At 64.7% G+C, this 48,158-nt stretch carries 57 protein-coding genes and 2 pseudogenes; 27 read left to right on the top strand and 32 right to left on the bottom strand.

Translation table 11 applies throughout. The annotated features are described in order from the left end of the window. From NA4_RS16795 to NA4_RS16770, 6 genes are all read left to right on the top strand, one after another. Positions 1-863: condensation domain-containing protein (locus NA4_RS16795; protein WP_157129073.1), on the top strand; the 863-nt coding region annotated here is incomplete at its 5' end. Positions 864-880: 17 nt separating this feature from the next. Next, complete coding sequence (locus NA4_RS16790) at positions 881-1,894, top strand: serine hydrolase domain-containing protein (protein ID WP_067470574.1); 1,014 nt, start codon at positions 881-883, stop codon at positions 1,892-1,894. Continuing rightward, positions 1,891-2,616 carry a class I SAM-dependent methyltransferase gene (locus tag NA4_RS16785; protein ID WP_067470573.1) on the top strand — a complete coding sequence of 242 codons (726 nt, stop codon included), beginning with the start codon at positions 1,891-1,893 and terminating at the stop codon, positions 2,614-2,616. Before NA4_RS16790 ends, NA4_RS16785 begins: the two co-directional genes overlap by 4 nt. A gap of 1 nt (position 2,617) precedes the next feature. After that, complete coding sequence (locus NA4_RS16780; RefSeq protein WP_067470572.1) at positions 2,618-2,803, top strand: MbtH family protein; 186 nt, start codon at positions 2,618-2,620, stop codon at positions 2,801-2,803. Then, positions 2,803-3,810 (top strand): NAD-dependent epimerase/dehydratase family protein, encoded by a 1,008-nt coding sequence (locus NA4_RS16775; RefSeq protein ID WP_067470571.1) that lies wholly within the window; start codon positions 2,803-2,805, stop codon positions 3,808-3,810. The genes NA4_RS16780 and NA4_RS16775 overlap by 1 nt, the downstream gene beginning before the upstream one ends. Positions 3,811-3,828: 18 nt before the next feature. Continuing rightward, a complete protein-coding gene (locus NA4_RS16770; RefSeq protein ID WP_067470570.1) occupies positions 3,829-4,782 on the top strand; it encodes a TauD/TfdA family dioxygenase in 954 nt (317 codons plus the stop codon). Positions 4,783-4,826: 44 nt separating this feature from the next. Here the strand turns inward: NA4_RS16770 and serS are convergent, their stop codons facing one another. Beyond that, positions 4,827-6,089 (bottom strand): serine--tRNA ligase, encoded by a 1,263-nt coding sequence (gene serS / locus NA4_RS16765; RefSeq protein ID WP_067470569.1) that lies wholly within the window; start codon positions 6,087-6,089, stop codon positions 4,827-4,829. A gap of 522 nt (positions 6,090-6,611) precedes the next feature. Here serS and aspS point away from each other — a divergent pair. From aspS to NA4_RS16745, 4 genes are all read left to right on the top strand, one after another. Beyond that, the gene (gene aspS, locus NA4_RS16755) at positions 6,612-8,381 is read left to right on the top strand and encodes an aspartate--tRNA ligase (protein WP_218022309.1); all 1,770 of its coding nucleotides are present in this window, start codon (positions 6,612-6,614) and stop codon (positions 8,379-8,381) included. Beyond that, positions 8,374-8,820 (top strand): NUDIX domain-containing protein, encoded by a 447-nt coding sequence (locus NA4_RS16750; RefSeq protein WP_067470567.1) that lies wholly within the window; start codon positions 8,374-8,376, stop codon positions 8,818-8,820. Before aspS ends, NA4_RS16750 begins: the two co-directional genes overlap by 8 nt. A 40-nt stretch (positions 8,821-8,860) precedes the next feature. After that, positions 8,861-9,022, top strand: coding sequence for a hypothetical protein (locus tag NA4_RS39200; protein WP_174552957.1), 162 nt, complete (start codon positions 8,861-8,863; stop codon positions 9,020-9,022). A 736-nt stretch (positions 9,023-9,758) separates the two neighbouring features. Beyond that, the gene (locus NA4_RS16745) at positions 9,759-10,826 is read left to right on the top strand and encodes a dTDP-glucose 4,6-dehydratase (RefSeq protein WP_067470566.1); all 1,068 of its coding nucleotides are present in this window, start codon (positions 9,759-9,761) and stop codon (positions 10,824-10,826) included. A 240-nt stretch (positions 10,827-11,066) separates the two neighbouring features. Here the strand turns inward: NA4_RS16745 and NA4_RS39190 are convergent, their stop codons facing one another. Further along, on the bottom strand, positions 11,067-11,609 hold the full coding sequence (locus NA4_RS39190; RefSeq protein WP_084497162.1) for a class I SAM-dependent methyltransferase: 543 nt from the start codon (positions 11,607-11,609) through the stop codon (positions 11,067-11,069). A gap of 337 nt (positions 11,610-11,946) precedes the next feature. On the opposite strand from NA4_RS39190, the gene NA4_RS16735 reads away from it, so the two are divergent. Continuing rightward, positions 11,947-12,240: a hypothetical protein gene (locus tag NA4_RS16735; RefSeq protein ID WP_067470564.1), complete on the top strand. Its 294-nt coding sequence runs from the start codon at positions 11,947-11,949 to the stop codon at positions 12,238-12,240. Between the two features lie 197 nt (positions 12,241-12,437). Here NA4_RS16735 and NA4_RS16730 read toward each other — a convergent pair whose 3' ends face one another. The 15 genes and pseudogenes from NA4_RS16730 to NA4_RS16665 form a co-directional block, all read right to left on the bottom strand. Next, a complete protein-coding gene (locus NA4_RS16730) occupies positions 12,438-12,890 on the bottom strand; it encodes a hypothetical protein (protein WP_067470563.1) in 453 nt (150 codons plus the stop codon). Positions 12,891-12,979: 89 nt separating this feature from the next. Next, complete coding sequence (locus NA4_RS16725; protein WP_067470562.1) at positions 12,980-13,192, bottom strand: hypothetical protein; 213 nt, start codon at positions 13,190-13,192, stop codon at positions 12,980-12,982. Between the two features lie 548 nt (positions 13,193-13,740). Then, the gene (locus NA4_RS16720; protein ID WP_067470561.1) at positions 13,741-14,193 is read right to left on the bottom strand and encodes a hypothetical protein; all 453 of its coding nucleotides are present in this window, start codon (positions 14,191-14,193) and stop codon (positions 13,741-13,743) included. A 653-nt stretch (positions 14,194-14,846) separates the two neighbouring features. Continuing rightward, entirely contained in the window at positions 14,847-15,197 is a 351-nt protein-coding gene (locus NA4_RS16710; RefSeq protein WP_067470559.1) for a hypothetical protein, read from the bottom strand. Continuing rightward, on the bottom strand, positions 15,194-16,411 hold the full coding sequence (locus tag NA4_RS16705) for a recombinase family protein (protein WP_067470558.1): 1,218 nt from the start codon (positions 16,409-16,411) through the stop codon (positions 15,194-15,196). Before NA4_RS16705 ends, NA4_RS16710 begins: the two co-directional genes overlap by 4 nt. Before the next feature lie 71 nt (positions 16,412-16,482). After that, a pseudogene (locus NA4_RS40440) lies at positions 16,483-16,749 on the bottom strand (hypothetical protein); the annotation flags it as partial. Positions 16,750-16,997: 248 nt separating this feature from the next. Further along, entirely contained in the window at positions 16,998-17,621 is a 624-nt protein-coding gene (locus NA4_RS16700) for a TetR/AcrR family transcriptional regulator (protein WP_067470557.1), read from the bottom strand. Continuing rightward, positions 17,618-17,818 (bottom strand): cold-shock protein, encoded by a 201-nt coding sequence (locus NA4_RS16695; protein WP_067470556.1) that lies wholly within the window; start codon positions 17,816-17,818, stop codon positions 17,618-17,620. The genes NA4_RS16700 and NA4_RS16695 overlap by 4 nt, the downstream gene beginning before the upstream one ends. A 90-nt stretch (positions 17,819-17,908) precedes the next feature. Beyond that, positions 17,909-18,082: a hypothetical protein gene (locus NA4_RS40435; protein ID WP_157129072.1), complete on the bottom strand. Its 174-nt coding sequence runs from the start codon at positions 18,080-18,082 to the stop codon at positions 17,909-17,911. 52 nt (positions 18,083-18,134) lie between these two features. Then, on the bottom strand, positions 18,135-19,043 hold the full coding sequence (locus NA4_RS16690) for a nucleoside hydrolase (protein ID WP_067470555.1): 909 nt from the start codon (positions 19,041-19,043) through the stop codon (positions 18,135-18,137). Positions 19,044-19,098: 55 nt separating this feature from the next. After that, positions 19,099-19,476 carry a hypothetical protein gene (locus NA4_RS16685; RefSeq protein ID WP_067470554.1) on the bottom strand — a complete coding sequence of 126 codons (378 nt, stop codon included), beginning with the start codon at positions 19,474-19,476 and terminating at the stop codon, positions 19,099-19,101. Further along, on the bottom strand, positions 19,473-20,000 hold the full coding sequence (locus NA4_RS16680) for a hypothetical protein (RefSeq protein WP_067470553.1): 528 nt from the start codon (positions 19,998-20,000) through the stop codon (positions 19,473-19,475). Before NA4_RS16680 ends, NA4_RS16685 begins: the two co-directional genes overlap by 4 nt. Further along, entirely contained in the window at positions 19,997-20,512 is a 516-nt protein-coding gene (locus NA4_RS40430; protein WP_157129071.1) for a hypothetical protein, read from the bottom strand. The genes NA4_RS16680 and NA4_RS40430 overlap by 4 nt, the downstream gene beginning before the upstream one ends. A 26-nt stretch (positions 20,513-20,538) precedes the next feature. Beyond that, positions 20,539-21,042, bottom strand: a complete 504-nt coding sequence (locus tag NA4_RS16670; protein WP_157129070.1) for a hypothetical protein — start codon at positions 21,040-21,042, stop codon at positions 20,539-20,541. A gap of 32 nt (positions 21,043-21,074) precedes the next feature. Next, entirely contained in the window at positions 21,075-21,983 is a 909-nt protein-coding gene (locus NA4_RS16665) for a hypothetical protein (RefSeq protein WP_157129069.1), read from the bottom strand. Between the two features lie 284 nt (positions 21,984-22,267). On the opposite strand from NA4_RS16665, the gene NA4_RS43680 reads away from it, so the two are divergent. Further along, entirely contained in the window at positions 22,268-23,128 is an 861-nt protein-coding gene (locus NA4_RS43680) for an NUDIX hydrolase (protein WP_084497160.1), read from the top strand. On the opposite strand, the gene NA4_RS41410 is transcribed toward NA4_RS43680, so the two are convergent. Next, positions 23,018-24,097 carry a helix-turn-helix domain-containing protein gene (locus NA4_RS41410; RefSeq protein WP_067470548.1) on the bottom strand — a complete coding sequence of 360 codons (1,080 nt, stop codon included), beginning with the start codon at positions 24,095-24,097 and terminating at the stop codon, positions 23,018-23,020. The genes NA4_RS43680 and NA4_RS41410 overlap by 111 nt on opposite strands. A gap of 131 nt (positions 24,098-24,228) precedes the next feature. On the opposite strand from NA4_RS41410, the gene NA4_RS16650 reads away from it, so the two are divergent. The 5 genes from NA4_RS16650 to NA4_RS16630 all read left to right on the top strand — a co-directional run bounded on the left by NA4_RS16650 (position 24,229) and on the right by NA4_RS16630 (position 28,572). After that, a complete protein-coding gene (locus tag NA4_RS16650; protein WP_067470547.1) occupies positions 24,229-25,113 on the top strand; it encodes a helix-turn-helix domain-containing protein in 885 nt (294 codons plus the stop codon). A gap of 23 nt (positions 25,114-25,136) precedes the next feature. Next, positions 25,137-25,964: an SAM-dependent methyltransferase gene (locus NA4_RS16645; protein ID WP_067470546.1), complete on the top strand. Its 828-nt coding sequence runs from the start codon at positions 25,137-25,139 to the stop codon at positions 25,962-25,964. Positions 25,965-26,032: 68 nt separating this feature from the next. Next, complete coding sequence (locus NA4_RS16640) at positions 26,033-26,437, top strand: hypothetical protein (RefSeq protein ID WP_169811054.1); 405 nt, start codon at positions 26,033-26,035, stop codon at positions 26,435-26,437. A 287-nt stretch (positions 26,438-26,724) separates the two neighbouring features. After that, a complete protein-coding gene (locus NA4_RS16635; RefSeq protein ID WP_157129066.1) occupies positions 26,725-27,618 on the top strand; it encodes a GNAT family N-acetyltransferase in 894 nt (297 codons plus the stop codon). Between the two features lie 525 nt (positions 27,619-28,143). Then, positions 28,144-28,572, top strand: coding sequence for a hypothetical protein (locus NA4_RS16630; RefSeq protein WP_157129065.1), 429 nt, complete (start codon positions 28,144-28,146; stop codon positions 28,570-28,572). Between the two features lie 987 nt (positions 28,573-29,559). Here the strand turns inward: NA4_RS16630 and NA4_RS16625 are convergent. Beyond that, positions 29,560-30,552, bottom strand: a complete 993-nt coding sequence (locus NA4_RS16625) for a phosphotransferase family protein (RefSeq protein WP_169811053.1) — start codon at positions 30,550-30,552, stop codon at positions 29,560-29,562. A gap of 221 nt (positions 30,553-30,773) precedes the next feature. On the opposite strand from NA4_RS16625, the gene NA4_RS43260 reads away from it, so the two are divergent. Continuing rightward, positions 30,774-31,250, top strand: coding sequence for a class I SAM-dependent methyltransferase (locus tag NA4_RS43260; RefSeq protein ID WP_084497158.1), 477 nt, complete (start codon positions 30,774-30,776; stop codon positions 31,248-31,250). Then, positions 31,247-33,610, top strand: coding sequence for a GNAT family N-acetyltransferase (locus NA4_RS16615; RefSeq protein ID WP_157129064.1), 2,364 nt, complete (start codon positions 31,247-31,249; stop codon positions 33,608-33,610). Before NA4_RS43260 ends, NA4_RS16615 begins: the two co-directional genes overlap by 4 nt. 232 nt (positions 33,611-33,842) lie before the next feature. Here the strand turns inward: NA4_RS16615 and NA4_RS16610 are convergent, their stop codons facing one another. The 5 genes and pseudogenes from NA4_RS16610 to NA4_RS44105 all read right to left on the bottom strand — a co-directional run. Next, positions 33,843-34,283, bottom strand: a complete 441-nt coding sequence (locus NA4_RS16610) for a YbaB/EbfC family nucleoid-associated protein (RefSeq protein WP_067470540.1) — start codon at positions 34,281-34,283, stop codon at positions 33,843-33,845. Next, positions 34,280-34,693 carry an ankyrin repeat domain-containing protein gene (locus tag NA4_RS16605; RefSeq protein WP_067470539.1) on the bottom strand — a complete coding sequence of 138 codons (414 nt, stop codon included), beginning with the start codon at positions 34,691-34,693 and terminating at the stop codon, positions 34,280-34,282. Before NA4_RS16605 ends, NA4_RS16610 begins: the two co-directional genes overlap by 4 nt. Next, the gene (locus NA4_RS16600; protein ID WP_067470538.1) at positions 34,690-35,178 is read right to left on the bottom strand and encodes a hypothetical protein; all 489 of its coding nucleotides are present in this window, start codon (positions 35,176-35,178) and stop codon (positions 34,690-34,692) included. Before NA4_RS16600 ends, NA4_RS16605 begins: the two co-directional genes overlap by 4 nt. Then, a complete protein-coding gene (locus NA4_RS44040; RefSeq protein ID WP_444980037.1) occupies positions 35,097-35,657 on the bottom strand; it encodes a WXG100-like domain-containing protein in 561 nt (186 codons plus the stop codon). Before NA4_RS44040 ends, NA4_RS16600 begins: the two co-directional genes overlap by 82 nt. 535 nt (positions 35,658-36,192) lie before the next feature. After that, positions 36,193-36,330, bottom strand: a pseudogene (locus NA4_RS44105) (hypothetical protein); the annotation flags it as partial. Between the two features lie 175 nt (positions 36,331-36,505). On the opposite strand from NA4_RS44105, the gene NA4_RS16595 reads away from it, so the two are divergent. Beyond that, positions 36,506-37,678, top strand: a complete 1,173-nt coding sequence (locus NA4_RS16595) for a histidine phosphatase family protein (protein ID WP_157129061.1) — start codon at positions 36,506-36,508, stop codon at positions 37,676-37,678. A 207-nt stretch (positions 37,679-37,885) separates the two neighbouring features. Here NA4_RS16595 and NA4_RS41940 read toward each other — a convergent pair whose 3' ends face one another. Then, complete coding sequence (locus NA4_RS41940; RefSeq protein ID WP_067470536.1) at positions 37,886-38,275, bottom strand: nucleoside/nucleotide kinase family protein; 390 nt, start codon at positions 38,273-38,275, stop codon at positions 37,886-37,888. A gap of 110 nt (positions 38,276-38,385) precedes the next feature. Then, on the bottom strand, positions 38,386-38,595 hold the full coding sequence (locus NA4_RS41935) for a nucleoside/nucleotide kinase family protein (RefSeq protein ID WP_067470535.1): 210 nt from the start codon (positions 38,593-38,595) through the stop codon (positions 38,386-38,388). A 106-nt stretch (positions 38,596-38,701) separates the two neighbouring features. Here NA4_RS41935 and NA4_RS16580 point away from each other — a divergent pair, with 106 nt between their 5' ends. The 3 genes from NA4_RS16580 to NA4_RS16570 all read left to right on the top strand — a co-directional run bounded on the left by NA4_RS16580 (position 38,702) and on the right by NA4_RS16570 (position 40,410). After that, on the top strand, positions 38,702-38,971 hold the full coding sequence (locus NA4_RS16580) for a hypothetical protein (RefSeq protein ID WP_067470534.1): 270 nt from the start codon (positions 38,702-38,704) through the stop codon (positions 38,969-38,971). Beyond that, the gene (locus tag NA4_RS16575; RefSeq protein ID WP_067470533.1) at positions 38,968-39,447 is read left to right on the top strand and encodes a GNAT family N-acetyltransferase; all 480 of its coding nucleotides are present in this window, start codon (positions 38,968-38,970) and stop codon (positions 39,445-39,447) included. Before NA4_RS16580 ends, NA4_RS16575 begins: the two co-directional genes overlap by 4 nt. 93 nt (positions 39,448-39,540) lie before the next feature. After that, positions 39,541-40,410 (top strand): phosphotransferase, encoded by an 870-nt coding sequence (locus tag NA4_RS16570; protein WP_084497156.1) that lies wholly within the window; start codon positions 39,541-39,543, stop codon positions 40,408-40,410. 167 nt (positions 40,411-40,577) lie between these two features. On the opposite strand, the gene NA4_RS16565 is transcribed toward NA4_RS16570, so the two are convergent. Together NA4_RS16565 and NA4_RS16560 are read right to left on the bottom strand one after the other, a co-directional pair. Then, positions 40,578-41,090, bottom strand: a complete 513-nt coding sequence (locus tag NA4_RS16565) for a GNAT family N-acetyltransferase (protein ID WP_169811052.1) — start codon at positions 41,088-41,090, stop codon at positions 40,578-40,580. Positions 41,091-41,253: 163 nt separating this feature from the next. After that, a complete protein-coding gene (locus tag NA4_RS16560) occupies positions 41,254-41,796 on the bottom strand; it encodes a GNAT family N-acetyltransferase (RefSeq protein WP_067470532.1) in 543 nt (180 codons plus the stop codon). A gap of 266 nt (positions 41,797-42,062) precedes the next feature. Here NA4_RS16560 and NA4_RS16555 point away from each other — a divergent pair, with 266 nt between their 5' ends. The 3 genes from NA4_RS16555 (at position 42,063) to NA4_RS16545 (ending at position 44,076) form a co-directional block, all read left to right on the top strand. Beyond that, the gene (locus NA4_RS16555; RefSeq protein ID WP_067470531.1) at positions 42,063-42,377 is read left to right on the top strand and encodes a WXG100 family type VII secretion target; all 315 of its coding nucleotides are present in this window, start codon (positions 42,063-42,065) and stop codon (positions 42,375-42,377) included. 3 nt (positions 42,378-42,380) lie between these two features. Further along, complete coding sequence (locus tag NA4_RS16550) at positions 42,381-42,683, top strand: WXG100 family type VII secretion target (RefSeq protein WP_084497154.1); 303 nt, start codon at positions 42,381-42,383, stop codon at positions 42,681-42,683. A 208-nt stretch (positions 42,684-42,891) separates the two neighbouring features. Continuing rightward, a complete protein-coding gene (locus NA4_RS16545) occupies positions 42,892-44,076 on the top strand; it encodes an IS110 family RNA-guided transposase (RefSeq protein WP_067470530.1) in 1,185 nt (394 codons plus the stop codon). Positions 44,077-44,672: 596 nt separating this feature from the next. On the opposite strand, the gene NA4_RS16540 is transcribed toward NA4_RS16545, so the two are convergent. From NA4_RS16540 to NA4_RS16530, 4 genes are all read right to left on the bottom strand, one after another. Next, entirely contained in the window at positions 44,673-45,041 is a 369-nt protein-coding gene (locus NA4_RS16540) for an ArsR/SmtB family transcription factor (RefSeq protein ID WP_067470529.1), read from the bottom strand. 3 nt (positions 45,042-45,044) lie between these two features. Continuing rightward, on the bottom strand, positions 45,045-46,289 hold the full coding sequence (locus NA4_RS16535; protein WP_067470528.1) for an MFS transporter: 1,245 nt from the start codon (positions 46,287-46,289) through the stop codon (positions 45,045-45,047). Positions 46,290-46,515: 226 nt separating this feature from the next. Next, positions 46,516-46,701: a hypothetical protein gene (locus NA4_RS40425; protein ID WP_157129060.1), complete on the bottom strand. Its 186-nt coding sequence runs from the start codon at positions 46,699-46,701 to the stop codon at positions 46,516-46,518. Beyond that, complete coding sequence (locus NA4_RS16530) at positions 46,698-47,360, bottom strand: class I SAM-dependent methyltransferase (protein WP_067470527.1); 663 nt, start codon at positions 47,358-47,360, stop codon at positions 46,698-46,700. Before NA4_RS16530 ends, NA4_RS40425 begins: the two co-directional genes overlap by 4 nt. A gap of 86 nt (positions 47,361-47,446) precedes the next feature. Here NA4_RS16530 and NA4_RS16525 point away from each other — a divergent pair, with 86 nt between their 5' ends. Continuing rightward, the gene (locus tag NA4_RS16525; protein ID WP_067470526.1) at positions 47,447-48,100 is read left to right on the top strand and encodes a TetR family transcriptional regulator; all 654 of its coding nucleotides are present in this window, start codon (positions 47,447-47,449) and stop codon (positions 48,098-48,100) included. The last annotated feature ends 58 nt before the right edge of the window (positions 48,101-48,158 follow it).

The raw sequence follows: 48,158 nt of genomic DNA, 5'->3' as shown, positions 1-48,158 counted from the left end.
GGCGCATCGTCATCGACGACCTCGAACGCGCCTACCAAGCAGCAACAGCGGGCCACGCCGTCGTTATAGAGCCTGAACCCACTTCGTTCGCTCGATGGGCCCGCTCGCTGCACGAGAGCGTCGACAGCGCACAACAGCACGCCGAACGGGCACACTGGGACACCGTCACCCAGCACGCACCATTCGTCATCAGCGCGGGCTCGGGCACCGCTCGCGTCGACGACGCTGCGGAAGTCGTCGTTGCGGTTGAGATCGACCGGATCGCCAACCTCGTTCGGACTCGTTCGATCGAACCCGCTCTTGCCGCCGCACTGGCTTTGGCGCTTCAGCGATGGCGTCCCCAACCCGCCAGCGGTACACCGCATCTCAACTCAGTTCTGGTGGATGTGGAGGGTCATGGGCGTGACGTTTCGGCGGGGATGGATTTGTCCCGGTCGGTGGGGTGGTTCACCGCGATCTATCCCGTTCGGCTGGATCTGACTGCTGATACGACTCCCGTCGAGGCGTTGGCGATCGCGCGCGAGGCGATCGCGTCGACCCCGCGCGGTGGTGTCGGATTCGGTGTCGGCGCCTACCTGGCCGGGTGGCGGCTGCCGACTAAGACCTCCGATGTCTGCCTCAACTACCTCGGACACTTCGCCACCGGGCAACAGAACACGGTCTTCACCTACGCTACCGAACAGCTCGCCGCACAAAGCGCCGACGGTGCCCGACCGTACTCGCTGGAAGTCAACGCCGCGATCGAGAACGGACGGCTCACCGTCTACCTGCGCTACGACACCACAACCCACAACGAATCCGACATAACCGCCGTCGCCGAGGCCACATTGACCACCCTGATCGCCCTCGCGAGGCAGCAATGAGTTCTACACCTCCCTGGATGGCGCAGCTCGCACAGATGATGGCGTCCTCCTCGGCGCCGCTGATTCAGGCATTCATGATGGATGACACCGACTGCTTGACAGTCGAATTCAGCGGCGATAGACCGGCCGCAGCCGCGGTGCCGCGTCCGCTGCTGCTGCAGGCGGCGTCCATCAGCAAGGTCGTCACGTCAGTGCTTTGCCACCAGCTTCACCACAACGGCACGATCGACGTGCACCAGCCGCTCCTATTCGACCAACTGGGCCCCGTGATGATCGACCGCCGCCGCGGGGTGGGGCTACCGAGCGTGCTCGATCTGCTCGAACATCGCGGCGGTGCAACCGTAAAGGGCTTCGACGGCTACGACCGCGGAGCGGTCCTACCCACCTTGAACGAGGTCATCGCGGGCACCGGCGCGGCCCGCAACGATCCCATCCAGCTCGCCGACCCTTCAGGTTCCGGCAGCTACTCCGGCGGCGGATACTGCCTACTCCAGCGAGTATTGGAGCGCTCGTCCGGCACCGGCTTCACTGACCTCACCGCCGAGATGTTCACAGGACTAGGCATCACCGGGGCCGTGATGGGTGTGCTGCCCCCAGACCAGCACCACCGCGTCGCATCCGGCCATGACGCCGACGATCGACCCATCCCCGGCCGGTGGCGCGACTACCCGGAATCGGCGGCCGCCGGATTGTGGTGTGGCATTCAGGATCTGGGCGTCCTGGCAGCCGCGCTGCTGAGCCCGGACTCAGTCGAGATGCGACTGATCCGTGCTCGCGCGGCCACAGCGTCGACACGATGGGCGGGCGGGTTCACGCTGCTGCGCGACGCCGAGCGTGAGTTGTATTTTCACACTGGAGAAAGCATCGGGTACCGCTCCCTGTTGGCGCTGGACATGACGGCGCGTCGGGCGGTCGCGTTGCTATGCAACAGCGAAAGCGCCGACGGCCTGCTCAAGGCGTGCCTGGAGCGACTCTTGACATCCACCCCGGCAACGGTACCCAGCGCCCTCAGAGTTGGTGGCTCAGCATGAGAGGTGACTTCAAAGGCATGGAGGGAGCCTACGTCGCCTACAGGCGCGGATATCCCGCCGCCGTCTTCGAATACGCGACCCGCGGCCTCGACGCCCCCATTGCTGTCGACGTGGGGGCCGGGTCCGGGCTCGCCTCCGCCGCATTGCTACCACACTGTCGACGCGTGATCTGCGTCGAACCCTTACGTGAACTGCGCGAACGGATTCCCCACCATCCGGGACTCGAGGTCGTCGACGGCCATGCGGAAGCGATTCCACTCCCGGACTCGACCGCCGATCTCGTGGTCGCGGCCCAAGCAGCTCACTGGTTCGAGGAACCCGCCGCAGGCACCGAGATCCGCCGTGTGCTCCGCCCTGGAGGACGAGTCTGCTACCTGTGGAAACATCCGGACCCCGCTGAACCCTACGAGGCACTCGCCGACGAGGTGCTGTACACGATCACCGGGAACGCGTTCGACGAGATCGCCAACATCGGCATCTGGCGCGAACTGCTTGCCCCGGGCTGGACCCACTACCAGCGACGGGTGTTCACGACCACCGTCGACTACTCGATCGACGACTACATCGGCTACCAGACCTCGCGGCTGACCTTCGTCGAGAAAGCCGGACCACACCTGGACGAGGTCACTCAAGTGCTCGCCCAGCGGCTGCACCACCTCGCGCCGATCCGGGAGCGCAACAACGTCTACGTCGTCGAAGCACAGCGAGAGGATACGACCTGATATGGACACCTACACGCGATTCAGCGTCGTCCTGAACGACCACAACCAGTACTCCCTCTGGCCAGTGGACAAAGACATGCCACTCGGCTGGCACCGCGAAGGATTCGACGGCGGCCGCGAGGATTGCCTCGACTACATCGGCGCCGTGTGGACCGACATGACACCCACCATCACCCCAACCCACTGATGCGTGTCCTGTTGATCGGGGGCACCGGCTTCATCGGCCGCCACCTCATCGCCGAATGCTTCCACAGCGGCTACGAGGTGACCGTCGTCAGCCGAGGTATCACTGGCGTCGAGTTGCTTCACGATTCCCGAGTCACCCACGTCCGCGCCGACCGAAACAACCTGACACTGCCCGCCGGGCCCGGCTGGGACATCGCCGTCGACGTGAACTGCTTCGACCCGCTCACCGCCGACCTGACCGCCCACCAGTTGGTCGGTCGAGCCCACCGGGCGATCCTCATCTCTACTGTGTCGGTGTACACCCCGATGCGCACACCTGGCATCGTCGAAACCTCCGCCCTGCCGACCACGCCGCCCCGCACCGCGCACGAGCGCTACGGTCGGCTCAAAGCGGCCGCCGAGAACGCCTACCTTGCGGTGTTCGGTGACCGGCTCACTGTGCTTCGCGCTGGCCCACTCATCGGACCCTATGACAACCTCGGACGCCTACCATTCTGGATCGACGCGCTGCTGCATGAACCCACCGTCGTCGTGCCCGCCGCACCGACCGCATTGCAATTGCTCGACGTCCGAGACCTTGCCGCCTTCGCTCTGCTGACCGGTGCGATCGGCGCATCGGGAACCTTCAACGTCGTCGGCGCCACACACGAGTTGCAGCGGCTTCTCCGCGATCTCGCAGACGCCTGGAGTTCGACAACTCATTTGATCGATATTCCCGACAGGCAACTTATGGCCGCGGGCGTCACGCCGTGGGAAGAACTGCCCTACTGGCTACCCAGCGACGACCCCGACCATCCGGGCATGAACCGAATCGGCGAAGCTGTCGCAAACGATCTGGGTCTGCAGCGGCGCCCCGTGCTGGACACCGCCACCGCCACCCGTGACTGGATGTGCGTCCCGGACCAGACGGCCCCGCGCCGCATCCACGGTCGAGCGTCGCATCTCCGGTCAATGCGACAGCTCGTCAGCGACATCACTACGCCCACGCTCGACCCACGACGAGAGTAGGAAGAGTAGGCCACACATATGGACATCCAGGAATACAGCGTCGACACCGGTGCAATGAGCGCGGCCGAGTACGCGAGCACCCATCACGACGAGATCATCGGCCGCCTCAATCGGCACGGCCGCGTCCTGATTCGCGCCGCCGCACCTCGACACGACACAGCCACTGCCGAATTCGCCCGTGCCACTGAGACTCTCGGGTTCAACACGTTGGCCTATCGGGAACGCAGCACACCTCGCAGCGAAGTCTCCGCGGGGATTTTCACCTCGACCGAATATCCCCCGCGCGAGGCGATCCCACTGCACTGCGAGAGCTCGTACGCCAGCGTGTGGCCCGGGCGCATCGCCTTCTACTGCGTCAACGCACCCACCGAACTCGGCGCCACCCCGACAGCCGACATGGAGGCGGTGCTGGACGCGTTGTCGATGGACATCCGCGAGGAACTGGCTGTCCGCGGACTGGCTTATGTGCGGAACTTCTCCTCCGGTGTAGGCCTCACCTGGCAGGAAGCATTTCAGACAGCCGATCGCGGAACGGTCGAAGAGTTCCTCCGATCCTCGGGGTCGGACTGGAAATGGACTCGTGACGACAGTCTGAGAACCACCCGCCACGGCAACGCCGTCGTGACCCATCCCCGGATCGCGACACCGACCTGGTTCAACCACTTGAACCTCTTCCACCCTGCCACGCTCGCCCCCGGCATCCGCCACGCCCTGGTCTCGTGCCTCGGGCCGACCGGCCTGCCAAACCTCGTCACATTCGCAGACGGCTCGCTCATCCCCGACCACCTATTCCAGGAGGTCCGCAAGGTACACGAGCGCAACACCGACCGATTCGACTGGCACCCCGGGGACATGCTGCTACTCGACAACATGCGCTTCGCCCACGGCCGCGAACCGTACCGCGGAAACAGAAGGATCCTTGTCGCCATGTCCGACCCGATCACAGCCGCGAACGTCCAACCAGCGCTGTGAGCACACGACGACCGATCGGCCGCCCGACGGCGGCCTGGAACCGGCTAAAGAACCTCTCTGCCTCCGAGGTAGGGGCGCAGCACCTCGGGAACGCGCACCCGGTGGTCCTCCGTCTGGTGGTTCTCGATCAGCGCAGCTAACAACCGGGGGGTGGCCACCGCGGTGTTGTTCAGAGTGTGGGCGAACCGCGGCTTACCGTCGGCGTCCCGGTACCGGATATTCGCTCGCCGTGCCTGCCAATCGTGGAGGGTGGAACAACTATGAGTTTCCCGCATCATATTCAACGACGGAAACCATGTGTTGATATCGTTCATCCGGAATTTACCCAGGCCCATGTCACCCGTCGAACATTCCACGACTTCATAATGCAAGCCCAGATCCTGAAGGATGCGTTCGGCGGACGCCAGCAATTCCGCGTGCCAGCGAGCCGACTCGTTCACGTCGGCCTCACAAATGACGAACTGCTCCACTTTTTCGAATTGGTGAACGCGCAGTAGACCGCGAACGTCACGACTGGCGCTACCGATTTCACGCCGAAAACACGGCGAAATGCCCGCATAGAGAATGGGGAGGCGATTGCTGTCCAGGATTTCATCGGAATGTAAACCCACCAAACCTACTTCGGAGGTCCCGGCCAGAAACATGTTGTCGGCGGGAAGTTCGTAGGTCTCCTCCCGACCTTTCGGGAACATCCCCGTACCCACCAGGGCCGCTTCCTTGACCAGCGCGGGCACCGAGACCAGGCCGAACCCCTTGGACACCAGCAGGTCCAACGCATAGGACTGAACAGCCCGCTCCAGCAGAACAAGATCGCCGGTCAAGGCGTAGGCGCGCTCACCGGCCACCTTGCGCGCCCGCGCGAATTCGGCCCATCCACGCTTCTCTGCCAGATCCACATGGTCGAGCGGCTCGAAGTCGAATTCCGGCTTCCGACCCCACGTCTTGATTGTTATGTTGGCGCTCTCATCCGCGCCGACAGGGGCCTGGCCCCATGGGATGTTCGGGGTGAGCAACAGGAGGCTATTGAGCTTGGCGCCCGTGTCGTCGAGGGCATCGCGCAATTGCTTCAGTTGGGCATCGAGTTCTGTGCTCTCGGCCCGTAGTTCTGCACGGCGACCGGAGTCGGATTTCGCGAACTCCTTCGAAAGCGCACGCTTACGACCTTGTCCCTCGTCGAATTCACGCTGCAGTTTTCGATTGACCTCGTCGAGCGCAAGGAGCTTGTCCACGTCAAGATCGACACTTTTTACCCGGACAGCTTCCTTCACGGCATCTGGGTTTTCCCGAATGAACCGTTTATCCAGCATGGTAGGCGTTGTCCTCGATCGTTCGCGGTCAGGAGCGGGCCAGCAGGACGTTACCAGCCGGACGGGGCTTCACCCGAGCCGCACCGGAAATGATCTACTGTCCGCGAGTAAACCGAGGCATGCGACCAGCGTGCTGGTATGTCGTTGCCTTGCAACAAGTTGTTGGTGCGGTTGGACTGGGTGTCGGTGGCATCCGAGACGATCGGGCGAGGGGAGGAGCGTGCGTCGGTCGCCCCGCCGACGCCGAAGTTCACCGAGTCCACATCGACCCACGGGAATCGGGCTTGCAGCGCAATGGTCGCGCGTGGGCGAAGCCGCGGTGCCGCCACTGGGTGACCGCGACCAAGCTCCCGACCACCGGGAGATTCGTCTGATCGAGAGTGAAAATCGTTGAGGCTCAATCAGAACCGATGTCATAGTCGGTGGCTCGGCGCCGGGAATCCGTCGTGTCGTACTCTACTGGGGTGTCCCCGCGGGTCGGTGGCCACATCAAGCCCAGCCCCGACATCGAGCTACGGATGGATGATGCACCCCTACCGGTCCCATACATGTGGTGATCTGCGTGTCTCTGACGTCGACAGCGAAGTACGGCTGTCCGGATGGTTGCACAATCGCCGCGATCTCGGCGGCGTGTTGTTCATCGACCTGCGCGATAACCACGGGCTTGTTCAGCTGGTGGCACGACCAGGCTCGCCGGCGTTCGACGAACTGAGCCACCTCCCCAAGGAGACGGTTATCCGCGTCGACGGGCGTGTGCTCGCGCGTGACGAAGCCAACGTCAATCCTGAGATTGCATCCGGCGAGATCGAAGTCGAGGTCGCAACACTCGAGGTGCTCGGGCGGTGTGATCCCTTGCCGTTCAGCGTCTTCCCGGAAGAGAAGGTCAGCGAGGAAACCCGGCTGCGCTACCGATTCCTCGACCTGCGCCGCCAGCGCATGCACCGCAATATCCTGCTGCGCTCGGCGGTCATCGCCGCCATCCGGCAGAAGATGACCGCCCGCGGATTTTTCGACCTGCAAACTCCCATCCTCTCGGCCACCAGCCCCGAAGGCGCCCGCGACTTCCTCGTGCCATCGCGGCTGCACCCCGGCAAGTTCTACGCGCTGCCGCAGGCGCCCCAACAGTTCAAACAGCTGCTGATGATCTCCGGGTTCGACCGGTACTTCCAGATTGCGCCATGCTTCCGCGACGAGGACAGCCGCGCAGATCGTTCACCGGGCGAGTTCTACCAGCTCGACATCGAGATGAGCTTCGTCGAGCAGGAAGATGTCTTCGCAGTCATCGAGGACGTCATGACCGAGTTGTTCACAGAATTCGCGCCGGATCGCACCACCATCGCGCCCTTCCCGCGCATCGCGTACAGAGACGCCCTCGCCCGCTACGGAACGGATAAGCCGGACCTGCGTGCCAAGCTAGAGCTGGTCGAGGTCTCGCACCTCTTCGAAGGCAGTGACTTCCGCGCCTTCGCCAACAAGCATGTCCGCGCCATGCCGGTGCATGATTGCGCGGACAAGCCTCGCTCGTTCTATGACCAACTCGGGGCCTTCGCTATCGAGCACGGGGCGGCGGGCCTGGCCTGGATCAAGATCGGCGACAACGGTGAACTGACCGGGCCGATTGCCAAGTTCCTGACCCCGGACGTCGCCAAGGAGCTCATCGCCGCGGTGGATGGGAAGCCCGGTACCGCTGTCTTCTTCGGAGCCGGTGCTGAAGATGAAGTCGCGCGGATCATGAGCGAGGTCCGAGTGGAAGCCGCGAAGCGGGCTGGCCTGTTCGAGGAGAACGTCTTCCGTTTCGCCTGGATCGTGGACTTCCCGATGTACGAGAAGGCCGACGACGGCACCATCGAGTTCAGCCACAACCCGTTCTCTATGCCGCAAGGCGGGCTCGACGCGCTACGCACTCAGCAACCGCTCGAAATCCTGGCTTGGCAGTACGACATCGTCTGCAATGGAGTCGAGCTGTCCTCGGGCGCGGTACGAAACCACGATCCTGAGATAATGTACGAGGCATTCCGCATCGCTGGCTACAGCAAGGAGCACGTCGACGCCGAATTCGGCGGGATGGTGCGTGCCCTGCACTACGGTGCACCGCCCCACGCCGGCGTCGCACCGGGCGTCGACCGCATTGTCATGCTGTTGGCCGACGAACCGAACATCCGCGAGACAATCGCCTTCCCGCTCAACCAGAACGCGCAAGACCTGTTGATGGGCGCACCGAGCGAAGTCGAGCCACAACGCCTGCGCGAACTGCATCTGACCCCGCGACCATGCGCGGAGACAAATGGATAGCGACACCATCGAACAGTTCCAGATCCAGGTCACCGCACGCGCTCTGGTCACCAAGGGTGACGATCTACTGCTGGTGTCCAACGACGGACGGATTTGGTACACACCCGGTGGTCGCCTGCAACCCGGTGAGTCGTTGCACGACTGCATCCGTCGCGAGGTGTACGAGGAAACCGGACTCCACGTGACCGCTGGTGAGCTGGTGCATGTCTTCGAATACTGGGAAGAAGAGCGCCACCGCCACAAAGTCGAGTGCTACTTCCAAGCGCGCCTGGAATCCGGTGAACTCGACCAGGATTGGTCCGATCTCGACGGGCCGGTCGAGCACATGCGGTTCTTCACCCCGCAGCAGATGCAGGCCGAGGAACGCATCTATCCGCAGTTCCTGAAGAAGGGCCAGTGGCGCACCGGCAAGGACATCTACATGGGCTTCGAACGGTAAATGCCCCAGGCCCAAGACGTTCGTCGGCGCCGTGTCGCTGATGGCCGCCTCCGATGGGCCGCACAAGGGCATGACGCACAGCTCCATCGCCCTGACCTCGGCGACCGGGCTGGTCAGGCACGTGTTCGCCGCCAAGTCCAAAGACATCCACCTGCAGGGAAAGTCCTCGCCGAACTCGCCGACCAGGTGCTGCCGAGCCTGACCGCAGCCAATGAACCTGCTCGGCAAGCAATCGGGCGTGATCGCTGTATCGGTTGCGGTCGCAGCTCGATATTCGAACACAAGAACAGGCAGGTCGATAGGTCGGAGCAGCGGATCCGGACTCTTGTTGCGGAGATTGAAGATCTGATCGTTGAGGGTGTCAAGCTGGCGGTTGAACTCTCTGACAAGCTCAACGAACTCTTGTTGGCGGAGGCAGAGAAATGTGCTGCTGTGACGGGGGAACCGCAGTCACCGGCCCGAGCCAGGATTGCCGGAGCGTGGCACCGGTGCGCTGTGTGCAGCACCGGCGGGCGGGCCGAGACCGTAGTAAGTGCACCAGCAGCGGCTATGGCGCTTCCGCCTGGCACTGATAATACGTGGGCTTTTTGCTAGATCAACTGGTACCGAATGTTGATCTGACATCCAGCTTTGATCCCATATACGAGCGCCTCGAACTGCAGTCGAGTCTGTTCGGGATGTCGTGCGTCCCAGGCTGATCGGAGCGCCCCGGACCGATCTGCGTTCAGCGCCGGAAGGGGAAATCCGTATATCGCGGCAGCTCGTCGTGCGCTCGAAGCGGTGAAAAAAGTCGCGGGTATGAGGTGAATCCCCGCGTCGAGTTCGAACGCATCAAATTCCCGCCACGGAACTGATATAGGTTAGGTGCCGGTTGGCTGGGGGGGGTACGCAGCCTGCTCACTCTCATCGAGGGCTGGGTTGGGCTAGGCTGGGCAGCCATGTCCGTCTACCTCGTGACCGGCGCCGCGGGCTTCATCGGCGCGAACTATGTGCATCACCTGCTGGAGTGGGAGCCGGACGCCCAGGTGGTGGCGGTGGACTATATCGGCTTCGCCGGCAATCTGGCGAACCTGGACGCGGTGATCGACCGGATCGTGTTCGAGAAGGCCGATATCGCCGACCTCGAGGTGATGGAGGCCCTTTATCGTCGGCATGAGCCGGATTTCGTGGTGAATTTCGCGGCGGAGTCGCATAACGACCGAGCGATTCTGGGTCCGTCTTCGTTCATGCGCAGCAATGCCCTCGGCGCGCAGGTGATGGCGGAGTGCAGCCGTCTGGTGCCGGTCCGCTCGCATGTGCATGTGTCGACGATCGAGGTGTACGGGGAGCTGGGGGACGGGGACAAGTGGTTCACCGAGCGGTCGGCGTTGAAGGCGAAAACGCCGTACTCGGCGGCGAAGGCGGCCGGGGATCAGATGGTGCGCGCTTACATGCAGACTTATCCGGAGATGAAGATCCGGATGACGCACTGCGCCAACAACTATGGCCCGTTTCAGCTGCCGGAGAAGTTGATTCCCCTCGCGGTGACGAATGTGCTGCGCGGGAAGAAGGTGCCGGTCTACGGCGACGGGTTGCAGAGCCGGGATTGGTTGCATGTGGCCGACCATTGTGCCGCGGTGCACCGGGTGCTGCACGCCGAGCTCGACCCGATCCCGGCCGCGGCGGCGACCGACCCGGGGCTGCTGCCGATCTTCGACGTGTCCGCCCGGTTCGAGGTCACCAATATCGACATCGCCGCCATGGTGGTCACCGCGCTCGGCCTGAATCCGGACGAGTGGATCGAGCACATCCCGGATCGGCCGAACCACGATCGCCGGTATCTGATCAATCCGGACAAGATCGAATCGCAGCTGGGCTGGGCACCGACCCACGACTTCGCCAGCGGGATCGCCGAGACCGTCGCCTGGTATGTCGAGCACCGCGCCTGGTGGGAGCAGATCATCGCAGACAAGGGCGAGCTCGGCTTCGACTGGAGCCAGGTCGGTCCGGCGGCGACTCCGCGCTAGGTGTCGGCGGTCAACACGGTGTAGCCCTTCGGGTCGCGCCACGGTCGGCCGTGGCAGGCGAACCAGTCGCGTACTCGCCGCCGTTGCTGTGCGCGATCTGCTGACGGTGCGATGAGTCCTCGGGGACATCGCACGCGAATCGGGCGAGTATTTCCGTATACCGGAGCACGCTGTTGGGGATAGGGAAGACCAGGGCATTGTCGCGCCGCCACACGGTGGCATGCCCGAACTGGATGCGCATCAACTCGGCGGCGGCATCAACGTCAAATGGTGGAGCCGTGGTCGGTGCGCTGGCCCATATCTGCGTGGCCGAGCGCGTTCCGATCCCGTGGCGGGCGGCGTGTTCGGCGACGAGGGCCCGCAATCGGGGTGCGGTGGCGGTGTGGTTGAGGGTGACAGTGACCCGGCCTGCGGGCGGGTCACCCGATGCATTTCCGCCAGCGCCGCCGCCGGATCGGACAGGTGCAGCACGTGCATCGCGGTCGCGCGATCGAAATCGGCGTCGGGAAACGGCAGATGCAGGGCATCGGCGTGCACGGTGTCGAGCGCGGTGACCGCAGCGACGGCGTCGGGGCGGATATCGGTTCCGACGAGACAGCCGCGGTGCCCGCTGTCCCGGAGGGTGCGCAAGAATTGCCCTGTTCCGCAGCCAATGTCGACGATTCGTTCAGTGCCGGTGAGTGCCAAGCTGGTGCGGACGTCGGTGCTGAGATCGAATCGGTGCTCGGAGTACTGCGTGTGGGTGGCGATCTGTTCGGCGAGTAGCCCCAGCGGCTCGGACACGGGCGGTCACCGTCGGCTGTCGTGTTTGGTGACGCGGTGAGAACCGCTCACGAGGGCATCGGCTGGGCAGGAGTAGAAGAACGCCAGCGCCTGTGCCGGGTCGGCGATGATCGGTTCCCAATCCGGAGTTCAGGCTGGTGTTCAGCACCGCGGGAATCCCGGTGCGCGCATCCGGCGAAGGCGAAGCCATCACCAGGGTTTACGAACACCGCGACCTACAGAAACGCCTATACGCCGTCCGCGGCTGCCGACGTTCGGCAGATGGTCGTTGCCGAAACGACTGGTGCCGTGGCTGAGCGGGCCACCGATGTCATAGGGCGCCAGTATGGTTGGCCGCATGACCGACATCGCCCCGCTGGCCGCGTCAACGCGGGCGGCATTCGGCGACCCTGGCGTGCACGCCGTGGTCCGGGCCGGACGCACGGTCCATGCGGTCAGCCTCGGGCATTGGGTCGGTCACGAGGAAGTCCCGGAACTGTTGTGCCACAGCGGTGTGGCCGGGTGGTCACCCACAGCGTTGGAGCCGACACGGGCCGAGATCACCTGCGCGCGGTGCCTACGCAAGATCGGTATGCCCACCTCTACATCGCGACAGCTTCCGCTGTTCGACCAACCACCAGCCGGCGAATAACGCAGCAGATTCCCGCCACCTACCGGAAGAGTTCAGTGGCGTCATGCGCTGACGAGGGCACTGAGCTTTATTGCCGGGTAGAGGAACTCACTGTTCCTGTCACCGAACTGTTCTGCGTTCTGGAACTCTGTCGGCCGTACGGCTGGATACACCTCGGCCAGTGCTGGTGGCGCGACGGGCAGCGGCACTGACCCCGGTCACTGCTGGTGCCTGCGGGCGAGCAGCGCCAGCACCGACGACATTGTTATTCCGCCATCAGGGTGGCGTTCCAAGCCGCTGCCGTTCTTCCGCGCGATCATCGAGTCAACGGTGCCCTTGGTGACGCCGAGCATCGCCCCAGCGACCGACCGCGACACCGACAAGGCTGTGTCGGCTCCGACACTGCGACCGACCGCCAGCCCGAGTGGGGTCCGCCACCACCCGGGTTCGGGGTCCTCGGGCCAGGCAACACCGGCCAGGTCGATCACAGTCTGTGCGGCGATGCTGTCATCGTCGGAGCATAGGGCAGCGGCAAACCGACGGGCCGCTTGATCGATGCGGGCGCGGGCCATGTCGGCGAGATCGAGTGCACCGATCGCTTGCAGGTCCCCGACGATTCGGTTGTCGAGTGCTTCGCGAAGCTGTTCGGTCACATCCTCGAAGTGGGTCACTATCGTCTCCAAACCATCACTGTTTCGCTCCCGGGGTGAGAGATTCAAGATCCCGAGGCGATACCTCTCGCCTCGGCCTTGCTGTGTGCTCAGTCGATCCAGGTGATGTCGGTGTAGCCGGCGGCGGCGAGAGCATCGTCGTAGACCTTGGGGTCCTCGCTGGATTCGACAGCGATCGAGTCGATCACCTTGCCGTCAGCGTCGTACACGGTGACGGTGTCGAAGCTGCTCTCGCTTCCCCAGTCCTGCGGATCGGCGAGGCGAACATCGTTGATCGAAGTCAGCTTGGCGGTAACCGTCATCGGAGTTCGCTTTCGGGTTCGTGGCAAGGGGTCTTCCCTCATCGACCACCCAGCATATGTCATGCGCGAGCGCATGTCATCCATTAACGCATGACATGCGGGCTGCGGTGCCGCGGGCTGGCGAGTTCGCAGGTAGACGCACCGCCGCTGAACGATTCCTGGCAGGCCACTGAACTGTCCGAATGAGTGCCATATGTCATACTCGATCGGAATGGCGATGGGGGTTGCAGCCGCCTATTCAAGGCTATGGACCCGGAATATGTTGCGCCGCAGCGCATCACTCGTCGAGTGTCTACCAGTTCTCGGCAGAGTGTCCTCGCTCCGTCGGGTCGAGAGCGTCACGGATGGTCGGGATCGCCGCATCGAGAACGCATTCGACTTGGCAGTAGTCGGATCGGAGCGAGCCGAGCGCGTCGATCCAGTTGTCCATTCACTGCCCGACGAAGCTGTCGATCACCAGTGCAACAGATTAGATGATGTCGCGGTTGGGCACTGGCGTATCGCCCGGTGGACGGGTCGGCCGTTGTCCTGGGTATGGCGCTATTCCCTCATCGATCTGGTTCGGGTAAGACGTGGCCCCAACGGATGCCGGTGGGCAGGCTGGCGTAGCGGCGCGTGGTCTTGCTCCGGTCGTGTTGCGCCCGCAGGTGGAGCACGAACAGCGGAATGCCGGGCGGCCGTGGAAACCAACCAAGGGAGTGGCGGGCATCTGTTGTAATGACCAGCAGGCAATCCAATTGACCGGTGTCTGCATAGCGCAGCAATTGCCGCGCGACATCAACCTGTGGTCCGCCGACCTTGACTTCGATGCCGAGCCGATAGGCTCGGTAGCCGGTGTGATAGATCCCGAAATTGGCGAAGAAGTCGATCCGGTTCCCGGGAGCGAGGTCTACTTCCCTGCCCAACTGGTATCCGGCTTTCGCCCAGCACCAATTGATTTCAGCGCACAGCTCGTTCTCATCACGGTAGCGAAGGAGGTCTGCGGCAAGGATGGGACGCAACAGGGGATTGATGTAGCGGCGAGCTTCATCAACATCGGGTTCCGGGCATGGCCTGACGAGCCGGATCGAGGGGACGTCTGATCGGGGGATCGATCATGGGAACCAGCCTCGGACCGTTGCGCATGAAGTTCCAGACTAGGGTAGCCGACCGAAAACCGGCCATACTCCACAGCGCCCTCATCACGCACAGCCGGACATGAAAACACCAGCACCACAACACCGCTCGTCGTTCCACGGCATCCGCCGAACGATAACGATCGGTCCGCCCACCAGTGGCTAAGTGTGAATTACTCGCCACTGGCCCTCTTGGGCCTCTTCGTTCGACTCGCCTTCAAGCCAGCACCGCCTGGCTCGGGTTCCCGCCAGAACACATTGATCAACGGGTCGGCGCGCCCATGCGGATCGATGTAGACCGGGGTGCCATCGACGGCCCCGTTGCGCTTCGCGCGCAAAAGCAGGCCAGCGAACCCGCGAACGAGATCATCGACCGACGCCAACGGCCGACCGAAGTCGTAGAATCCCACCCCCCCGGCTGGCGGCACAACCCAAAGTCCAAGTCTCACCCTCCATCTCAGGATCAATCGAGCCATGATCAACCATGAGTACCGACACCGGTCGGGTGGGTGAGTGAACGGGCAGTTCGAACGACTGCATCACATGCCAGGAGCCACAGTGAGTTCGGCAAGGAGCGCTTTTACTCGTTTGATCGGCGCTCCTGTTGCCAGGGCGATGTCCCCCAGCGTTGTAGAGGCCAGCGCCAGGGCAGCCACCGCCTCGCGCAAGGCCGTCGTGTAGGTGTCCTCGACCGACCGCAGGTTCTCCAGCTCCGGTGTCACCGCGACGACGGTGACCTCTGCGGTCACGCCGACGTGCGCCAGCCCGCCCTCGACGCTCTCGCGCACCGCCTTCAGCGTCCGCCCGTACCCGTACACCCCGTGCTCGGGAACGTGCGCCACCCAGTCCCGACCGCGCCTGTTGGCCCAGCACTCGATGCTCTCGCTCACGTCGGCTTCTCCATGTCGGCGATTACCTGGTGCACGACCATGTCCGGGATCGGGGTGGGCAAAACCACCTTCCGCCCCCCGATCCGGCACACCATGTGCGTTTCACTGCTACTGACTGCGGTGACGGTGAGCCCCAGCCGACGGGCCGCAGCGCGGATACGCAACAGCGAGCCGCCCTCCTGCGACCCCGCGCGCAGCGCCGCGGTGACTTCCTGGGCCTGCTTCCACTCTTGCACGCTGACCACCGGCTCGTGCACGATTCTCGGCGACCACACCCACTCCGAAACCGGATTCTTCCGGGAACACCCAGGCCGGCCGGTTCGGGTCGCCCGCCGGTTATACACTTGATGGCCGGTCAGCTTCGGGTTCGCCACCAGGCCCTCCACCAAATTGTGCGTCCACCGGCCCTCGATCGGGTACCGGTCGGGCTCCGCGGCCAGGATGGCGATTATCTGCGCCGACTTCAGTTGCTCCTCCCGTCGCAGACGGCACAACTCCCGGGCCGCGTCGAACCGGCGCGAGTCGGGATGGGGAGCGAGTTTCCGCTTCGGCCGTGTCGCGCCGTATCGGCCCCTCGCCGGCGTCGGGGCGGTCTCGTCGACCACCGTGGTGTAGGGGTAGGGCGGGTACCCGTGGTTCCAGCCGTTGATGGCGTGCTGGATCTGTCCGCCCATCGACATCTCCATCAGCGTGGCCCGTAAGACTTCCGCCTCGACCTGGCTGTAGCGGCGGGTGCGTAGCTGTCCTGATTCGGTGCCGCCCGTCGGCTCGTTGGCGTAAACCACCTCCACCCCGGCCTTGCCCAGCTCGTGCTCGACGGTGAGGCTGGTCAGCATCGCGCGTGCCACGCGGTCCGAGCGCTCGGCCAGCACATGGGTCACGCCCAACTGCTCAGCCCGATCCACAAGATCTTGCAGTCCACCGTCCCTGGGAAGCGGCACAGCAAGCGCCTCATACATCTCTCGCGGTGCGAGGCTGCGTAGCTCCGGAGGGAGCATCCCGGACTCGACGTCCCAGAAGTACGCGGCGAACTCCTCAGCGGCCTCCAGTCGTTCGGAGGCGAGGACCGCCTGCCGTGGCAGCGATGAGGCGGGATTCTGATTGTCTTTGGTGGAGACACGGCCGACGAACACCGGGCGACGGAGACGCGTGTCCGTCTTCCTGAAGTTCGGCAAGTCGGTGAGGTCGATGGGCGGTTCGAATCGAAAGGTCATAGCCCTTCCTGGCTCTGCTGAAGAAGCGCTTCCAGTCGTCCCCGAATGCCGGGTGTTGTTCGTTTCGAGACCTACCTCAGCGTCCGCTGCGGCCCGACCTCCGCGGGCGCCGTGCAAGGCATTGGCGCCGGAGCGATCCAGCCGATCTGCCTCAACCCACCGATGGTGGCATCTGCACCATCTCCCGGTACCTCGTCGCCGGTATGGCCGCCCAGGGCGATCGCGGTAAACGACGCGAGCCTCACGGTGTGGTAACGGGGGACTGCCCGGTCGACCTCGTAGTTGTGCTTGTCGCCGAGGTTGTAGTCGTAGACGTGGGCGATGCTCGCTCTGGTGGTGTCGACGCTGACCGGTACGCGGACACTAGTTTGGGTGCAGGATCGGGCTCGATCATGTGGGAATCTTTGAGGTCAGTACGAAGGGTGGCTAGGGCGCGCAAGTCCTAGTCCTGGGTGCCCAGGGGCTCGGGTGAACAGGACGGCGGTAGGCAGCGGGATGTCGCAGCTGTTTCTGTCGGCGTATCTGGTGAAGTCGGTGCGTCTTCTCGCTTCTGGAAGTGCTCGTGCGCTGCGGGCTTCTGGCGGGTTCAGCCGATTCCAGCGGTACGCAGGACGAGCGCGATGTGCGGGCGTATCGCTGTCTGCGGCATGCCGAGATTGTGCGTGTGTTGGGTGGCCATGCCCACGAGCACCGACAGCAGGAACGAGATCGTGACATCGAGATCGACGCTCGAATCAGGCGGCGCGGTGGCAGTGGCGGTGGCGAGCATGTCGCGGATGGTGTCGCGTAGGTGGTTGAGCCGCTGGTTGGTTTGGGTGCGGCTGGCGGGGTCGAGGTCGGCGAGGTCCAGTTCCAGACGGATCCAGCCTGGCCGCCTCACGAGTATGGAAGCCCACGTGGCCAGAGTGGCGACGACGTGGTCGCCGTGGCATGGCTGGAAGCGCCGAATCCGTTGGATGGCGTGGCGGGCCATGGTGTCGGCGACCTCGTGGCCGATCTGTTGTTTGTGGCCGAAGTGAGCGAAGAACGTGCCCCGGGTGCATCCCGCGTGCTCGGCGATTCGGTCGATCGATGTGGCGGTGTAACCGTGGGTGAGCATCAGTTCGGTGGCCGCATGCAGAAGCCGTTGGGTCAGCTTCTGCCGTTCCGCACGCAGTGGGGGCACGGTGATGTCCGTGCTGTCGCAGCGAGTCGGGCTGGTCGCGGTCACAGCGGCTGAACTTTCTGGGCGGCAGGTCCTTTGGGTCCCTGGCCGATGGTGAACTGGACGCGCTGGCCGGTTTCGATGGTGCGGAAGCCGTCGGCGAGGATTTCGGAGTGGTGGACGAAGATGTCGCCGCCGCTGTCGCGGGCGATGAACCCGAAACCTTTGTCGGCGTTGAACCATTTCACTGTGCCATGTTCCATCCTGGGTTTCCTTGTGGTCGAGGGGTGTGGTGTTTGATGTGTGGAAAGCCGTGTGCGGGGTGTGGCGAGCGGTGTCGCCGCTGTTCGGGGTCAGTTGCCGCGTGTGGAAGGTGCGGGGGTGTGCTCGCGGTCGGTTCCGTAGTTGGTGAGCACGTCGTGGGAGGCGGCCTGGGCGCGTCGGCGGGCGAGGGTGGCGATCGCGTCGTAGATGAGGACGGCGGTGATCGAGTAGAGCAGTGTCGTGAGGACGGTGCGCAGAGTCATGGTGTCTGGGTTCCTTGTCGAGGCGGTTAGGAGGGATACGTCGGTAGAGCCCTCAGGGTGTTGGTGGGGTAAGGGGCAGCTGCTCGGCCAGCCACGAGAGTGCATCGGGGTAGTCGATGCGGATGGAGACTTCGATGACACGTCCGGCGGGGTCGCGGTGGATGCGGCCGTCCTTGGCGATGCGCACGGTTTCGGTGCCGAACTCGACGACCGGGACTGCGAGAGCGGCGGCGAGGGTGACTGGGTCGTTCATCCAACTGGATGGGCGATGTCCGAACCATTGGGTGGCGTTGGCGGCGATGAGCTCGACTTCCGGGGGTGCATCGGCGGCGGTGAGCCAGGTGTAGAGGTGCGAGTCGGGGGTAATGGCGAGGTGGTCGGTGTTGGTGTGGGTGGACAGCACGAGCCGGGGCTGGTGGGCGGCGCGCAGCACGAGCCCGAAGGAGGCGGTATCCATGCGCGGGTTGTGCGAGGCTCGGCTGGGGTTGCGGTAGAAGTCGAGCCAACCGCCCATCATGGTGAACTCGATCTGCTCGATGTGGTGCGGGCAGGTGATGAAGAACTCGGCGACGTTGCTGGCGGGGCCGCATCCGACCCAGATCAGCGGTTGCGTGGAGTTCTCACACGCGCTGGTCACGACCTCCACGACATCGGTGAGCACCGGCCGAGCGTCGGGTACCCGGCCGTGCATGACGAACCGGTCCTCGGCACCGTCGAGGGCACGGCCGGCGACGACCGGCACATCGGTACGGCCCATCTGGTCGAGTAGTTCGCGGGCGTATCGGGCGCGGTGATTGCCGTTGGTTTCGTCGTTGGTGACCACGATCAGGTTGCGCACCAATTCCGCCGCTATCCACAGAGCGAGGGCGTCATCGAGGTCGTGGCCGAGGTCAGTGTCGAACACCACGATCGGTGCCGACTCTGCGGCGAATGCGGACGGGGTCAGGAGTTCAATGGTCACGGTAAGTCCTTTGCAGATGGCCTTCCCCAGCGCCGGGGGGCTCTGTTGTGGTGGGTCAGGGGCGTGCAGGGATTGGGGTGGGCGGGCAGATGGTGGCGCCGTCGTCGCTGTCGGCGGTTACGATCCGCACGAACGCGGCACTGGTGGTCAGAACGCGTTCGCCGTGGGGTAGGTGATCGTTGTCGGGCACGACGATCAGCCAGACGTCCGGATCGCGGGTGGCGTGGCGGGTCAGCGCCGCGACGGTGCCGCCGTGGGTGGCCAGGTCGAGATGCGTTCCACCCCACAGGTAGCCCCAACGCTCGGCGCGGGCGCGCATCCACGCGCCGAGGCGGGCGAGTTTGGTATCGGGTGCCAGGTGGGCGGTGTGGATGTAACCGAGTGCGACCGGGGGTGTCGGGGTGATCGGTTTGCGGTGGGGCAAGAACGTCACAACGCTGTCCCGCCGATAGGGGTAGCGCGCGGAATGTTCGCCGGGCCGGTGACGATGCGCGCGGCGAGCCGGTTGTAGGCAGCGGCCTGCTCGATCAACGTGTTCGCGGCATCCGAACTGGTAAGGAAGTCGCGATCCGCGGTCACTTCGCTGGCCCAGTAGCGGGTATGGCGCGACAGCATCGCACCGAGTCCGTGCGGCTGGGGGCGATCGTGGGAGGAGTCCATGGCGTGGTTGCTGAGCACGTCGTGCACGTGGTGATCGATGTGGGCGATCAGCGTCTGGATATCGCGCACGAGAACGTCGGCGGCGACTCGCCATGCCGGCCTGTCTGCCTTGCGTTCGATCAGGGTCTCGATCTGGCCTAAGGCGTTGAGGTGCCGGTGGTGCGCGTGCAGCAGCCCGACGGTGGCTGTGACGATTTCCGGGTGGGCGTAGTCGGCGGGATCGAATACCGGTGTGCGCAGCGCCCGCCATACGGTGCGGGTGCTGGGAATGCTGGCATACCAGGCGAATTGGCTCATGGTGTTCCTCCGCGCGGCAGGGCCGAGAGCTGCTCGACCCGGGCGTTGTAGGCGCGTTGGGCGGCGGGCACACCGGTCACGGCGGTGTAATCGAGTGGCTGTTGTGCGTAGGACACCCACCGCGCCGCCATGGCGGACACCAGCTCCCCGAGCCCAACGCGGGCGGCAGGCAGATCGACGAGCGCGGCGAGCTTCGCGTCGATCGACCATGCGCACCATGCGATCTCGTCGTTCACCGCATCTGGGCCCGATTCGGATAGGGCCCGGCGGTGATGCGCGTCCACGATCGACGCCGACAGCATGTGCACCCAATCAGGGCTACGGTGACCCGCATGAGCCGAGCCGGACCTGGATATCCGACCGCGCACCCATGCCTTCGCTCGTCGCCGGGCGGCCGCGAAGGCTTCGCGCACAGTTGTCGGTGTGGGCTGCGCTGGCAGCCACACAGCGAAGTGCGTGATCCATTCCCCGGCCTGTGGCATCCCGGCCGGGTTCGGGAGATGCGAATCCACCGGTAGCGTCGCTCCTATTCTGATGCTCATGATTTCGGGTTGATGCCGCGCCACCCCAGGGGCAGCTCGATGCGTCGGGCATGAATGTCGGCCAGCAGATCGGCGTAGCCCTCGCGGACTTCGGCGAGGTGGAACCAGGCTTCGTGGCGGATCTGCTCGTCGCCGGTATGGCGGACGGTCCACCAGGCGTCGGCGAAGGTCTTGGCGACATGGCTGATCACCTCCCCGAGGGAATGCGTGTGCTTGCGCGCGCCTGTCGGGCGCGGCAGATGAAACACCGCCCACGAATTGACCTGCTCGACCACCTCCGCGATGAGTCTGCGCACGGCCGCGTCATCGCAGTCGGCCGAATTCCGCAGTGAATCCGGATGGCCGGGCAGTAGCGCGGCATGCAAGTCACCGAGCTCGCGCGCCCACCCGATCAACGGCGAGCCGGGTTCGATGTGACCCGAGATCGCTGCCAGCAACTGCTCCGGCGCCAACAGCGCCGCCGGACCCGACACATGATTCCCGCCAGGCTGCGATGACATCGGCACCACCCCGCCCAGCCGAATCACGCCGCTCACAACTGGCCACCCGAACACTCGGCGAACACCGCAGGCGGGCAGTTCTCGGAGGACAGCGTGCAGCGAGTGATCGTGCGACCCCGGTCGGTGAACCGTTCGGTGTGCGTACACAGCGCTGTCAGCGCCGCGACCGGGTCGTCCTCGCGCTGGCGGGCTTCGTCCAACTCGACCACAAGGACCCCGTCATCGCGCTGAATCAGGCGGATGACACCGTCCTGGCCACCCGGTCCGAACCCGAGCTCACCCGCTGCCTTGGCTGCGGCGTTGGCGTCATCGACCAACGCCACATACAACGCGTCTACCGCGTTCATCACCTGCGGCAAGCCCCGACGGGTCAGTTCCGCGACCATGTCGAACCGGGTCACCGTCGGAATCGCACCCACAGGCGATTCCACCAGCACTCGCTCGCCCCGGCGCGGCACGTCAGGCGCGGTACCCTCCGGCTGCCCAAACTCCGGGAAGCTGGTAAGGCGAGGAGCGTCCAGGAAATAGATGTGCGCCTGCAGCATTCGCGTGAGCCGCTGGATCACTGCCTTCCCTGACGGGCCGAGGCTGGTGAGATGGGTCCGAGACGGCACGAGCAGATGGCCGCCGCCATGGCCCTCGATCTCCTCCATCACGTGCCACAACAGTTGCGTTCGAGGCGACTCCGCGTCGAACACACGCGCCAGGTCGACACTCCAGGACTCAGCCACGTGCTCTAGCCGCCGCATGACTGCCGCCGCCGGATCCCGGCGATCGACTTCCTCGAGTAGCGCCCGCAACATCCGCTCGGGCGCAGTCGGTTCGATGATGACCTGGCCGGGACCAAACGAGAAGTACGTCGCGTACTCGTGCATCGCGTGGCTGACCGCTGCTCGCCTGTGGCCAGGTAACAGTTCCGCTTGTGCGTATCCGAACCACATGACAGCGACTCCTTGCTTGTCGTTGAGACCGGTCGACGGAAGCGTGGCGGTTTGCCCCACAGCTCCGGAGGGACGCTGGACTTCCGGTTCAGCGTCGATTGAGCCACGGGCGATATGAACGCCGTTGAGATGGACAAAGAGTTGGTCGGACTCGTATGGCCGATGGGAAGGTGAGGTGGTGATGCGGGGGTGAGTAGAAGACGGAGCCAGGAGGCGGCGATGGTGACCGGTCCGCCGCAGGAGTGAACACCACGGCGGACCGGAGAACCGGATTGGCCAGACCTATGTGGTCCTCTTGCGCGGATTGCTGTGCGATCGTGTACCTCGCGGCGTCGTTTGCGAGATCGTGCCCCGGGGCACTGCTTGTGCGCCTCGCGGATCATCCGGGTCATGAATTCAGCGTGGCTGTAAAGCGCTCGGCCGGGAACGTAGCAACTCGTAGCATTCAGCAAACGGTTCCGGCGTCTAGCAAACGGCGGCTGTACCGGTACCGTGGGTGCATGATCGAGCAGCCGCCGCTCACTACAGTGCAATCCGAACAGGTGGTGTACGACGGCCGACCATGGTTATCTGTTGCGCGTCATCGCATCACGACACCGGATGGGGTTGAACGCACACATCACGCCGTGCGTCTGAATCCCGTCGCTACGGTAACGGTCATCGATGAGCACGGACGCGCGCTGCTGATGTGGCGCCACCGGTGGATTGTCGACCAAATCGGATTCGAATCACCAGGCGGAATCCTCGAACCGGACGAGGACCCGGAAGCAGGTGCGCGCCGAGAGCTCTTCGAGGAAACAGGCTTCACGGCAAACAGGCTGAAATTGGTCGGCGTCCTCGAGCCGATGCCTGGCCTCGTGCAGACGCCCCACTACATCTACATCGGACAGGAACCCCAACAGGCAGGCGTACCCGCCGACCCAGAGGAGGTCGGGCACCTCGTTTGGATTCCGCTGGCTACCACCGGTGGGTTGCTAGCTACGGGCCAAATTATGGGAACCGGGACAGCAATCGGCATGCTGGCTGCGTCGGCGCTACACGGCGGTCGCCAGGTGCCGGGTTCGCCGGGACAGCAACTCGTGCCGCCGCCGGAGGCGACCCGATCCCAGAACAGCGATTCGGTCGGCGGTCACCGAGAGCAGTGATGCTGCCTCTTCCCGCCGATCGGCGCTGATCGCTGACTGCGCGAGGTCGAGCTGCTGGGCGCAGCGCGCACGGACAAAGTCCTCGGGGATCGCGCGCATGGACTCGCGTGTGATCGCTGCGGCTGCGGGATCGCCAAGCTGCGCCAGGATGTGACCGGCCCAGCGGGCAAGATGAGTGGCGTCGTGCGCGATGAATGGCAGGTCGTTGTCTTCGCCTTGTCGATCCGGTAGGAGGACTTCGGCAATAGTCAGGGCTTCGCGCGCAGCTGCCGACATTCCAGGAGAGTACGTCGTCACCTGCGCCCTGGTGGCCGACAACCAGGATCGCAGCAAAGGTGGCAACCCCGGCATACGCTCTGCGCGAGCTATCTGCCCCAACGCCGCAGATGCCCGCCCTGTCTCGGCGAGCATCACTGACTCCTCGCCGATCGTGTGGGCCAGTAGAACCACATCGTCGGCGCGGGATGCAGCGGTTCGTGCAAGGGCGTAGTGCTCAGTTGCTGCGACGAAGTCTCCGACATCGAAGTCCTGCCAGGCCGCCAGAGCCGCTGCATCTGCTTGTGCTCGCGCGATAACCGTTCGGTCGGCACCTGCGGCGTTCTGCCACATGGTCTCGAGTGCCGTGACGTGAGCGGCTGTTTGCAGCCGAGCCGCGGGTGCGCCGAAGCGGCGGTCCAAGAGTCGGAGACTGTTGGTGTGGTTCTCCAGGACCCCGAACAAACTGTCGGTCTCCGGAGTGCCCATAGGACGCGATGGCAGCTCTAGTACTTGCCTGAGCAGGCGACTGTGCACGGTATCCGGCTTGGTGTGGCCGTTCTCCCAACGCGACAAAGCCACACGCAGACTCTCAGGGGTCATCAGGCTGATTGCTTGCTGGGCAGCCTGAGTCCGCATGGCGCCCAGTAGTTGAGCCTGTGACCAGCCTCGTTCTGTCCGGGCGCTCTTGATCTCCCTGCCGTCGATGGTCACCGCGCCTCTTTCGTCGGACCGTCGGTTTGCAGACCCGCTGCGGCGATGCCCTCGCCTCGATAAACATAACCTGATAATCAGAATTAGGGAACCGAATCGAGATCATTGACAGAACAGCTACGGTAGGAGCCATGGCGACGAGGACTGCGCGGGGACTGCTGCTCGGGCGCGAGATCAACTACATGATTCGTGCCTCCGGCAAGAGTCAGGCCGAAGCCGGGCGGATCATCGAAGTCGGACAGTCCCGCATCAACAGCCTGATCGCCGGAACGGGCAGGATTTCGGCTGGCGACCTTCAAGTGCTGGCCAGAGGGCTAGGGTTCACCGACGAGCTATATATCCAGCGCTTGCTGGAGTTGCGGCGTGACAAGCATCAACGCGGGTTCTGGACCAGTGGGCATCGGCGTGTGTACTTCGAGGAACTGCGGTTGCTGGTCGACCTCGAGGAACAAGCCAACCGGCTGCGCGTCGCCGAGTCCGAGATCATCCCCGGATTGCTGCAGAGCGAGTCTTACATTCGCGCCTTGCACGCGCACATGTCCGACGACGTCACTGGGGTTACGGTCGAGGACTGGGTACAGGCGAGGCTGGCGCGTCAGGAGAACCTCTTCAAGCCCGGCGCCCCAGAGTTCCACGCGGTGCTGTCCGAGTCGTGCTTACGTCGCCGATACGGCGACGCCAAAGGGCAGGTCATGCTCGACCAGCTCGCGCACCTAGCAGAGATTTCCCAGCGACCCAACATCCTGATCCAGGTACTGCCGTTCAATACCCCGGTGCCCGGCGGCGGTATGGAGGATCGCTACACCCTCATTCGTGTCCCCTCACCAGGCGCTGCAGGCGATCTGGAACTCGCCGTTGTCGAAGCACTCGGCGAGATCCGCTACATCGTCGACAAGCCACCCGTCGGGACGCGCGAGACCCTGTTCGCCCGGCTCAGTGCCGCCGCGCTGAGTACCCAGGACTCTCGTGAGTTCATCAACCACATCTCTCGGACTATCCAACTCAGAATTTCGTAACACGATCCATTAGAGGGACTCCGATGGCCACGAACGACTTTCAGGGCAGGGAGGTCGACGCGGGCAAACCCACGTCCGCGCGCCTGTACCACTACTACCTCACAGGGGAGCCGATCTACCACAGCGACCAAGTCTTCGCCGAGAAGGTCTATGACGAACTGCCCTTCCTGCACACCTGGGCCCTCCACAACCGGGCTTTCCTCGGCCGCGCCGTGCGTTTCATGGTGTCGCAGGGCATCCGCCAGTTCCTCGATATCGGCTCCGGACTGCCGACAGGAGGCAATACCCACGAGATCGCGCGAGCGATCGCCCCCGACGCTCGCGTCGTCTATGTAGATAAGGATCTCGACGCGGTCGCACGCGCTCACCAACTGCTCCGAACAGAAGGTTCCTTGGACAAAACGGCGATCATCGAGGGCGACCTGCACGAACCGGTGCACATCCTCGAGCATCCCAACGCGCAGCGACTCCTCACCTCAGACGAGCCCGTCGGCTTGCTGATCGTGTCCGTGCTTCCGTTCATCCCCGACGACAGCAACCCGCATCGACTCGTGGCACAGCTTCGCGATCGCCTGCCAGTTGGCAGCCACTTCGCCAGCACCCATGTCTCGCTCGAGGATGCCGACGTGCACACCCAGCAGCAAGTAGCCGCAGCGGCGTCCCTATATCAGGCCACCGCTGACCCCGTTCAATTGCGCGACCGCGCAAGCTTCACCAGGTTCTTCGACGGCTTCACTCTGTACGAACCGCCGGGAATCACCTACGCCACCGATTGGCTGCCGGATGTACCGGTGGACCTCGACGAGCCAGCGCGTCGGTGTAACTTCGCAGCTGTCGGCCGAAAGCCGTAAGCCCAGGGATCCCGCTCAGACGGGAACCCAGGCAGACCGACCTGCAATGTGAGAAAGGAATGATGACCATGCCGACCTTCACTCCCGGCGACTGCATCAAGGCAGCACGAAGCTCAGCTGGCCAAAACTGCGTCCGAGTGGGCCGGAAGAACGGCTGGACGGTCATCTGGGACGACAAACTGGCTACGACAGCGACTGCGCAAGACCAGTCGCTTCCCTCCGACCAGATCTTGACATTCACTGATGAGCAGTTCGATGGATTCCAAGCGGCGCTGCGAGCGGGGAACCTGGAGAACCAGTGCCTAGTCATCAGGCCGAATAGCCATGGCGGATATATCTTCACGGCCGCCAGCCGAGTGGTGCAGGCTGTGGAAGGCGTGGCGCTCTACTTCGACAACGATGAGTTCGATGCGTTCGTGGACGGCGTTTGCCGCCGCGAATTCGACCTCGATCGATTCCTTACCGCAGCCTGACTGACTGACCTCCCGCGAGCTGCGACATGCGTCGCCTGGTGATTGTGGTGTGCTCGGATGGGGTTTACCAGCCACCACCGCCGTAGTGGTCAGATCAGATCGTCGGCGGTATGGCTGGTCGAATCGCTGCGCTGCCTCAGTCGGCCGACGTCGGGTAGTCGAGGCCACGCTGGCGAGCAGGACTTGCAGCCGTGATCTGCTGCCGTATTCTGTTCCCGTCTGTGAGATCTGTTGCCGTACTGATCCTCGATGCGGAATCAGTCGGGGTGGCTCCATTCTGGTTGCTCATGGGGCCCGCCACCATACCTATCGCCGAGATTGACGCCGGCATCTCGGCCCCAAACTCGGGACCATTCAGACGGATGAGGAGGAGCGTGAACACGCAGCAACTGACTCAGAGAGACGGCGGTATGGATTGGGTGGGGTTGGCTGCCGAATTGGATGCGGTGTCACGGCGATACACGAATCGGCACGGGTTTCTCCGGACCGGCGAATGGCTGACACTGAAGGTTGCCGAGGAAGCGGGCGAGTTGGTGCAGTGGTTCCTGGCCGCGTCCGGGCAAGGTCGCCCGCGCGGCAAATCACCCGCCGAGCTCGAGGATGCGGTCGATGACGAGATCGCGGACGTGATCTGTCATGCCCTGCTGTTGGCGCACCACCGCGGCACCGATGTCCAGGCAGTGATCGACCGAAAATGGCTGCATCGCAAGGACAATTATCCAGAAGCACCAGTAGTGACGATGCTGGGCGAGGATCCCGACCTTCCACGCGCCGAGGTGGGGGAGCCGGTGCGGATTGTAGAACGCGTGCCGACCGTGGTCGAGTACCGAGCGCTGCGGGCCTCGGTCGGCTGGAAGGCCCCGGCAGCCACCGAGTGCGAGTCCGCGTTGGCCGCGTCGCTGTACAGTGTGGTAGCCGAGATCGGCGGGTCGGCGGTCGGGATGGCCAGGGTAATCGGCGATGGCATGTATGCGGTCGTTGTGGATGTTGTCGTCTCCGATGGCTATCAGCGGTGCGGGATCGGCGGATCGATGATGGATTCGATTGTCGGCTGGGCGACTCGGAGCCGGGTTGCGCACATTGGTCTGGTCGCCGACGATGCGGTGGCCGGGTTCTACGACCGATGGCCGATGCGCGCCACCGGGCAGTTCTTGCGGCTGGATGGCGTTGAGGGGAACTGAACGTGCCCGGCATCGATCAGTAGCCGAACATGAGTGTTCTCGCGCCAGTGGCGAGAACCGTTCTACCGCAGTGCCCGCGGCAGTTCGACGGACACGGATGTGTGCTGTGTGGTTTCCGGCGCCGCGGGAGAGCGCGAGCGGCGCGCATGGTTGCGTCGATGTCCGATTCCATTGTGTTGGACAAGGACGCCTTCGCGTCCGTGACGTTAGGAGTCGAGCCTTTGAGTGTCTATATTGGCGAATCGCGGCAGATACACGATGGCATCACAACGCCCACCAAAGAAGTGGCGGCACTGGTAGTTCCAGGTCGTGCGGTGGCGTCGGTACTGACACAGGTCGCTGACGAGTCGGCGGCGGTAGTTGCCGGCGCGCCACGTAGCTACGGCGACCGACCGGACAGGGGTAGCACTGATGTGCACGTTGTGCGATGACAAGCATTGCCTGACGCGGTTCTATGCGATACCGCGTCCGAAAGAGTCGAGAATTCTCGGGACCTGGCAAGACGACGAATGTGATGCGCCGACGTTGTCCGATTATCTCGAGGACGCGAAACCGGCCGGTGTCGAGGCACGTGAACTCGACGATGCGGCATGGTTCGTGGGTTTCGACAGATTGAAAACCGATCCGCCGCCGCAGATCCGATGGCGTATCGCCGGGCCGCTGGAGTTTCCCGAATACTGCTTCGGTGATAGTCCCGGTGTCGTGGTGGGGCCGATCCGCACGGCATGGGAGCTGGCGGCGTTCGCGGAGCGATTGATGACCGGCCACGAACACGACGACGGCGGCACCATCGCCGAGTGCCTGACGGGTGCGGTGCCGTTGCGGCAGGAACAACACTGCTGGTTCCTACCGAACTTGCGGGTAGTGGGGCCGTGGCAGGAACGGGTCACTGATGATGGCGTGGTGTACCGGGTGTGTGAATATCTTCCGACGCCACCACCTCCCCGGCTGTAATCGCCCATGTCCGTCGGAGGCGACCACCTGGGGATTGCACCCGGCGTGACCGAATTCCTCACCGCGTTGGCGCCTGTTATCTGCGACGCAACGGCGGCACCATCGACGGGCGAACCACCGGTGTGCAGCCCCGTTCCGGTCACCGCCGTTCCGACATCAGAGGTGCGGTCGTTTGCAAAGACCGCAACCCGGGTAGGTCACGATGTCAGACTCGATCACTGGAAGCCCATGGCACTGCATGGTGTTTGAAGCTCTGATGTACCGGCACGAGGCTGCAAGGGTCGTCGAGCCAGCATCATTGTGATGCCGATGTCGTCGTCGAGCGCGGCCATTGTGAAACCGCAGGTGGGGCAGAACCCGCGCTTGGGTGGTCGGGAACATCTTGTACCACTGCGGTCCGCCTCCCGGGCCGGTCCAAGCGAACGTGTCACCAGGGAATCCGACCCAGGCCATGACCGGGCCGCCCAGGCGCTGGCAGTGAGGGCAGGAGCCCAAGTGGGCCAAACCTGCCTTCGCGTAAGCCTGGAAGCGGATGGGATGGCTGCGGGCGCCGCTTCCTCGGACGTGGGCCCCACGCGGCAACTACCTCGATTTCGCAGTGCCGGAATTCGGGACTGCACCGACGGAGCCGGACACCTGGCTTCCCCAGATCGCACCACCACGACATCGCGACATTCCTCGATGACCGGGCTCGGTTGCTCGATGCCATTGCCGGATAGCCGCCGGACGAACGGTTGAACACCGGAGTGCTGACCGCTGCATCGGTCACCGAATGGCCCGCTCGAATGAGACTACTACCTCCCGCAGTTCGAGGCCCACGACGTGGTAGCCGACGCCCGGTGCGCGCGTGAGATGGCGCGGGCCGTCGGGGCTCGATAGCCGACAGCACGAACGTCCACCGTCGTTCCTCACCGCCCAGCATCCTGGCTGGAGTCGAATGACATTCTGGTTCACCAGGCTTTGGTTCGCCGACCGGGCGACGGCCAGCTATGGCCCGAAAACCGGATCGTGGGGGTGTGCAACAACCCCGCGTTGTGCGGCCGTTACGGCCATCCGAGTCGTCGGCGCAGCCATTCTCGTGACACGTGCGCCGAGTGTGCTTGGTGGTGGCGGAGTTTCGGTGACCGTGGGGGTGCGGGCATTCGGCTGTTGCGCCCAGTAGCCGGCCAGCGCAGTGAGGAAGGCATCGACGGCGACCGGATCGGTTGCGCGGGTGACCGGGTGCGTGGTGAGAATCGGGTCGGGGTCGATTCCGCTGGCAGCTATCGATGGCGCCAGCGAGACGAGTTGGATCCAGGCGGCGCCGAGGCACGGCCATGCCCAGTCGATCACCGCGACGGTGCCGTCGGGGCGCAGGAGCATGTTGTCCGGCCGCAGGTCGGTGTGCAGCAGGGTTGCACCGTCAGCGTGTTCGGGCCAATTCGATTCCAGCGCGGCGAGCCGGTCGATATTGCGCAGCGACCAGCTGTCGAGGTCGGCAGGTGGCCCGTGCTCGGCGAACTGCCGCCAGCCATTCAGCTTCGGCCCGTAGCTGTCGGCAATAGTGGGCACCTCGGGGAGGGGACTGGGCGTCAGCGCGTTCGCCAACTGTTCGACGGTGGCGAGCACCGCGTTCAGCTCGCCCGGCTGATCGAGGCGGGGATGACGGCCGTCGACATCGTCGAAAACCACGGCGAACCACCCGGCGATGTCGATCGTGAACTGGACCAACGGTGTCGGCACTGTACGGGGTAACCGCGCTGCGGTCCGCGCCTCGGTCTGGTACATCCCGCACAGAGCGTCGTCACGGTTGATCACCTTCACGAAAACCCTGCGGCCATCGGCCAACAGCGGCCGCGCGGCCGTGCCGTGGCTGAACCCACCCGGCTGCGTGACCGCCGACCGGACCCGGGAACCGAGGCGGCGCTCGATCCCGGCACATACCGGCTGCGGCAACTCATGCCATTCGATCCGCGTCGCGGTGCCTGCGTTGTCGGCCATGGCACCATCGTGGGATTCGGGCGCCGGTGATCGCCAGTCATTATTTGAGGCAGGTGTGATGATCGTGTGCGTGGCAGGCCTCGTCGACGACCCCGACGGTGTCCGCTGGGAAGTCGCGTACATTCCGACGCCGACCTGTTATGTCCGTGCAGGGCGGTCGGCGATGACCGGTCACCCGTTCTTGCTTCGGCGGGTGCGGATTTCGCGTAGGAAGGGGTGCTATGGCCTCGGGATTCGATAGACATTTGGATGCGTTCCGTAGCTACCAGGCCACCCCGTGGGGTCGGCTCCGGTATGAGCAGGTGTACGCCATCCTTGTCCGCCATCTGCCGGCTCGGCCGCTGACGGTGCTGGACGTGGGCGGAGGTAATGGACTCGACGCTGTGCGCTTGGCGGCGCTGGGTCATCACGTGACCATCGTGGATACCTCGCCGGCGTCGCTGGCTGAGGCTGTGGGCTTGGCCGAGGCACAGGGCTTCGGAGACCTGATCGACACCCGGTTGGCGGACTTATCCGACATATCCACTGTCGCGGCGCGTGGCTCGATTGATGTGGTGCTGTGCCACAACGTGATTCAGTATGTCTCTGATCGAGGTGCCGTCTTCGGGGCCATGGTGTCGGTGCTGCGCACCGGCGGGCTGCTGTCGGTGCTGGCGCCGAACCCGTTCAGCGATCAGTGGCGGAGCCGGTCGCAGTGACCGAGGTCGGCGGCCGTCGCGTGGCGATGGACCTGGCCGCCTACGAACAGCGGGTGCGTTCGGAGGGCTGCTTCGTGTGCGCCTTTCTGGAAGGCAGGCCCGGCTACGAGCATCACATGGTCTATGACGATGGTGAGCACGTCGCGTTTTTGAACAAGTACCCGACCTTGTTCGGCTACGTTCTTGTGGTGCCGCGGCGCCACGTCGAAGATGTGGTTGCCGACCTGACCCCGCAACAGTACCTTCGACTGCAATCGGCCGTGCACAAAGTGGCACGCGCGGTTGCCGCGGTGACCAGTCCCGAGCGGACCTACTTGATGTCGCTTGGCTCTATGCAGGGCAATGCCCATGTTCACTGGCACGTCGCTCCGCTTCCGGCCAACACGCCTTACGGCCGTCAGCAGCTGCACGCGCTCGATCCGGTCCACGGCATCCTCGACTACACCGAGACCGAAATGGCCGACCTCGCGGCGCGTATTCGTTCGTCGCTGTCGGCCGAGCCTGCGGGCCGGTTGGTGGTCCTTCGCGGCAGCTCCGGCGCCGGCAAGACGACTGTGGCCAGGACATTGCAGCGGCGGTTCGACCGAGCGCGGTGTGTGGTGATTTCGCAGGATGTCGTGCGCCGAGAGTTCCTGCGCGAGAGCGATGTTCCCGACGGACTCAATATCGAGTTGATCGGCGAGATCGCCTCGTTGTGCCTGGCTCGTGGGCTGGTTGTCGTGCTGGAGGGGATCTTCTCTCCGCGCCGTTACGGCGACATGCTGGACCGATTGAGATCCCATGCAGCCGTGTCGCGGTTCTACGCTTTCGACTTGTCGTTCGAAGAGACGTTGCGGCGGCACGCGACCCGCGCCAAGTCGTCGTCGTTCGGTCGCGACGAGATGCGGGACTGGTACAGCGGCTGGGATCGGCTGCACTTCGTCGACGAGGTCCGCCTGGACGCTACCCAAGCCTGCGCCGACATCGTCGAGATGATCTTCGCCGACATCACCGCGTCAACCACACCAGCAGCCGGGGCCGGCCCCGACCGATTCCAGGCCGATGAGTGGCCCGCTGCCACGGTGGACGATCAGGATGGTCCCGTCGAATCGTCTCGAACGCTGGTGGTGCGGTGCTGGGGAACCAGCCACACCGAGCACCTCGTGGGTGAGTCACACCGCTTGGTCGACGTCACCGACCTTCCGGCGCCGGGCACGATGGTAACGGTCGACCGATGGCGAAACGGCGGGTTCATCGAGCGGCTGAGCACCAGCTTGACCGCACGGCTTCCCGATGTCGCCATGGTCTTCCACAATCACGGCCGCGGCGGCGCCACTTCACGCGACCTGCTGGAAGCCATTGAGACCGGCAACGTCGACCAAGACATCGCCGTGTTCGAGTGCGGTACCAACGACGTACTGCGAGGTCACCAGGCCCGCGTCGCCGACAGTGTCGGCCTGCAGGAGTTCACGCGCAACTATCGAGCCGCGCTGGGCCAGCTCACCGCCCGCTCCCGGACTGTTGTCTGTCTGGCCTCGCCACCGGTCGCCGCGCATATCGGCCCGCGGGCAGCGGCAATCAACCGCGACCTGTGCGCTTACAACCTCGCTGCCCGTGACGTGGCGGGAGACGCCGGAGCTGTGTTCGTAGACTGCTGGGGCAAGTTCGTCACAACGGCCGCACTGCTGCGTGAGCGCTCCGATAACTGGTCAGCCGCGCACAGTCCGTGGATGGCAGACGGCCTGCACCTGTCGCCCGTCGGGGACGAGGTTGTCGCACGCAGCCTCGAGGCCGCCTTGGTCGACCAACACGTGATCCGCCGACTGCTTGCGCCGACGAAACCGAGCCGACAACGCCACAACACCGACGTGATGCTCCGCCACGGCCGCGTCGAGGACATCCCCGCCTGCGTCCACTTGCACGTCGATGTCGCCGCCGAAGGCAAATGGATCGGACCGGAACTCCCGATCGATGAAGACGACGTCGCAGCCCGTCTGCGCAACCTCGTCTCCACCACCGCAGGGCTGCTCGTTGCCGAGCATTCATCGGCCGGGATCGTGGCCACGGCCACCGCGGCTTTCATGACGCCCGATGTTGCGTCGATCACCATGATGGTCGCCTCCAGCCACAGAGGTGAAGGTATCGGGACCGCATTACTGGAGCGGCTGATTGACTGGTGCGAAAACAACAACGCGCACAAGGTCACCTTGCAGGTCTGGCCGCACAACCTTCCCGCGATCGGTCTGTACTATCGCGCGGGATTCGAGGTCGAAGGCACGCTGCGAGCACACTACCGACGCCGCAACGGTGAACTCTGGGACTCGATCATCATGAGCCGCTTGCTGCCCCGCCGCGACGGCGATGACTCCGCTCGTGCATAGGTCGACGCCGCGGACGCGGTCGCGGCGCGCCGGGGCGGTGGCGGGGTCAACGGCACTGGTTGATCCGGCATCGTGCCCCTTCGAGGCGACTGGTGGTGCGATGTCGTGTCAGGTCGTGGAGGTGCAGTGGTAGATATGCGAAAGCCGAGGTGCAGCGAATGTCACTCATCGGTGGAGACAGCTGGCTGCCTGTGCGCTGGCGGGCTGCGCTTGCTTCTCATTTGCCGCATCCTTACCGACCCATACCCCAGCCCTGCCGATTCATTCGCTCGAAGTAGGCATCGTCTGCGGCCTGGATCTCTTCCTCTGTCAGCACTCTCCGATCATCCGGCTTGGGGTCGACCTGTTCGAAGGTTTCGCGGATCGCTGTGATCCCCGCCGTGACGTGTTCATCTCGGGTAAGTGGACGCATCGCCCTCTCCACTTTCGCGGCAGCATCCTGCTCGGCGGCTGCGGTGGCTTCCAGAATCATCCGCGCGAGTCTGTCTCCCCAGCGGTGTACGTCTCGGGTGAGTTTGAGATCGCGCAGATGCCCTGCGGAGTCGACGACCGCGGTGATGGTGCCGTTACCGGCTGTTCCGGTGCCGCGGATGCGGGCCAGAGCTGATCTGACCTGATTGGCTTTGCTTTTCAGCTCCTCGATCGCGGTGTCGAGGTCTCGTCGCTCGTTCACATCAGGTCCGCGAACTCGGCCTGCATGGCGGGGTCGTTGGCGATTTCTTTGACGACGTCGAGGGGACTGCGCAGGCCAAAGTAGGTTTTCATGGTTGCCTTGGCCGGGTCCGCGCCCCGCGCCCGCAGGAGTCGGACGGTGGCGATGGGATCGCCGCCGGAGGCCATGATTGCCCAGTAGATGACGGGGTAGCCTTTCGCGGTTACCGCGTCGATGTCTGCCCCGGCGTCCAGCAGTCGTGCGACGGACTCCGGCCGGGCGGCTTGGGCGGCGAAGTGCAGTGGCGTCCAGCCTTCGTTGTCGCTGGCGTTGACATCTTCGGTGCCGAGCAGGCGCTCGATCGCGTCGACGTCGCCGTCTCGTGCGGCGTAATGCAGTGCGGTGCGACCGTATTCGTCGCGTTCGCTCATCTACTTCGGCTCCCGTCTGTGAGATCTATTGCCGTACTGATCCTCGATGTGGAACCAGTTGGGTTGCTGTTGACGCGGCGGTCGAGCTCTTGCTGGGTCAGGCCTTCGTCTTGTGCCTCGGCGAGAATTCTGCGGTTTTCGTAGCCGGCCAGCGCTGGGCGCGCCCACAGCAGCGGGATCAACGCCCCGCTGCCGCGGGCGATGGCTTGCGACACTGTCACCGGGACGCGCGCGGCTTCGGTCAGACCGATCAGGGCACGAATGACCGCGGCGATCCTGGCCCCGTAAATACTGATCGCCAACGCCATCCCGCCCTGGGCAGCAGCGGCCGATCCGCCGATGGTGAACGGTGCGGCGATCCAGCCGAACGCTTCGTCCACAGCCACGATCGCGGCCAACTCGATCAGCGCATGCTTGATCGCTGTCTTGGCCTGTTCGACAGAATCCGCGTACGAGTCGTAGGATTTCGCGAGTTCTTCACACACGCCCGCGAGGTCGTCGAACTGGCTTTTGACGACATTGACAGATGTCGGCGTGCTCGAGTGCTTGGGGTGTCTCGGGACTTTGCTGCGCCTCGATCAGCTCGCGAGCAGTCGCAACGGGCAGCCGCGATGCGAAGCGAGTTGGCCATGGTCCGCCACGCCGCAGCAGCCTTGCGCAGCACATCCGGGTGGCCATTCGGCCACAGCTCGCCCTGCACGGCGCCCTTGACCCAGTCCCATCCCGTGGGCTCCGGGTCGTGGCCGCCGTACGCGGCGGGGGTTCGGTAGGCTGATAGACCGTCAACGTGCCCGGCGGAAAGACCAGGTCGTTCGGGTTCGGCTGCGGGACGGACTGTGAATTCGCGTTGGCGTGGTTGGCGGCGGTGAACTGCAGCAAGTCGTGCATCTGCCCCACCGCAAGCGCCAGGTCCCCGAGTGCGTCGACGGTGTTCCACGCGGCGGGGTCGTAGTCGTTGCTCCATCTCCGACCGGCGTTATCCGAACCCGCACTCCCACCGCACCGGCCGAGAATCCTCGTCAAGGTGCCGATGCCGTAGGTCAACGCATTGTGCACGCCTTCATAAACGTCGGCGGCCTTGGCGAACCCCCGCGGATCCACCTGCACGACAGGCGGCGCCATTTACGGCTCTCAATCCTGATTGTCAACGCAGCGACACGCCAGAGGCGTCGTGGCCTGGCGGACGGATGAGATCAGCATCGAGTTAAGGATAGCCGGAATACGTTGGCGCGCAGCACATCACGAGTCGGACGCGAAGCAGTCGGCCAGTCGAACGCTCAGCGGCTATTACAGAACGATGCCCGGCAGGCGGTTAGCCCTGCCGGGAATCAGGGTAGGGGCCACATCCGCGTGTTGGTGTCGATCGCGGCGCTGTAGTTCTGGTGCGCTTTTCGCGCGACTTCGCGTAGCTCGTCGAGGTTTTCGCGCATCTCGTTCACGCCGATGACCCACTTGTCTGGTGGCGGATCGCTGCGAGCAGTAGTGGCCGCGGGGTGGGTGCTGGTGAGGTCTTTTATCCACGCGGGTTCAGGCTGTGGTGGTGGCCGTCCTGCCAGGTGAGCCAGCAGCGCGAGTTTGATCCACGCGGTCAGCGCTGGGTTGTCGGCGATGCGGTGGGCGCGGTGGAGGTTCCGCAGCAGCGACGGCTACCGCCGCGGGAACATTTTCCTGGCTGGTGATGCCGCATATCTTCACCGAGAAGCGCACTGTCGTCATGAGTGACTGCGCTAGGCTGAACGCGACATTCGTGCTGGCGCATCCCTAGGCATCGGCGTAGCTGATCTTCATCGATGACACAGAACAGGTGATGTTGTGACCCGGCGGTTCGCTGTACTGATTCGTGGCCTTCCAGGAACAGGAAAGACAACGACAGCGGCCTTGCTGAGGGACGCGGTACCTCCGTCAGTTCGGGTATCCGACGATTCCGTCAGATACATGGCGAAGCCCCGCGACTTCACGAGCCTTACGTTGGAGGCATCCGAAAGAGCGTGCATGGATCTCGCACTGTCCTACTGCGACAGCGGATTCGTGCCCATTATCGATGGTGTGTTCGACGATGCCGACTTGCTGGCCAGCCAGGCGCTGCGCTTCGAACGGCGAGGCTTCCAACTCATCACGGTCTCGCTGGCCGCCGAGATGGACGACCTCCTGCACCGCAACATGCTCCGCGATCCGCTCCAGCGGATGGATGAGGCACGAATCCGGCAGCTACACGCGGGTTTCCAGCTTGTGGGCGTGCCACTGGGGATCCGCGGCAAGCTTCCCGAGGAAGTATGCGATGACCTTCTCGAGATTGTCGAGCTCAAGCGGTCCGCGCAGTCCGCGGGCCCGATGAATCGTGCAGATAGCGGAGAGGCCGATCTACTTTTCCTTCGTCACGGCGCTCCTGATTACCCTCTCGACGTATACCCCGATCCATTCGAACTGCGTTTGTCCCCACAGGGGCGATCGGAGGCTCTGTCCGCGAAGGCGGCGGTCCGGCGGTTCGCGCCGGATGTCATCCTCAGTTCGGACTTCGCGCGGGCATTGGAGACAGCCCAACTCGCGAGCTCTGGAATGGACCTGAAGATCGAGCCAGTCGAGGCACTGCGTGAACGCGTCTTCTTCCAGCTGGTTGGAAAATCGTTCGACGACGTACGGCGGGAGCTGGGCCCTGCAGCCACCGGCGTCTTGACCGGAAACAGTGACCTGGTCGAACTCGCTCCAGACGAGTCGTACGAAGCGGCGCGGGAGCGGGCGCTGTCGTTCTTCGGCACGCTGCCTGAGACCTACAGCGGAAAGCGAGTTCTCGTGGTGGGCCATGGCGGGCCGCATTCGTGGCTGGTGGCGAGTGCTCTGGGAACGGACCTGAAGGGCGCACGGCGACTCCGCTGGGACACCGGTTGCTTCAGCCGATTCACGCTATCAGCCACCGAAACCAAAATCGAGGCAATGAACATCGCGCCTAGCTCCGTGGTTCCCGGCCTGCACCTGGGTGCTGTTTGAATCGTTGGATCATCACGGGCGCGGACTGCGGCGCAGAGTAGTTCGACGATTTGATCGGCCCTGCGGATCGAATACTCAGCCGGAAGTTCGCCGCGCTGCGGTGGCCGATTTCACCGGTCGCAGCTCACCACCATTGACGCGACCGCGGCTGGGGACTCATCGGGCGCCCCTCAATTCGAGCGTCACCTCGATCGGCCTGGTGGTCGGTCAGCCATGTTTGGCCGAGGCGAAGCTTCTCCACGACCTCACCGGCCACCACGTCACGGTCGTTGACGCGACACCCGACCGGACCGACAAGCCGCCGGTGTCGGCCATCGTGGTCGGGCTCGACGCAGCGCGGAGGTAATTCCCGGCGATCTCGCGCAGCACCATGTCGGCACGGTCGCGAGTGCCTGCGATCAGGCGTGCGTTGGGCATATCGCTATTAGTGATCTTGATCTGCGCCTGCTCGGCGGTCTTGCCTCCGAGCAGGCACCGGTCGGTCAGCCGACGCTCGATGACGCGATCTTCCGCGTCGAGATACCACACCTCATCCAGGTGGCTGCTTACCTCCGCCCACCCAGGCTGACCAAGCAACAGGTAATTCCCCTCGACCACAGCAACACGCTGGTCAGCGAACGTGATCGCATCAGGGACCGAATCGTGCAGACCACGGTCATAGATCGGCTAAGGTACACGCTCACCGAGCGGTGCTTCGCGCAGCACATTCAGCCGGGCGACGAACCCGGCCACATCGAAGTATCGGGCTGGCCCTTGCGGTGCCGCGCACCGACGGCGTCCAGCTCAGCCGACGTCTTGTGAAAATCGTCCATCGGGGCGATCCCCGCCGGGATCGCCTGTGCCGCGGTGATCGCGGCGGCAAGACTCTGCGACAGCGTCGACTTTCCCGCCGCCGGCGGCCCGGCGATACCCAGCACTACCGACGCTCCGCGGGGACTCGCGTACACACCCACGCCGCGAGCTCGGTCACAGGGACTTCGCTGCCTGAACGCATCCCGGATCCTTTGCATCTGAATCGAAGCGGTGGGCCCACCGTACCAACGCGGTGCCTCGTCAAAACTTAATCGGCGCGACTACTTACACCCCGCCGCCCGTGTCAGTGCCGCAGCTGATCTACAACTGCCGGTCGCGGTCTCCGGCGGGTTCAGCACGGGCGATGACACGCTCGCCGGCAGCGGCGACTGGGGCATCGCTATTGTCGGCCGGGGCATTGCCGACGCCGTTGCCCCGGCCGACATGGCACACCAGTTGACCAGCATTGTCCGAAAGATCCACACCGAGGAGGGCCTGTGATTGTCACGCCACTTCAGCCTGAACAGATCAGCGAAGTCCGCGAACTCATGGGGCTCGGTGAGCCATTTATCAGTGCACGTACCCTGTCTGATTACTGGCTCTATGCCAAGCTGTTCTCCTCGACCTGTCCCATCGCGATTGGCGAGGACAGCACCATCACTGGAGCGGTGATCGCATTCCGAAGCCAAAACGATCCCGCAGATGTGTATGTCCAGGACGTCATGACCCACCCCCGCCACCGGCAACGCGGCATTGCAGGAGCGCTTCTGCGCAGCGTGCGATCACAGGCTGAGAAGTGGGATTGCGAGCGCCTATATCTGACATCCGAACCCGACAACTATGCAGCGCACGCCAGTTGGGCTGCCCTTGGCTTCGTCAACGTGCCCGGCGACCATGAGATCAACGGCATATCCGTCGTTACCGACTTCAAAGGCCCGGGCCGCAGCCGTGCTGTCTACGAACTGTCTCTGACCTGAGTGTGTCGCCGACCCGGTTGCGGCCTGGCACGGCGACCAGTCCGGAAGCGACCTGCCCGCCCGCATCACCACCGACGATCGTGAACGGAAGCCGTGCCGACACTGCCGCATGACCTCGCCACCGCCGCCGACAACGCCGGAATCCGCATCGACGCGGTACTCCAGCAGACCGGCAAGACACTGCTCGCCGCAGGCAGCGTCGCCGGTCGGCGCGTGGCCGTGAAATGCCTGCTCGGCAGCGACCCGTTCTGGGCCGGGAAATGGCGGCACGAACTCGGGGTGTACGAGGTGTTCGCTCACACTGCGCCGCCCGTGCGGGTGCCGCGGCTGATCTACACCGATAACACCCGGCTGATGGCACTGGAATGGATGAACGGGCAGCGCCTCGACGACGACCGCTACCCCCAGCGGTCACTCACCGACACCGAGATCGACGCAGTGCTCGCCACGGTCGAGGCCCTGAACCGATGGCAGCCACCCGCCGGGGCGTTCGACATGATCTTCGACTACCGAGACCGGATCGGCCGCTATCACGCCCACGGCTATCTCACCGACACCGACCGCGACGCCTTGCTGCGCCTGGTCGACCGCGCCGGTGCTGCCGATCAGCTCAACCACGGAGATCCGCTGGCCAGCAACATCCTCCTCCGCGACACGACCCCCGCTGTCCTGCTGGACTGGGAATTCACCGGACTGTTCCTGCCCGGATTCGACCTGGCGATGCTGCACACCCAACTCGGCGCCGCCACCCCAGCACTCAGGACTCGCATCGACACGGCAGTCACCGCAGCCGGGATCGAAGAACCGTTCGTCGTCAATCTCGCCACCGTCCTCACCCGGGAACTGCGCATCCACCGCCAGCTGCCGGACGGGCCGCTGCGCGAAACACGGCTGCCCGTCATCGACACGGCGTGGCAGCACACGCGAGAACGCCTGCACACCAGCGCTATACGGAGTTCCTAATGCACATCGCCACGGTCCACCGCGATCTGCATCAACGTACCCGCGGCGGAATCTGCACCATCTATCGGTCGCTTCTGACCGCTCACCGATACCGCCACCCTGGTCATCCAGCAATCCCGCACACCCAGCAACCATCGACGGCGCCCGGATAGGTCGGAACGGCGACGTCACCCGACGCGAATCCAATACTGGCATATGCCGTCTGCGGTGGTGGCGTCGAGCGTGCCTCCACATGTGGTGATGATGCGGCGTGATGCAATGTTGTCGACGCGGCAGGTGAGTCGGGCGCGGTTGATACCGAGAGCCTTTGCCAGCGGTAGGGTTTGGCGGAGGATCTCGGTTCCCCAGCCGCGAAGGCGGAACTGTGGCGCGACGACGTAGCCGATGTGGCCGCCCCAGCGCAGGAGGTCGTCAGTGAGATGGTGTCGTATGTCGCTGCTCCCGACGAGGGCGCCGTCGACCTCAGCGACAAGGAACGTATACGGAACAGTATTCGCGGGGAGGTCGACGCGCCGCTGGGCGTTGTCTTGCACTCTCAGGTACTCATCCCACGTGATGCCCGGCTGGTAGTCCTTCGCGAACGTCAGCCCCTCGTCCATGATCGCTGTCCGCAGGGTCAGGAAGCGTTGTTCGTCGCTTGGTCCAAGCGGCCGGACGACCAGTGTCGGCAGATCTGTCACAGGATGATGCTGACGCGGCAAGTTCATTGGCCGCAACGAGATTTCACATCGGACAGATTCCTCAGCGGTCTCGGGCCGCGTCGCCCCGAAACTGAAGGACCACCTGGACCGCCAATCAGTCGATGAGTCCCGATCGTGGTGGGCGGCCCGCGCCACATATCTGTCAGTCGATCCAGTAGCGGCGGGTCAGGATGCCATCGGTACATGGTTCGAGCGATTCCAGGACGCCGCTGCAGCATTCGATGATGTGCCGAGAGGCGAGGTTGGTGTCGTGGCAGGTGAGGAGTATCCGGTCGATGCCGATCGCGCGGGCGATGGTGAGGCTGTGGCGGAGGATGGCGGTGCCGTAGCCGCGGCGTCGATATTGTGCCAGGACGGCGTAGCCGATGTGACCGCCTCGCCGGTTCAGTGCGTCGTTGAGGGTGTGCCGGATGGACGCGCGGCCGACGATCTGGTCATCGACGGTGGCGACCAGGTAGGTGGCCGCGACGATTCCGTCGGGCAGGTTGATCTCCTGGCGGTAGTCCTCCAGCATCGACGGATACTGCGGCCATGTCATGGCCGGTGTGAGACCCAACGTGAAGGGGAATCCGTGGTCGTCGGCCATGGCCTCATGCGCCGCGCGGACCACCTGTTCATCCGACACGCGCAACGGCCGCAGCCGCACCGCATCAAGAATGGGCGAGGTCCGGGGAGCAGTTGACATGGCCCGCACCGTAGCCAGCGAAAGCACCGTCGTCGACGGATTTTCGTCCCGCAACCCGCGCCCGCCATCTCCGCGAGACCGATGGTGGCGGGTCCAACGAGCGACCAGACAACGTGCAGGCACCGGCACACCCTGCATCCCCCAGCGGCGGGCACGGAGGGATCAAGCAGTGGCTGCCATGGGAACGCGACCGCTTCGGCGCGGGGTGTGCGGGATGCGTCTTATAGTGCGTAGAGATCTGTGGACGGTGTGAGGAGGGGGCGCGCATGGCCGGTGAGCTTCAGGTGGATGTAGTCCGGCTGCGGGAGGCGGCGCGGTTCATCGGCGACAAGGCGCAGGTCATCAGGGACCGGGTGCGGGAGCTGGATCGCACGATCGGCGCCGAGCTGCTGGCCGACGGCTGGCAGGGGAAAGCGGCGTCGGCGTATGACGAGTCGTGGGTCGAATGGCGGGACGCTGCCGAGGAGATCGTCGCGGCGTTGGAGTCGTCGGCGGTAAGTTTGGCCGATGCCGCCAACCGGCATGAGATGCAGGACGCCGCGCGTCGCGACGCGATCAACGGCGTCGGAAGGCAGGTGTAGCCGGTGCCTGACGATTACAGCTACCGGGTGAACTTGCAGCAGCTCGATGAGGCGATCGCGACAATGGCGAAGTTCGGTGCCGAGGTCGAGGGCTGGCTTAGCGAGGTCGATCAGCATATCGACGACCTGCACCTGTCGTGGTCGAGTGATGCCGCCGCAGCCCAGCGTGCCGCGCACACACGGTGGTCGGCCGGTGTGGCGGAGATGCGGGAGAACCTCGACGAGCTGCGTGAGGTGGCGCGGCGAGCGCACACCAACTATTCCAGCGCCGCCGAAACCAACCACGGGATGTGGCCCCTATCGTGAATCTCGCTCGGGCCGTTTAGGTTCGGGTGTCTCGACGGGTGTCGGGTATGGCTTGGATGTGGCTGTCCGGTTGGTGGCTCACTAAGGCTGGCCGCCCGGCATCCGGTCGGCTTTGGCCGCTTATTGAGAGCTGCGGATCGTCGCTGCATAGGGGCCCGCTGGTGAGGCCGTCTTCGAGACAACAGGTCGGGTTCAGTCCGAGGAGGGCATGGGTTTGCAGGCGTGGGCCGGGGTAGACATCGGCAAGCAGCATCACCACGCGGTGGTGGTAGACGAGTCCGGCAGGAAGTTGCTGTCGCGGCGGGTACGCAACGACGAGCGAGAGCTGCTGGTGCTGATCGAGGATGTTGCGGAGCTGGCGGATGAGGTGGTGTGGGCGGTCGATATCGCCGGCAGCGAGTCCGCGTTGTTGGTGGCGTTGCTGCTGGCCCACGATCAGCAGGCGGTGTATCTGTCCGGTGCCACTGTGAATCTGGCGGCGACCACCTATCGCGGCGCCGGGAAGACCGACGCCCGAGATGCCTTCGTTATCGCTGATCAAGCCCGGATGCGCCGGGATCTCTCTGTGTTGCGCGCCGACGAGGAGTTGATCGTCGAGTTGCGGATGCTGGTGGCTCGCCGCGAGGATCTGGTCGGCAACCGCACCCGGGCGGTGAATCGGTTGCGGGATCGGCTGGTAGCGATCAGCCCGGCGCTGGAACGGGTGCTGGATTTGGGCTGCAAGGGGCCGCTGGTGCTGCTTACCGGCTTTCAGACACCGGGCGGGCTGCGTGAGGCCGGAGTCGGGGAGGTGACGGAGTGGCTGCGGCGGCGAGGTGTGTACAAAGCAGCGACGCTGGCCCACAGAGTGGTGGAGGCGGCGCGGACGCAGCAAACCCGCCTGCCTGCGGAGCGGCTGGCAGCCCTGTTGATCGCGCAGACTGCGGAGGAGCTGCTGTTTTTGGGGGAACAGATCAAAGATATCGATGACCTCATCGTTGAAAGGTTTCGCCGTCATCCGGCCGCCGAGGTGATCGCCAGTTTGCCGGGCATCGGTGTGCAGCTGGGCGCGGAGTTCCTCGCGATCACCGGCGGCGATCTGGCTCAGTTCCGGTCACCGGACCGGCTGGCCGCCATGGCCGGAGTGGCGCCGGTACCGCGGGATTCGGGCAAGGTGCACGGCAACCTGCGCCGTCCTAGGCGATACCACCGCGGACTGCTGCGGGTGTTCTACCTCTCGGCGGAGTGCAGCGTCCGCTACAACGAGGATTCGAAGAGGTTCGTCGACCGTAAACGCATGGAGGGCAAGACATATCGGCAAGCTGTGATCGCGCTGGCGCGGCGACGAGTGAACGTGTTGTGGGCCCTTATGCGCGAACAGCGGTGCTACGAGCCACGCCCGGCGCCAACGTGAGCGGTGTGACCGCTGGGCTGCAGCATCCGGTGGTATTCGCGTTGAACGATGCCTGTATCGGTATCCCGGCGAGGAGGAGGCGCGGTCGCTGCTGTCGCGCGCTGCTGGGAAGTGGTGGCGGGATCGGGTTGGCGGTGCGGCCGGATGCGCTAGGCGCGATGGGAGGTGCCCCGTGAAACCAGTGTCGGGGAGGCGAGGAGGAGGGGCGGTCCCAGACTGAACAGCAGGCATGGCCACCAGTTGACGGCGGCTACGACCAATTCGACCATGTTGTTCCTCCAAGGTCGGGTGCCGAGGACGGCAGCTGGCTCCGAGTAGACCGCGGCGCGGTCGGGATAGCGCGGTGTCGGTCTGCTCGCAGTGCCGCTGCGCGGTTCGGATCGTAATGTCCTTGCCACCTGGGTTTGGCTGCGGATCCTTATGCGTGCGCACCGATTCTACCCAAGCCGGGGTCGGCGAACCGTGGGCTCGGCGATGAGCTGCACCGGATAGCCCGCCGTCATAGCGCTGCCACTGCGGGGCTGGGCGGTGGAAGCTGGCTTCTGGTCGCGCTCGGTTGGGGCTGGTGTGACCGGGTTGTGGTGTTTGGGTTCTGGTCAGGCGTGGGGTGGTTCGCCGGTGACGATGTGGTCGGCGAGGTTGAGTCCTTCGCGCACGAGGCGGGTGAGGTGGCCGTCGTGGACGCGGTAGATGATGCGGCGGCCTTCTCTGCGGGTGTCGACCAGGCCGGTGAAGCGGAGTTTGGCCAGATGTTGGCTGACCGCGGTGCGGGAGGCGCCGACTGCTTCGGTGAGGGCGGTGACGTCTGCTTCGCCGTCGGCGAGCAGCCACAGGATGTGCAGCCGGGTGGGGTCGGACAGCATCCGGAAGGCGGCGGTCGCGGCGTCCAGACGCGCTTGGTCGGGGGCGATCGGGTGAACGAGGCTGGCTGGGGGCACCTGGGCGGCTGGGGGTGTGCCCGCCATGGTTCACCGCCTTCCTGCTGGCACCGCCTCCATCTCGGTCGGCGTGGTCGCAGGCCAGACGCGGGCGGCTGTGGTTGCTGCAAGTGTAGCGACGGCGGCCAGCGTCAGTGCGGCGGTGAGCTGGCCCGCACTGGCACCGACCCACCCGGCGATGGGGTAGGTGAGCAAGAAGCAGGCATGGGAGAGGGAGAACCGGGCGGCGAACACCGCGGTGCGGTTCTCGGATGTCGACTGCGCGCGCAGCAGACGCGCCGACGGCGTGTTGATCATCGAGGTCCCCGCGCCGAGCGTGATCCACGCCCCGGCAAGCAGCAGCCAGCCCGGCCCGGGGGAAGGACGCAGTGCGATGATCGCGGCGGCGGCGAGTAGCCCGATCGGCAGCACAGCGCAGCCGGTGAGCATGAGGCTGCGGTCGCTGACGCGGGTGAGCAGTCGCGGCATGGTGAGCGCGATGAGCATCGAGCCGCCGCCGTAGCAGCCGAGCGCGAGTGCGACACCGGTGGCGGAGCCGTGGAGCAGATCCTGGACGTAGATCACGGTGTTCACCACGACCAGCGCGGTCGCCGCGGCGACGGCGAGGTTCATGGCCAGCAGTCCCCGCAGCACGGGCCGCGCGAGCATGACGCGAGCGCCGCGGGTGATCCGCTCGATCAGCGGCGCGGATCGGTCGTTGGGCACCAGACGAGGCAAGGAGGTTTGCACGACCAGCACGGCCGAGGCGACGAATCCGGCGGCGGTGCCGACGAACAGCAGGTTGTAGTCGATCAGCGTCAGCAACGCGGCGGCCAGCACCGGGCTCAGCAGCGACTCCAGGTCATAGGCCAGCCGCGACAGTGACAGCCCGCGGGTGTAGTCGTCCTCGTCGACCAGCACCGCCGGGATCACCGCCTGGAAAGCGGGAGTGAACGTGGCCGAGGCGGCCTGCAGCACGAAGATCAGCACATAGATCTGCCACACCTCGGTGACCAGCGGCAGCGTCACGGCGATCACCGCGCGGATTGCGTCCGCCGACACCAGCAGCACCCGGCGTCGCACGCGGTCGGTGACCGCGGAGATCACCGGCGCGACGAAAACATAGGCGAGCATCTTGATCGCCAGCGCGGTACCCAGGACCGCACCGGCGTCGCTACCGGCCAAATCGTAGGCCAGCAGCCCCAACGCCACCGTCAACAACCCGGTCCCGACCAACGCCACCACCTGCGCGGTGAACAACCGCCGGAACCCACGATGCCGCAATACCTCGATCACGCCTGACCTTCCCCGAGCTCCCTGAACTAAGGGACACCTTACGCCAATAGGTGCGCAGATGCGAACCTATTGGCGCGTATAGCGGACGCACCGGGCCGGGGCGCAAGAGTGGTCCGGACACGAGTTGGCGTCGGTGCCTTCCGGGCGAATGGAGGCGCTGAACTCCCAGTGGCCGATGTTTGCTTGCCCTCACTGTGGCCAAACCCGGGGACGATGCGCTGAACCGTTATCTCGTCCGGTTGCGGTGCAGCCAACGGGCGCCAAGTGCAGCCAGCGCCAGGTGCGCGACCAGTATCAGGCCCACGACCGCGAGCCCGAGCCCTGCCAAGCTGCCCAGCCCAAGGTGCACGGTGATACCGATGATGATCAACACCACCGCGACAACGCGCAGTACGCCTATCGGATGCCTCATCGGACCGTGCCCGGCTTGACGGCGGTGACGTAACGGATCCACGGGCGCAGATCCCCCGAGGCGATCTGCTCGAAACCCGCCTCGGTGACCATCGGCTCGAGCAGATCGATCGGGTTGTGCTCCATGGCCGGGCCGGTCAGTGCGCCGATCAGATGCCGTGCCACGGGATTCGCCGGTGGCCGGAACTCGCCGATCAGCAGCCGCCCGCCCGGACGCAGCACCCGCCACATCTCCGATAGCGCCGTGGCGCGCACCTTCTCCGGGAGGTGGTGCAGCATCAGGCAGTTGGTCACGACGTCGACCGAATCGTCCTCCGTGGGCAGTGCTTCGGCGACGCCGACGGTATAGGTGCAGTTCGGCTGTTTGGTGATCTTGCGGGCACGGTCGAGCACCGCGGCGGAGGCATCCACGCCGAGCGCCGTCCCTGAACTGGTGGACGCGGCCAGGCGGCGGGTCAAATAGCCGGTGCCGCAACCGATATCGAGAACCCGATCACCGGGGCGGGCGCCGCTCAGCTCGGCGAGGCGGCGGTAGACGCGATCGCGTCTACCGCCGAAGAACACTGCGCCGAATATGTCGTAGCTGCGGCCGTGGTCGATCGTGAGCCCAGCCGTGCTCGGGTTGGGATTGTGGCGATGCATCAGACGTCCGAGGCCCATGGCCCCTCCTTAACTTAGTTACGACTAAGATAATGGATAACTTAGTCGCAGCTAAGTTGTTGTGCAAGGGTGGCTACGATGACGCCATGGCCCGCGCATCCTCCGATCCCGCCGACCAGCGGCGCACGCGACTGCGCGCCGCCGACCGGCGCGCCTCGATCATCGATGCCGCCACCGCGGTGTTCGCCGAATCAGGGTTCCAGCGCGCCACCATGGCGCAGATCGCCGCCCGGATCGGCGTCACCGAGCCGGTGCTGTTCCAGAACTTCGGCTCCAAATCAGGGCTCTACGCCGCGGTCGTGGAACACGCCTCCGGGCAGATGTGCGCCATGATGCGCACCGTCGCCGCCGAAACCGACTCGATCGCTGCGCTGCTGGCGCACCTGCTCAGCCCCGGCCACATCGATGAACTCCACGCCCCCGGCTCGCTGGGGGTGATCTTCGCCGACGCGATGACCCTGACCGCCGAACCCGCGGTCGAGCAGGCAGTCCGGCGGCACATGGGCGAACTCGCCGACGCCTTGGCCGAGGTGATCACCCACGGCCAGCGCACCGGCGAACTGCGCGCCGACCTCGACCCCGAAGCGGCTGCCTGGGCGGTGCTGTCCTTCCTGGCCGCACACCGCTTCCGCAGCGCGGTCATGCCCGACCGGCAACGGCTCGAAGGCCACATCGCGCACATGACACTGCGCACATTGATCGACGATGATGCCCGCGAATCCGATGCCGGCCAATCCTGACCTCGACCATCGCAAGACAGCGTGCCCGGCGCTGCCGAGCCGGTCGATGCTGCAACCG

Source organism: Nocardia amamiensis NBRC 102102, from assembly GCF_001612745.1.
In the GTDB taxonomy this organism is placed as follows: Bacteria; Actinomycetota; Actinomycetes; order Mycobacteriales; family Mycobacteriaceae; genus Nocardia; species Nocardia amamiensis.
Note: the sequence above shows the minus strand (reverse complement) of the source record. Positions and strands in the feature narration are given on the sequence as shown.

Excerpts from the sequence above, each read along its gene's own strand:
- NA4_RS16790 (WP_067470574.1), top strand. The coding sequence starts at position 881 with ATGGCGCAGCTCGCACAGATGATGGCGTCCTCCTCGGCGCCGCTGATT.
- NA4_RS16785 (WP_067470573.1), top strand. The coding sequence starts at position 1,891 with ATGAGAGGTGACTTCAAAGGCATGGAGGGAGCCTACGTCGCCTACAGG.
- NA4_RS16780 (WP_067470572.1), top strand. The coding sequence starts at position 2,618 with ATGGACACCTACACGCGATTCAGCGTCGTCCTGAACGACCACAACCAG.
- NA4_RS16775 (WP_067470571.1), top strand. The coding sequence starts at position 2,803 with ATGCGTGTCCTGTTGATCGGGGGCACCGGCTTCATCGGCCGCCACCTC.
- NA4_RS16770 (WP_067470570.1), top strand. The coding sequence starts at position 3,829 with ATGGACATCCAGGAATACAGCGTCGACACCGGTGCAATGAGCGCGGCC.
- serS (WP_067470569.1), bottom strand. The coding sequence starts at position 6,089 with ATGCTGGATAAACGGTTCATTCGGGAAAACCCAGATGCCGTGAAGGAA.
- aspS (WP_218022309.1), top strand. The coding sequence starts at position 6,612 with ATGATGCACCCCTACCGGTCCCATACATGTGGTGATCTGCGTGTCTCT.
- NA4_RS16750 (WP_067470567.1), top strand. The coding sequence starts at position 8,374 with ATGGATAGCGACACCATCGAACAGTTCCAGATCCAGGTCACCGCACGC.
- NA4_RS39200 (WP_174552957.1), top strand. The coding sequence starts at position 8,861 with ATGGCCGCCTCCGATGGGCCGCACAAGGGCATGACGCACAGCTCCATC.
- NA4_RS16745 (WP_067470566.1), top strand. The coding sequence starts at position 9,759 with ATGTCCGTCTACCTCGTGACCGGCGCCGCGGGCTTCATCGGCGCGAAC.
- NA4_RS16735 (WP_067470564.1), top strand. The coding sequence starts at position 11,947 with ATGACCGACATCGCCCCGCTGGCCGCGTCAACGCGGGCGGCATTCGGC.
- NA4_RS16725 (WP_067470562.1), bottom strand. The coding sequence starts at position 13,192 with ATGACGGTTACCGCCAAGCTGACTTCGATCAACGATGTTCGCCTCGCC.
- NA4_RS16705 (WP_067470558.1), bottom strand. The coding sequence starts at position 16,411 with ATGACCTTTCGATTCGAACCGCCCATCGACCTCACCGACTTGCCGAAC.
- NA4_RS16695 (WP_067470556.1), bottom strand. The coding sequence starts at position 17,818 with ATGGAACATGGCACAGTGAAATGGTTCAACGCCGACAAAGGTTTCGGG.
- NA4_RS40435 (WP_157129072.1), bottom strand. The coding sequence starts at position 18,082 with ATGACTCTGCGCACCGTCCTCACGACACTGCTCTACTCGATCACCGCC.
- NA4_RS16680 (WP_067470553.1), bottom strand. The coding sequence starts at position 20,000 with ATGAGCCAATTCGCCTGGTATGCCAGCATTCCCAGCACCCGCACCGTA.
- NA4_RS16670 (WP_157129070.1), bottom strand. The coding sequence starts at position 21,042 with ATGTCATCGCAGCCTGGCGGGAATCATGTGTCGGGTCCGGCGGCGCTG.
- NA4_RS16665 (WP_157129069.1), bottom strand. The coding sequence starts at position 21,983 with ATGTGGTTCGGATACGCACAAGCGGAACTGTTACCTGGCCACAGGCGA.
- NA4_RS43680 (WP_084497160.1), top strand. The coding sequence starts at position 22,268 with ATGTGGTCCTCTTGCGCGGATTGCTGTGCGATCGTGTACCTCGCGGCG.
- NA4_RS16650 (WP_067470547.1), top strand. The coding sequence starts at position 24,229 with ATGGCGACGAGGACTGCGCGGGGACTGCTGCTCGGGCGCGAGATCAAC.
- NA4_RS16645 (WP_067470546.1), top strand. The coding sequence starts at position 25,137 with ATGGCCACGAACGACTTTCAGGGCAGGGAGGTCGACGCGGGCAAACCC.
- NA4_RS16640 (WP_169811054.1), top strand. The coding sequence starts at position 26,033 with ATGCCGACCTTCACTCCCGGCGACTGCATCAAGGCAGCACGAAGCTCA.
- NA4_RS16635 (WP_157129066.1), top strand. The coding sequence starts at position 26,725 with ATGGGGCCCGCCACCATACCTATCGCCGAGATTGACGCCGGCATCTCG.
- NA4_RS16625 (WP_169811053.1), bottom strand. The coding sequence starts at position 30,552 with ATGGCCGACAACGCAGGCACCGCGACGCGGATCGAATGGCATGAGTTG.
- NA4_RS43260 (WP_084497158.1), top strand. The coding sequence starts at position 30,774 with ATGGCCTCGGGATTCGATAGACATTTGGATGCGTTCCGTAGCTACCAG.
- NA4_RS16605 (WP_067470539.1), bottom strand. The coding sequence starts at position 34,693 with ATGAGCGAACGCGACGAATACGGTCGCACCGCACTGCATTACGCCGCA.
- NA4_RS44040 (WP_444980037.1), bottom strand. The coding sequence starts at position 35,657 with ATGGAGCAACGACTACGACCCCGCCGCGTGGAACACCGTCGACGCACT.
- NA4_RS16560 (WP_067470532.1), bottom strand. The coding sequence starts at position 41,796 with ATGTCAACTGCTCCCCGGACCTCGCCCATTCTTGATGCGGTGCGGCTG.
- NA4_RS16555 (WP_067470531.1), top strand. The coding sequence starts at position 42,063 with ATGGCCGGTGAGCTTCAGGTGGATGTAGTCCGGCTGCGGGAGGCGGCG.
- NA4_RS16545 (WP_067470530.1), top strand. The coding sequence starts at position 42,892 with ATGGGTTTGCAGGCGTGGGCCGGGGTAGACATCGGCAAGCAGCATCAC.
- NA4_RS16540 (WP_067470529.1), bottom strand. The coding sequence starts at position 45,041 with ATGGCGGGCACACCCCCAGCCGCCCAGGTGCCCCCAGCCAGCCTCGTT.
- NA4_RS40425 (WP_157129060.1), bottom strand. The coding sequence starts at position 46,701 with ATGAGGCATCCGATAGGCGTACTGCGCGTTGTCGCGGTGGTGTTGATC.
- NA4_RS16530 (WP_067470527.1), bottom strand. The coding sequence starts at position 47,360 with ATGGGCCTCGGACGTCTGATGCATCGCCACAATCCCAACCCGAGCACG.
- NA4_RS16525 (WP_067470526.1), top strand. The coding sequence starts at position 47,447 with ATGGCCCGCGCATCCTCCGATCCCGCCGACCAGCGGCGCACGCGACTG.